At 63.9% G+C, this 51,565-nt stretch carries 48 protein-coding genes; 25 read left to right on the top strand and 23 right to left on the bottom strand.

The annotated features are described in order from the left end of the window. Nucleotides 1–373 precede the first annotated feature (373 nt). Nucleotides 374–778 carry a single-stranded DNA-binding protein gene (locus tag P0645_RS18025; protein ID WP_284165939.1) on the top strand — a complete coding sequence of 135 codons (405 nt, stop codon included), beginning with the start codon at nucleotides 374–376 and terminating at the stop codon, nucleotides 776–778. A gap of 220 nt (nucleotides 779–998) precedes the next feature. Here the strand turns inward: P0645_RS18025 and P0645_RS18030 are convergent, their stop codons facing one another. The 5 genes from P0645_RS18030 to P0645_RS18050 are packed head-to-tail and all read right to left on the bottom strand — an operon-like array spanning nucleotide 999 to nucleotide 11,015. Continuing rightward, nucleotides 999–2,852: a hypothetical protein gene (locus P0645_RS18030; RefSeq protein ID WP_284165940.1), complete on the bottom strand. Its 1,854-nt coding sequence runs from the start codon at nucleotides 2,850–2,852 to the stop codon at nucleotides 999–1,001. Continuing rightward, a complete protein-coding gene (locus P0645_RS18035; protein ID WP_284165941.1) occupies nucleotides 2,849–3,949 on the bottom strand; it encodes a VWA domain-containing protein in 1,101 nt (366 codons plus the stop codon). Before P0645_RS18035 ends, P0645_RS18030 begins: the two co-directional genes overlap by 4 nt. Next, a complete protein-coding gene (locus P0645_RS18040) occupies nucleotides 3,946–6,315 on the bottom strand; it encodes a DUF5682 family protein (protein ID WP_284165942.1) in 2,370 nt (789 codons plus the stop codon). The genes P0645_RS18035 and P0645_RS18040 overlap by 4 nt, the downstream gene beginning before the upstream one ends. A 9-nt stretch (nucleotides 6,316–6,324) precedes the next feature. Further along, entirely contained in the window at nucleotides 6,325–7,398 is a 1,074-nt protein-coding gene (locus tag P0645_RS18045; protein WP_284165943.1) for an ATP-binding protein, read from the bottom strand. Further along, on the bottom strand, nucleotides 7,392–11,015 hold the full coding sequence (locus P0645_RS18050; RefSeq protein WP_284165944.1) for a DUF4132 domain-containing protein: 3,624 nt from the start codon (nucleotides 11,013–11,015) through the stop codon (nucleotides 7,392–7,394). Before P0645_RS18050 ends, P0645_RS18045 begins: the two co-directional genes overlap by 7 nt. A 314-nt stretch (nucleotides 11,016–11,329) precedes the next feature. Here P0645_RS18050 and P0645_RS18055 point away from each other — a divergent pair, with 314 nt between their 5' ends. From P0645_RS18055 to P0645_RS18095, 9 genes are all read left to right on the top strand, one after another. Continuing rightward, on the top strand, nucleotides 11,330–12,529 hold the full coding sequence (locus P0645_RS18055) for a DUF932 domain-containing protein (RefSeq protein ID WP_284165945.1): 1,200 nt from the start codon (nucleotides 11,330–11,332) through the stop codon (nucleotides 12,527–12,529). 126 nt (nucleotides 12,530–12,655) lie between these two features. Continuing rightward, entirely contained in the window at nucleotides 12,656–13,096 is a 441-nt protein-coding gene (locus P0645_RS18060; RefSeq protein ID WP_284165946.1) for a JAB domain-containing protein, read from the top strand. A gap of 110 nt (nucleotides 13,097–13,206) precedes the next feature. Next, on the top strand, nucleotides 13,207–13,725 hold the full coding sequence (locus P0645_RS18065) for a DNA repair protein RadC (protein ID WP_284165947.1): 519 nt from the start codon (nucleotides 13,207–13,209) through the stop codon (nucleotides 13,723–13,725). Between the two features lie 102 nt (nucleotides 13,726–13,827). Beyond that, a complete protein-coding gene (locus P0645_RS18070) occupies nucleotides 13,828–14,319 on the top strand; it encodes a DUF6878 family protein (RefSeq protein ID WP_284165948.1) in 492 nt (163 codons plus the stop codon). A gap of 10 nt (nucleotides 14,320–14,329) precedes the next feature. After that, nucleotides 14,330–14,707, top strand: coding sequence for a DUF6915 family protein (locus tag P0645_RS18075; RefSeq protein WP_284165949.1), 378 nt, complete (start codon nucleotides 14,330–14,332; stop codon nucleotides 14,705–14,707). 1 nt (nucleotide 14,708) lies between these two features. Continuing rightward, on the top strand, nucleotides 14,709–14,906 hold the full coding sequence (locus P0645_RS18080) for a hypothetical protein (protein ID WP_284165950.1): 198 nt from the start codon (nucleotides 14,709–14,711) through the stop codon (nucleotides 14,904–14,906). Nucleotides 14,907–14,981: 75 nt separating this feature from the next. Further along, nucleotides 14,982–15,401: a hypothetical protein gene (locus tag P0645_RS18085; protein ID WP_284165951.1), complete on the top strand. Its 420-nt coding sequence runs from the start codon at nucleotides 14,982–14,984 to the stop codon at nucleotides 15,399–15,401. Beyond that, entirely contained in the window at nucleotides 15,394–16,038 is a 645-nt protein-coding gene (locus tag P0645_RS18090) for a DUF8835 domain-containing pootine (protein ID WP_284165952.1), read from the top strand. Before P0645_RS18085 ends, P0645_RS18090 begins: the two co-directional genes overlap by 8 nt. A 56-nt stretch (nucleotides 16,039–16,094) precedes the next feature. Further along, entirely contained in the window at nucleotides 16,095–16,688 is a 594-nt protein-coding gene (locus P0645_RS18095; RefSeq protein WP_284165953.1) for a DUF6088 family protein, read from the top strand. A 116-nt stretch (nucleotides 16,689–16,804) separates the two neighbouring features. Here P0645_RS18095 and P0645_RS18100 read toward each other — a convergent pair whose 3' ends face one another. From P0645_RS18100 to P0645_RS18110, 3 genes are all read right to left on the bottom strand, one after another. Further along, nucleotides 16,805–17,722 (bottom strand): nucleotidyl transferase AbiEii/AbiGii toxin family protein, encoded by a 918-nt coding sequence (locus tag P0645_RS18100; protein ID WP_284165954.1) that lies wholly within the window; start codon nucleotides 17,720–17,722, stop codon nucleotides 16,805–16,807. Next, on the bottom strand, nucleotides 17,712–18,533 hold the full coding sequence (locus P0645_RS18105; RefSeq protein WP_284165955.1) for a type IV toxin-antitoxin system AbiEi family antitoxin: 822 nt from the start codon (nucleotides 18,531–18,533) through the stop codon (nucleotides 17,712–17,714). Before P0645_RS18105 ends, P0645_RS18100 begins: the two co-directional genes overlap by 11 nt. 364 nt (nucleotides 18,534–18,897) lie before the next feature. Then, on the bottom strand, nucleotides 18,898–19,194 hold the full coding sequence (locus P0645_RS18110; protein ID WP_284165956.1) for a hypothetical protein: 297 nt from the start codon (nucleotides 19,192–19,194) through the stop codon (nucleotides 18,898–18,900). Nucleotides 19,195–19,371: 177 nt separating this feature from the next. On the opposite strand from P0645_RS18110, the gene P0645_RS18115 reads away from it, so the two are divergent. The 4 genes from P0645_RS18115 (at nucleotide 19,372) to P0645_RS18130 (ending at nucleotide 26,416) form a co-directional block, all read left to right on the top strand. Then, nucleotides 19,372–23,733, top strand: a complete 4,362-nt coding sequence (locus P0645_RS18115) for a strawberry notch family protein (protein ID WP_284165957.1) — start codon at nucleotides 19,372–19,374, stop codon at nucleotides 23,731–23,733. Between the two features lie 3 nt (nucleotides 23,734–23,736). After that, nucleotides 23,737–24,768, top strand: coding sequence for a DUF7146 domain-containing protein (locus P0645_RS18120; RefSeq protein WP_284165958.1), 1,032 nt, complete (start codon nucleotides 23,737–23,739; stop codon nucleotides 24,766–24,768). A gap of 369 nt (nucleotides 24,769–25,137) precedes the next feature. Next, entirely contained in the window at nucleotides 25,138–26,070 is a 933-nt protein-coding gene (locus P0645_RS18125; protein ID WP_284165959.1) for a DUF2493 domain-containing protein, read from the top strand. 85 nt (nucleotides 26,071–26,155) lie between these two features. Further along, complete coding sequence (locus P0645_RS18130) at nucleotides 26,156–26,416, top strand: WGR domain-containing protein (RefSeq protein ID WP_284165960.1); 261 nt, start codon at nucleotides 26,156–26,158, stop codon at nucleotides 26,414–26,416. A 30-nt stretch (nucleotides 26,417–26,446) separates the two neighbouring features. Here P0645_RS18130 and P0645_RS18135 read toward each other — a convergent pair whose 3' ends face one another. From P0645_RS18135 to P0645_RS18175, 9 genes are all read right to left on the bottom strand, one after another. Beyond that, a complete protein-coding gene (locus P0645_RS18135; protein ID WP_284165961.1) occupies nucleotides 26,447–27,163 on the bottom strand; it encodes a M48 family metallopeptidase in 717 nt (238 codons plus the stop codon). Then, nucleotides 27,160–30,375: a type I restriction endonuclease subunit R gene (locus P0645_RS18140; RefSeq protein ID WP_284165962.1), complete on the bottom strand. Its 3,216-nt coding sequence runs from the start codon at nucleotides 30,373–30,375 to the stop codon at nucleotides 27,160–27,162. The genes P0645_RS18135 and P0645_RS18140 overlap by 4 nt, the downstream gene beginning before the upstream one ends. Further along, nucleotides 30,372–31,220, bottom strand: coding sequence for an HAD family hydrolase (locus tag P0645_RS18145; protein ID WP_284165963.1), 849 nt, complete (start codon nucleotides 31,218–31,220; stop codon nucleotides 30,372–30,374). The genes P0645_RS18140 and P0645_RS18145 overlap by 4 nt, the downstream gene beginning before the upstream one ends. A gap of 11 nt (nucleotides 31,221–31,231) precedes the next feature. Then, nucleotides 31,232–32,434: a restriction endonuclease subunit S gene (locus tag P0645_RS18150; RefSeq protein WP_284165964.1), complete on the bottom strand. Its 1,203-nt coding sequence runs from the start codon at nucleotides 32,432–32,434 to the stop codon at nucleotides 31,232–31,234. Continuing rightward, nucleotides 32,427–33,452, bottom strand: coding sequence for a virulence RhuM family protein (locus tag P0645_RS18155; RefSeq protein ID WP_284165965.1), 1,026 nt, complete (start codon nucleotides 33,450–33,452; stop codon nucleotides 32,427–32,429). Before P0645_RS18155 ends, P0645_RS18150 begins: the two co-directional genes overlap by 8 nt. Beyond that, a complete protein-coding gene (locus P0645_RS18160; RefSeq protein ID WP_284165966.1) occupies nucleotides 33,445–34,962 on the bottom strand; it encodes a type I restriction-modification system subunit M in 1,518 nt (505 codons plus the stop codon). The genes P0645_RS18155 and P0645_RS18160 overlap by 8 nt, the downstream gene beginning before the upstream one ends. Next, a complete protein-coding gene (locus tag P0645_RS18165) occupies nucleotides 34,959–35,564 on the bottom strand; it encodes a restriction endonuclease subunit S domain-containing protein (RefSeq protein WP_284165967.1) in 606 nt (201 codons plus the stop codon). The genes P0645_RS18160 and P0645_RS18165 overlap by 4 nt, the downstream gene beginning before the upstream one ends. Before the next feature lie 64 nt (nucleotides 35,565–35,628). Beyond that, entirely contained in the window at nucleotides 35,629–36,759 is a 1,131-nt protein-coding gene (locus P0645_RS18170; RefSeq protein ID WP_284165968.1) for a Fic family protein, read from the bottom strand. Between the two features lie 138 nt (nucleotides 36,760–36,897). Then, nucleotides 36,898–37,059 carry a hypothetical protein gene (locus P0645_RS18175; RefSeq protein WP_284165969.1) on the bottom strand — a complete coding sequence of 54 codons (162 nt, stop codon included), beginning with the start codon at nucleotides 37,057–37,059 and terminating at the stop codon, nucleotides 36,898–36,900. Between the two features lie 90 nt (nucleotides 37,060–37,149). On the opposite strand from P0645_RS18175, the gene istA reads away from it, so the two are divergent. Both istA and istB read left to right on the top strand, forming a co-directional pair. Beyond that, complete coding sequence (istA, locus tag P0645_RS18180) at nucleotides 37,150–38,637, top strand: IS21 family transposase (RefSeq protein WP_502855268.1); 1,488 nt, start codon at nucleotides 37,150–37,152, stop codon at nucleotides 38,635–38,637. After that, a complete protein-coding gene (istB, locus tag P0645_RS18185; RefSeq protein WP_284165971.1) occupies nucleotides 38,634–39,398 on the top strand; it encodes an IS21-like element helper ATPase IstB in 765 nt (254 codons plus the stop codon). The genes istA and istB overlap by 4 nt, the downstream gene beginning before the upstream one ends. A 173-nt stretch (nucleotides 39,399–39,571) precedes the next feature. On the opposite strand, the gene P0645_RS18190 is transcribed toward istB, so the two are convergent. Then, nucleotides 39,572–41,233 carry a GspE/PulE family protein gene (locus tag P0645_RS18190; protein ID WP_284165972.1) on the bottom strand — a complete coding sequence of 554 codons (1,662 nt, stop codon included), beginning with the start codon at nucleotides 41,231–41,233 and terminating at the stop codon, nucleotides 39,572–39,574. Between the two features lie 57 nt (nucleotides 41,234–41,290). On the opposite strand from P0645_RS18190, the gene P0645_RS18195 reads away from it, so the two are divergent. From P0645_RS18195 to P0645_RS18230, 8 genes are all read left to right on the top strand, one after another. Further along, nucleotides 41,291–42,334: a PilN domain-containing protein gene (locus P0645_RS18195; protein ID WP_284165973.1), complete on the top strand. Its 1,044-nt coding sequence runs from the start codon at nucleotides 41,291–41,293 to the stop codon at nucleotides 42,332–42,334. Next, entirely contained in the window at nucleotides 42,331–42,891 is a 561-nt protein-coding gene (gene gspM, locus P0645_RS18200) for a type II secretion system protein GspM (protein WP_284165974.1), read from the top strand. The genes P0645_RS18195 and gspM overlap by 4 nt, the downstream gene beginning before the upstream one ends. Further along, nucleotides 42,888–43,400 (top strand): hypothetical protein, encoded by a 513-nt coding sequence (locus tag P0645_RS18205; RefSeq protein ID WP_284165975.1) that lies wholly within the window; start codon nucleotides 42,888–42,890, stop codon nucleotides 43,398–43,400. The genes gspM and P0645_RS18205 overlap by 4 nt, the downstream gene beginning before the upstream one ends. A gap of 62 nt (nucleotides 43,401–43,462) precedes the next feature. Beyond that, a complete protein-coding gene (gene gspD, locus P0645_RS18210) occupies nucleotides 43,463–45,394 on the top strand; it encodes a type II secretion system secretin GspD (protein ID WP_284165976.1) in 1,932 nt (643 codons plus the stop codon). Between the two features lie 120 nt (nucleotides 45,395–45,514). Then, a complete protein-coding gene (locus P0645_RS18215) occupies nucleotides 45,515–46,735 on the top strand; it encodes a type II secretion system F family protein (RefSeq protein ID WP_284165977.1) in 1,221 nt (406 codons plus the stop codon). Beyond that, a complete protein-coding gene (locus P0645_RS18220; protein ID WP_284165978.1) occupies nucleotides 46,719–47,093 on the top strand; it encodes a pilus assembly FimT family protein in 375 nt (124 codons plus the stop codon). The genes P0645_RS18215 and P0645_RS18220 overlap by 17 nt, the downstream gene beginning before the upstream one ends. Continuing rightward, the gene (locus P0645_RS18225; protein WP_284165979.1) at nucleotides 47,090–47,446 is read left to right on the top strand and encodes a type IV pilus modification PilV family protein; all 357 of its coding nucleotides are present in this window, start codon (nucleotides 47,090–47,092) and stop codon (nucleotides 47,444–47,446) included. Before P0645_RS18220 ends, P0645_RS18225 begins: the two co-directional genes overlap by 4 nt. A gap of 29 nt (nucleotides 47,447–47,475) precedes the next feature. Beyond that, the gene (locus P0645_RS18230) at nucleotides 47,476–48,024 is read left to right on the top strand and encodes a hypothetical protein (RefSeq protein ID WP_284165980.1); all 549 of its coding nucleotides are present in this window, start codon (nucleotides 47,476–47,478) and stop codon (nucleotides 48,022–48,024) included. 3 nt (nucleotides 48,025–48,027) lie between these two features. On the opposite strand, the gene gspG is transcribed toward P0645_RS18230, so the two are convergent. After that, nucleotides 48,028–48,471 (bottom strand): type II secretion system major pseudopilin GspG, encoded by a 444-nt coding sequence (gene gspG, locus P0645_RS18235; RefSeq protein ID WP_284165981.1) that lies wholly within the window; start codon nucleotides 48,469–48,471, stop codon nucleotides 48,028–48,030. Further along, nucleotides 48,468–49,142 (bottom strand): prepilin peptidase, encoded by a 675-nt coding sequence (locus P0645_RS18240; RefSeq protein ID WP_284165982.1) that lies wholly within the window; start codon nucleotides 49,140–49,142, stop codon nucleotides 48,468–48,470. The genes gspG and P0645_RS18240 overlap by 4 nt, the downstream gene beginning before the upstream one ends. On the opposite strand from P0645_RS18240, the gene P0645_RS18245 reads away from it, so the two are divergent. Further along, nucleotides 49,110–49,760: a hypothetical protein gene (locus P0645_RS18245; protein WP_284165983.1), complete on the top strand. Its 651-nt coding sequence runs from the start codon at nucleotides 49,110–49,112 to the stop codon at nucleotides 49,758–49,760. The genes P0645_RS18240 and P0645_RS18245 overlap by 33 nt on opposite strands. A gap of 45 nt (nucleotides 49,761–49,805) precedes the next feature. On the opposite strand, the gene P0645_RS18250 is transcribed toward P0645_RS18245, so the two are convergent. The 3 genes from P0645_RS18250 to P0645_RS18260 all read right to left on the bottom strand — a co-directional run. Further along, nucleotides 49,806–50,309 carry a polymorphic toxin-type HINT domain-containing protein gene (locus P0645_RS18250; protein ID WP_284165984.1) on the bottom strand — a complete coding sequence of 168 codons (504 nt, stop codon included), beginning with the start codon at nucleotides 50,307–50,309 and terminating at the stop codon, nucleotides 49,806–49,808. A gap of 160 nt (nucleotides 50,310–50,469) precedes the next feature. Beyond that, nucleotides 50,470–51,006 (bottom strand): hypothetical protein, encoded by a 537-nt coding sequence (locus P0645_RS18255; protein WP_284165985.1) that lies wholly within the window; start codon nucleotides 51,004–51,006, stop codon nucleotides 50,470–50,472. Between the two features lie 6 nt (nucleotides 51,007–51,012). Further along, nucleotides 51,013–51,565: polymorphic toxin-type HINT domain-containing protein (locus P0645_RS18260; protein WP_284165986.1), on the bottom strand; the 553-nt coding region annotated here is incomplete at its 5' end.

The raw sequence follows: 51,565 nt of genomic DNA on the forward strand, positions 1-51,565 counted from the left end.
GCAGCCGAACTCTGCCAGCATCATACCGTCCCGGCCAAGTCAGGGCAATTTTTCGAGGTGCCCAACTGCTTCAACCCGGTTGCCTTGGTGAGGAAGGCCGAGTTCTGCGAGAGCCCCAGGCCGCTCCTATCCCCGGTGCCATCCCTTCGACTGACAATCCCCTAAGCCTGTTCGGCCTCTGGCGCGCAACCCCGCGTCAGTCCGGGCCGTGTTGGCTAGCGTTTCTGAGGAAACGCGTCACCTGCCCGCTCCACCCCGGCCCTCTGGAGGTTTCCGGTCGCCGTTCCGTCTCCCGTGCACGCCTCAGCCGACAGGCTTTTTCCGGGTCTTGTCGAAGGGACGGTCCCGGGGACAGGAAACACAGGAGCTTACCATGCAGAACATCGTCATCCTCGCCGGCAACATCGGTCAGAAGCCCGAAGTGCGCTCGACCCAAAGCGGCACGAAGATCACCAGCTTCACCCTGGCCACCTCGCGGCCGCGCCTCTCTGAAGGTCGCGTGATGCGCGACGAGAACGGCTACCGGCTCATGGACACCGAATGGCACCGCATCACCTGCTTCAACGGTCTCGGCAAGACCGTGGCAGAGCACTGCGAAAAGGGCATGAAGGTCCTCGTCCACGGGCGCATCCACTACACCAAGTGGACCGACGCAACGGGCACTGACCGCTACGGCTGCGAGATCATCGCCGAGAAGGTCGACTTCCTGAGCCGCCCGAAGTCGGCCGAGAACGAAAACCCCGAGTTGGTAGATCGCGACGACGAGGTCCCGTTCTGAAAAGAACGGGGTCTTCCCCGAAAGGGCCCGGCGGGGAAACCCGCCGGGTTCCGTCGTTTTCGGCCCATAGCGGTCACTCGGTCCAGAGACTTGTAGCAGTCGGATTGGGCAGGGCCCTCTGCCGGTCGTTGAGTCAGCGACTTTCTGAGAAGCGCATGGAGCAACCTTCCGAGTGGCACTGCAAGAGCCGGTTGTTGCCTGCCTGCAAAGCCCAGCAGGGTTAAAATCCGTTCTCCGTTCTGCGCAAGTCGGCCGCGATCCAGGCAAGGCGCAACGCCTTCGCCGCCGTTGCCGGGGGGGACAGCAGTCGCTCCACGGCGTCAATCCCGCTTGAAGCCATGCGCAAGGCCAGCGGGGCGGCCGGATGCTGCCCTTGGCCCAGGTCAAGGGCGGCCGACAACAGGTCGTCGCTCAGGGCGCGGGTGGCAGGCTTGGCACCGGCCTTCTGTCCCTTGCCAAGCCAAGACGGGACCTGGGCCAGCCAACTGGCCTCTGGCCAGGCAGGCGGCGGATCCAGCGTGGGATTCCAGACCAACGCGCCCTGCGGCCCATGAAGGACGGAGACGAGGGTGAACTGCAACCGGCCCATGTGCTCGCGCGTCTCGACCAGCAGGCGGGCGCGATGTGGGATGCGGGACAGGGCGGTCCGCGCGGGCAGGGACAGTCCTGCCAGCTCGACCGGCAGCAGGCGATTGCTCCGATCCCGCAAGGGCAGGACCCAACCGGCCGCGCCCGGAACCGGCGCTTCGCAGGCCGCCGGGGCCAGAAGCGCAGGCCGCACCAGTCCGTCGCGCATGAGGGTCGGGCCCATCTGGTGCCACAGGCTGTGATGCAGGTCCTGCCAGTCGGCGCAGTCCGGCAATGGCCCATCGGGCCGGGACAGGGCGCGGGCGACGCTGTCGGGCGACAGGCGCAGGTCGTCGGACAGTTGCGGCGCGTCGATTGCCAAGGAATGCCCGACGGCCTGCATTGCAGACGGCAGGCCCAGCATGGGGCGCTGGTAAGCCGCCTCGGGATCGAAGCTTGCGTCCAGTCCGTCCGGCCGCGCGGCCCCGGTCGCGATCCAGCGCAGGCACTCGGGGTCCCAGCCCCACATGCGAAGCCCCCGCGCGCCCGTCGGGGACTGCCAGCGCCGCGCGCCTAGAAGCCAAAGCGTCAGCGGTGGCCCGGGGCGATAGTCCCGGCGCGACAGCCCGGCCAGCCGGGGATCCGGATCCGGTCCTGCCAGTGCATGCGCCAAAGCCTGCGCCCGTGCCGCAGCGATCAGGTAAGCCGTTCCATCCGACCCTTCGGCCCGGTTTTCCAGCCCGATCGCCCGTTCGACCAACCCGCGCAAGGCGGTGGCCAGACGCGGTGCGGCCTCGATCCGGGCAGAGAGCGCGAGGTCCAGCAACCGGTCCGACGCAAGGCCCCCGTAGCCCGAAAGGACCGGCGCAACCGAAGCCTCGATTTCCCGCGCAATGCTCTCCAGCAGTCCCCGGTCAAGGCCCTCGGCGGTGGTTTCCGTCCGGGGCGGCCTTGGCAGCGCCAGACCGCGCGCCGACCGTAAAGCCAGTGCCGCAGCAGTGACGGCAAGACGACGGCGGCTGTCCGGTCCCTTCCAGACGGCACCGCGCAGACCGGCCCCGGCCAGAAACGTCACCGGATGCGGCAGGCCGGGAAGGGGCATCGTCAGGCTTGCCGCCCGGTCGCCGCAGTCAGGCGGCGGTGTGGCCTGGACCAGGCGCAGGGCTGCCGCAAGGTCGCTGCCGGCAAAGGCCAGGATCTCGGCGTCGGACAGGTCGGCGATCTCGGCCGCAGCATCCAGTTCGGGTGCCGGGGCTTCCGACTGCAGCGCCAGCAGCGCCGCGATGACATGCAGGCAGAGGCCGGTTGCGGGGCAGGGACAGCGCGCGCTGCCGATGCCCTTTGCGCCCAGGGTCACCGCGAACCCCTCGACCTCGACCTCGGCTGTCGCCCCCTGGATCGTGACGGTCCCCACACGCGCCGCCTTGGCCCGCCGGAGCAGACCCGCCGACCCAAGCGCCACCAGCGCCGCATCGTCAAGGCCAAGCCACCAGGGCGACGCGGTCATGTCATCACCTCGCCCAGCCACCCGGCCAGCCGGTCCGGGGTCATTGCGCCGATCTGCATGCCAAGGTCCGCAAGGCGCGCGGCGACGCGGTGGTCATGGAACGGGTCGCCCCGGTCGTCCAGCGCCGCAAGGCCCAGCAGTCGCACCCGCGCCTCGACCAGCTGCGCGACCTGAGTCTCCAGACGGCGGGTCGAACCGCCTTCGCAAAAGTCGCTGATCAGCACCAGGACAGAGCGGGCCGGGTCCTCGACAAGGCCGGCGCAGTACTGCATCGCCGCGCCGATATCGGTGCCGCCCCCCAGCCGGACCGTCATCAGCGTTTCCAACGGATCGGTCAGCCGGTCGCTGACATCGACGACCTGGGTGTCGAAGAGCACCATCCGGACGTGAATGCCCGGCAAGCCCGAAAGGATCGCCGCCATGACGGCCGAATGGATGACGCTGTCCGTCATGGATCCCGACTGGTCCACGCAGAGGATCACCTGCCAGGGAAGGCTCGGGCGCTGTCGGCCGTGGAAGAACAGGCGGTCCGGGACCAGCCGCCCGGTATCCGGATCGATGCGGTGCAAGTTGCGGAAAAGCGTCCTGCGCGCGTCGAAATCGGCGGCGCGCGGAAGGCGGCCCCTCACCTGCCGATTGCGCTGGCCGGACAGGGCAAGCTCGATCCTGGGGCGGAGGCGTGCGGTGATCTCATCGACCACGCGGCGCACCGTATCCCGCAAAAGCGCCATCAGCGCCGGCGGCAGGCTGCCCCGCAACGACAGGAGAAGCCGCAATGTCGCGGGGCTGGGCTCGACCCGCGCCAGGACCTCGGGGTCGGCCAAGAGGTCTGCCAGCCGGAAGCGGTTCAGCGCGTCAGCCTCGATCCGCTGGCAGGTCGATTTCGGGAACAGCTTGCGAACACGCCCAAGCCAGTGGAGCGCCTCGGGACGCGACGGTTCGGTGCCGCCAAGACCCCCGCCCCGTGCCGAGGGCGATTGCTGGTAAAGCCAGGTCAGCACCTCGTCCTGCTTGGCAGCCTCGCCTTCGGGTTCGGGCAAGGGGCCGTTTGCCGCGGGTCCAAGCGCCATGCGCCAGCGGCGGGCAGCGTCGGTCATGCGCGTTCTCCCGTCGCTTGGGCCAGCCATGCACCCAGGCCCTGGGTGACAAGATCGTCCAGAACCTTGCGCAGGGCGGCCGCGTCGGCAGGGTCCAGCGTCGTCTCGGCCGGGCCCAAGGCGTGCCGGGTGGCCACATGGGTGGCAAGACGCGCTGTCTCTTGCGCGGTCAGGGTCGAGAAGGCCGCGCGCAGTTCGGGCAGCAGTTCCAGGAAAGCGGGCTCGTCGATCCGGGCAAGATGGGCGTCAACGGCGTCCATGACCGGGCCATTGCGGCAAAGGATTGCGGGGGCCGCGCGCAGGACCCCTGCCAGAAGCGCGCTGCGACCCTCTCCCAGATCCATGCCCGCAAGCCCGCCAGCCACGGCTGCGGCTACCTCCGCCTCCGTCCGCCGCCCCGCCAAGGCACCCAGCCCCAAGGCCGCGCCCAGCAGGGCAGGGGGCACCCTGGACGCGGCCAGCCGGTCAAGCGCCGCGGCAAACCGACCGGCATCCAGCGCTTCTCCGCCCGGCCCCGCCAAGACTGCGTTTACCAGCCGCAAGGCGTCGATGGCCGATGGCAGATCGTCGGCGGGAAGGCCCGGAAGGCTGTCGATCAACCAGACCAACCGGTCGAAGGCCGCCGACACCAGCGCGCGGATGTCCAGCACGGCGGGCGCCCGCAACGGCCCGCGGGTCACGGCGACCAGGTTCAGCTGTCGAAGGGTTTCGGCCAGGGCAGAGGGATCGCGGGACAAGGCGATGTCCTGCGCCAGACGCCTGGCCAGTGGCATGAGTTCCCCGCCCAGCCCGGCCAGAAGCCCGCGCAGCAAGAGACGGCAGCGAAGCGGAAGGTCGCCGCGACGGGCCTCGGCCTCCAGCGTCTCATAGTCGAGCAAAAGCTGCGCCGCGCAGGCCGACGGAAGGGTGTCGCCCAGGGCGGCGCTTTCGATCAGGCGCGCCTCGACGCGCGCAGACCAGGCGACGGACCAGTGTTCGTGCAGATGCACCGGGTCGGGACCGGCCATGTAATCCGGACCAGAGGTCATCCTGGCGAAGCCCGTCTCAAGAATGGCCATCGCATGCAGAAAGGCCGAAGCGGCCCGGTGTGCAGGCTTGCGACGCACTTCCAGCCGCCGCTCTCGCGGTGTGCTGTCCGTGACCGCAAAGCGCAGCGCGGCGGCCCGGGACTGGGCGTCTGCGACCAGCGGCGGCAATCCGGCATTGCGGCAGACCTGCCCCAGACGGTCCCCGCGCAGGTAGCGGGCGAAGTCGGCGGTCCAGAGCTTTCGGTCCGACGCCTCGCCCTTCACCATTGCACTGGCAGCCGCGTCAAGCAGGTCCTGCCGCATCGGGCCGGGCCGACCGCGCAGGCGGGCAAGCCCCTCGGCCAGCCGCAGGCTTTCGACCAGGATGGGGACCGGCTGCAGGTGCCCATCCTTGCGCAGGGCTTCGGCATGGCCGGAAATCAGCGCCAGCGCGGTCGCGCCCCAGGCAGGAGCGGCACCGGTGGCCTGCACCTCGGTCCAGAGCCGATCATAGTAGCCGGGCAAGGGCAGACCGGCTGCATAGCCGCCCAGTGCATCCAGCGCCGCAAAGCCGTAGCGCACAAGATACGAGGTTGCCGGTGCGCCCGGCGCGGCATCCTGCGTCACGCTCTCGGGGTCGCAGAGGGCGGGCGCGTGATACCCGCCGACCACGACAACCACCCGGGGCGCTGCCCCGTCGCCAAGCGCCGCCCGCACATGCCTTGCCATATGCGCCTCGCGGCGGAGCGTCCGCGCATCCGGCGGCGTGGCCTGGCGCAGACCGGCACAATAGGCCCCCACATCGCGGAAGAACTCCTGCCAGTTGCCGGTGCCAAGGCGCGTCTCGAAGAGATGGTCCCAAAGGTCGTGCCCGTCGCGGCAGCCGGTGGCCTGGCACAGCGCGTCGATATAGTCCCCGGAGGTGAAGGGCAGGTCGTCCTGCAACGGCTGGGCGATGGCCGGCGTGGGACTGTCCGGAAAGGTGCCGCTTGGCAGATCGATGAAGCGCAGCCGGGCCCCGGCCGTGCGCCCCGCCCGCAACGCGACATACTCGGGCGAATGCGCGGTCAGGGGGTAGTGGCTGGCCGTGCGCAGCGTGGTTGCCCCCTCGACCTCCGTGAGGGCGACGATCGCCACGGGCGGCCGGGTGCCGGGATCAAGGATGTTGTCAATGTGCCGGTCAAAGTCGTCCGGCCCCTCGACCAGAAGATGCGTGGGTGCGACATCCCGGATCAGCGCCTCCAGCGCCCAGGCGCAGGCTGGCGAATGGTGACGGACCGGCACGACCCAGAGGCCCCGCCCGGGCGAGAACAGTCGTTCCGCCGCCTGCCCCAGGTCCTTGCGGTCGGGGTCCTGCATGGCGACGCCTCAGGTCCCGTCGCAGAAGGCGGCCCAGGCACGGCTGGACCTGGCGCGAGGGCGGGCGACCTGATCGACATAGGCGCGCAGCTTCCGTCCATCCTCCGGGTCGTCCTTGAACACCACGCCGCGCAACTGCCCCGCGACATGCCGGGCCGTCAGCGGCCCGCCGTCCAGGTAGGCCGCGGCCAGGCTGGCGGCATGCACCGTGTTCACGGCTTCGGCGGTGGACATGATGCTGGATGGCTGGGCCACCGTTTCCCCCTCCGCCGTCCGCCCGGTCCGAAGGTCACGGAAAACGGTGACCAGCACGTCCAGAACGTCCGGTGCAGGCGCCGGAATCGCGGGATGGTCGGCAAGCCGGTCCGCCAGTTGCCGCGCGATCAGCGCGCGTTCAAAGGCGGGATCTCGGATCGACTCGACCGTCTCGAAGTTGAACCGCCGCTTCAGCGCGCCCGACATCTCATGCGTGCCCCGGTCGCGCAGGTTCGCCGTGGCGATGACGTTGAACCCCGGCGCGGCGCGGACCTCGGTCCCTTCGCCAAGTTCGGGCACCGCCAGCGTGCGTTCGGACAGGATCGAGATCAGGCTGTCCTGCACCTCGGGCGGGCAGCGGGTCAATTCCTCGATCCGGACGATCTGGCCGGTGCGCATCGCCGTCAGCACCGGCGAGGCGACCATCGCCCGCGCGCTTGGCCCCTCGGCCAGAAGCAGCGCATAGTTCCAGCCATAGCGCAGATGGTCCTCCACCACGCCGGCCGAGCCCTGGACAACCAGCCGCGACGTGCCGCAGATCGCGGCGGACAGAAGCTCGGACAGCATCGACTTTGCCGTGCCGGGTTCGCCCACCAGCAACAGCCCCTGCAATCCCATGACCGAGACGATGCAGCGGTCGACAAGCGCGTCGTCGCCCCAGAATTTCCGGGTCACCCCGCGCGCCTCGTCGCCGGTGACGAAGGCCCGCACCGCCCGGGGCGACAGGCGCCAGCCGGGCGGACGGGGACCGGGGTCGGAGGCCGCGAGGCGCGCCAGCTCCTCGGCAAATCGGATTTCGGCGGGCTGCTTCTGGACCTCGCCTACCATGGCGACCGCCGCTCCCACTCTGGATCGAACGCCCCCTTGGAGGCCGCCACATGATAGTCGTGCCAGCATTCGGCCAAGAGGACCGGCGGCACCTTGGACGGGGGCACCTCGCCGCCGGGCTTGCCGTCGCGGTCGCGCGCGAAGCGCAGGTCGTAGATCACGGCGGTCACGTTCTCTTCGGGCAGGCAGTTGCCCGAGAAGTTGATCGTCGCGATCAGGCCCGCCACCGGGAAACGGCGCAGGTAGTGGCCGAAGTGGCCACCGTCCTCGGCCGCGCCGCGATCATAGGCCAGCTTCTTTGCCAGGCCGCGCACCGTGAAGGTGTCGGTGACCCAGCCATTCCTGTCGGCGATGCTTTCGGCATCCACCGCCACCGGTCCCGGGGTCGCCCGACCGAACTGCGCAAAAAGCGGCTGGACCTCGTGGTCCTTGAGATGAGCCGACCACTCCTTATCCGCGGTCGGCCCGACAAGCATCGTATGGGCCAGCCGGATCCCTGCAAAGGCGGAGGGGTCGACGGCAGCATCGTCAACACCGATGAAGTCGCCTTCGGGCGTGGGGCGGAAGGCCGACGGGGTGTTTCCTTCTGCGTCCACCCCCAGCCAGACCAGTTGCTCGCAGGCCTTGCGCAGGACGGGATGGCCGAGGATGTCGCCCAGCCATTCGGCTGCCGACCAGACCCGACCCGAGCACATCGCGTCGAACAGCCGTTCCCGCTGGATCGACACGACTTGCGTCAGCGTCTTCTTGGCGTCGGCAAAGCTCGCCTTGGACTCGACCGTCGCCTCGTCCTCGCCCGCGGGCAGCGCCTTGACCGGGCGGCCGTCGGGGTTGAAGAGCACCAGCTCCAGCGCCTCGCTCAGACGGGCGACATAGGGCTTGCGGTCCTCGCCGCAGGGAAGCTCAAGCCGGCCGGTCTCGTCCAGACCAAGGGTCGGCACGCTACGGTCGGCCAGCTGGTCCAGCGTCCAGTCATTGTCCTCGGCGATCCGCGCGACCAACTCGCCCGCCAGCTTCTGCACGCCCTTCTGCTTCAGCCGGTTCGCCGCCGACAGCACCACCTGCAACGACGGCGGATCGGCCTTCGCCGCCAGCAGTTCCAGCAGGGCCGAGGTCTGTGACGTCTGCGGCCCGTGCGTCTTGAGATACCAGCGGGTCTTGGCCGCGGCATGGCTCGACGGCACGGCGCGTGCCAGCGCCAGAAGGCCCTTGGTTTCGGACGACTCGTTGTGAAGCACTTCCCGCGGGCCCATCCAGGGGTTCGTCTCGACGACGGTCACCAGGGATTCCGCGACCCAGGCATCGAAGATCAACCGGCCCAGGGCCGCCGCGTCCTCGGGGTGCAGCTGGTCCAGGTACAAGGCCAGCATGCCGTTGCCGCCGGGCTGCTTCAGCTTGATCGCCAGCCTGATCCACCAGTGGAGAACGACGTCGGGAACAGGCGATCCGTCGCGCCAGCGCAAGGCACCCAACCGGTCCAGCCCCAGCCAGGCGGGCGGGGGGGCGCCTGCGCCCTTCATGCCGGCCTGCGCTTCGGCCAGAAGGGCTGCGGGTCCTGCATAGGCGGCGATATCCGCACCCGCCCGCGCCAGCGCGGTGATCATCGCGGCCCGCACGGCCTCGGTCTTCTCGACCTTCAGCCGGTTGCGCAGCGCGGCCTCGGCCCCTGCGGCCCGCCGTTCGCCCAGCCATTCCGCCGCAATCCGCCGCGTGTCGGCCTTGCTGTCCTGCAAGAGATCGATCAGATGCGCGTCGATGCCCGGCGCATCGGCCAGAAGCGCCCGCGCCTCGGCCCGGCTTTCCCGCTTGGGTGAGGTGGCGATTGCCAGAAGCGGCGCCAAGAACCGCTGCGGCGTCGCGGGCAGAACGCCAAGCCACAGGATCGAGTTCCGCCGCGACTGGTTGCGAAACACCTTGGGCGCGGTCGAAAACGCGTCCTCGATCACGTGCAGGTTCGCGGCAACCATCGGCCACACGCCTTCCCGGGCGAATTCGCGGCTGCGGTCCTCCCGGCTGTACCGGTCGTTCGTTCCGATCAAGGTCGCCAGGGTCTTTCCCTTGGGCCAGTCCGGCTTCAATTCGATCATCAGCTGATCGATCCGCCGCAGGTCCATGTTGGGCGCCTGCAAATAAGCCTGAAGCGGCGCGGACTCGTTGTCGTAGAAGGACATGTATTCGAGGGACCTTCTGGCGAATTCGCGTAGCCCAGTCTCCTGCGGCAGCCTCAGCAACTGACGCCGATACCATTTGGAGCCGGCCTCGCGCATCAAGTGCGCGAAATCCGACGAATAGGGCGGGCGCGGGTTCAGTGTCTGCCCGTTCAGGGTCGCGATCAGGTAATCCGCCTGCTCGGCCTCGATCATCGTCGGGACCGAAGGTTTCCATTTCATGTCGCGGCGCATCCATTCCTCGTATCGCGCCTGACGCCTGGCATTGTCGGCCTCGATCAACGCCACCAGTTCTGCCCGCTCTGCTGCGCCAAAGACCGGCCGAGTGCCGGGGGCGAAATCCTGCATCGGCGGAATCGCGATCCGCGTGCCGCCAATGGCGGTATAGCCTGTGTCGTCGTCGGCCTCTGTCGCTGTCGCCTGCATCGACTTGCCGGCGAAATAGGCCTCGATCACCCGTCGCACGGCGCCGGCCTTTTCGACCTCCAGCCGCGCCTGCAAGGCAGCCTCGGCGCCGAGCGAGCCAAGACCCGCCAGCCAGGTCGCAAGCTCTTCCCTGACCTTGGGGTCGCTGTGGTCCAGCCGTTCGATCACCAGCCGTTCGCGGGTGGCAACGGGCAGGCTGGCAAGCGTTCCCTGGGCGCGTTTGCGGATGTCCTTGTCACCGACCACCAATTCGTCCCCGATGAAGGCGGTGTAGTTCGGATGGTCCATCTGCTCAATTGCCCGCATCATCGCGACGGCGGTTGACCCCTGGTAGTTCAATGCCTTGAGGTGGGCGCAGATCTCTTCCGGTCGTTCGCCGATATCGCGCTTCAGCCCCATCGCCGCCGCAAAGCGCTGGGTCACCGGCCAAGCCTCGGTCGGAGAGAGAAGCATATGCTGCATCATCAGCATGGCGCGCAGCAGATCGCCCTCGGTCCCGCCAAAGGCGCGCGCGATCGCCAACGCCGTGTCGCGGGTCATGCCTTGCGGCGGCATTTCCTCGTCTGGAATGGTCTTGTCGGTGATCAGAGTGTTCTGGAGCGCAAAGTAGATTTGCCGCTGCGCAAGCGGGTAGCTTCTGAACGCATCGTTCCAATCGTTGCGACCGGCATGTGCAACTGCGGCCAGATGCAGCGCCCGCAGATAGCGAACGGTGAGGGCAATATCCTCCCCGGCGCTGCGGTACAGGAACAGATTCCGCCCCGTGACTTCGGCGGGCTTGTGGATGACCTGGACCTGGTAGCCCCACTTGGCAAAGGACTGGTCCGTCTGTTTCGCCAGCGCCTCGACACCCGCTTCGCCTTCCCCGGTCAGCACATAGCGCAGAAGGCCTTCGCCCACCTCGGGCTTTGTCTTTGATGCCAGCGCAAGGTCCGCCGCAATCACTCGATGCGCTGGGGAGAGGTTCTGCTGCCCGCCGACATCATCATTCCCACTGCCCAGAAGCCTTGAAAGCCAGCCCATACCAGAAAAACCCCTCAAGTTGTCCCGCCACTCGTTTCCGCTACCGAGACAATAAGGCGCCTGTTTGACGAGAGTGCGGCAGGTTGGCGACCTGGCGTCCTGCAGCGCGCTGCCGGCCACCTGTCTGCCCAGCAATCTATCTGGCCACTATAGCCACTATCGAGTCATGTTTGCTTCTCGGGCAGGAGCAGAGTTCGAAATGAACGTCTGCTTTCCGCCCTTCACGTCAGCCAGAGTAAGAGGAGTGCCGGTTTCCCGGTGACGGGTCGAGGGCTGGGAGAGTGGCTCCCGGCGCCCGTCGCGGGAGATCGCTGATGGGCATTGTGGAAGTTCTGGATCCGGTCGCACCGGCGCGGGCGGGTGGCTGGAAGGTGGATGTGAGCCGGGGGGAGCGGAACGGGCGGGTGTCGTCCGAATGGTTCAACCGGCCCGATGACGAGCGGTATCTGTCGCTCGACGATCTCTGGGCATCGGTGAAGGGTCGGTCGGAGCGCAGCCGCAGCCGTGTGGTGCAGACGGCGGATATCCGGGTCGAGGCCGCGCGCGACAACCCCGAGCGGTTGCACCTGATGCTGCCGAAGGCACATGAACCGGTGGCACCCACGCACTGGGCCTTCGGCCAGCTTGCAAGCATCGTCGGCGCGCCGGCGTCCTACCTGCGGCAGCTGCCTGCGCCGCTGGCGGGGATCAACCTGCAATACGGCCTGACCAATCACCGCGCCGAGCAGGTGAAAACCTTCGAGACGGAAGACGGCCGCACCGAACTGCGCGCGGTGACCGGCCCCGACTATGGCCGCATTCATGACCACGAGTTGGTCGAGGCGGTGCAGCGCATCGCGGGCAATGGCACGGGCGACACGCGCTGGAAGGTGCCCGGAGTGCTCGACTGGTCGACCGGGGTCTACAACCCCGATGTCGAGATCAGCCGCGACACGACCACGCTCTATGCCTCGGACCGCGACGTCTTCCTGTTCCTTGTCGACGATCACAACCCGATCGAGGCGGGCCGCCTGCCGGATGGCTCCCCCGATCTCTACTTCCGGGGCTTCTACTGCTGGAACTCCGAGGTGGGTGCGAAGACCCTAGGGATGGCGAGCTTCTACCTGCGGGCGGTGTGCCAGAACCGCAACCTCTGGGGCGTCGAGGATTTCCAGGAGATCACCATCCGCCACTCGAAATACGCGGCCTCGCGCTTTGCCCACGAGGCGGCACCGGCGCTGACGCGCTTTGCCAATTCCTCGCCGCAGGGGTTCGTGAACGGCATCAAGGCCGCGCGGCAGCAGATCGTCGCGCGAACGGACGAGGACCGGGATGAGTTCCTGCGCAAGCGCGGCTTCTCGAAGGCGGAGTCAGGCAAGATCATCGAGAAGGTGCTAATGGAAGAGGGCCGCCCGCCCGAAAGCATCTTCGATTTCGTGCAGGGCATCACGCGGCTTGCGCGCGACAAGACCCAGCAGGACGCCCGCCTCGACATGGAAGGGCGCGCCAAGAAGCTCCTCGACCGGGTCGGCTGACGCTTGGTCCAACAACGCGACCGCCCTCGCGCGCGGCGGTCGCGCTTTTTCCTTCCACTTGCACGCCACCGGCCCCGCCATGAGAGGGCAGGGGGCTTTGGCCGGCGCATTTCAGCGAGAACCTTCATGACCCCCCAGGAAGAAACCGTCATCCTCGAGGCCCGCGACATCCTCAGCCGATACCTCAGCCAGAACCCGATCATCGGCAGCTGGCAGGCGCTGATGGACTATTGCGCGCTCACCGTCCGCGGCCCCATCGAGCGCTTCCATGTTCTCTATCTCGACCGCAAGAACCGCATCATCTCCGATGAGCTTCTCTCGACTGGCACCGTCGATCACGTCCCCGTCTATCCGCGCGAGGTGATCAAGCGAGCGCTGATGCTGAACGCCAGCGCCCTGATCCTGATCCACAACCACCCCTCGGGCGATCCGACGCCGTCGGAGGCCGATCTCAGCATGACCAAGGAGATCCAGAAGGGCTGCAAGTACCTCGGCCTGACGTTGCACGACCACATCATCGTCGGGGCCGGGACCGAGCTGAGCCTGAGGGCCCTCGGCAAGCTCTGAGGGCCCATCGGACCCGTCACCGCCGCCCCTTCGAGGAAGAGGGCGGCGGTTTGGTCTTTGACGGCTTGAAGCGTGGAGAGCGGCTTCCCGCGCCGTCGGAGATCTCCCCCATGTTCGACTTGCCCCTTCCGGTCCACCCGAGCACCGCCCCGCAGGGCTTCGCGCCGGTCTTCGCTGTCGGCGACACTGACCTCAGTCATCCCTTCGCGCTGACCCTGTCGCGCCGCGCGCCGGCCGATCTGATGTCGGGCTGCGCCGCGCCCCTAGTGCTCGCCCGCTTCGCGACGCTGGCCGAGGCCATGCAGGGCGCGATCGACCATGCCGAGGGCATCGACCCGGAGGCTGCATCCCAGCTTCTGGCGATCCTCGATCGCGACGAACGCCTTGTGCTGGCCGGGGCCGCCAGCGACCACGCTGTCGCCTGGTGCCACCCGGTGACGAGCGCGGCCGAAGCGCGGGGCGTCGTGACCGAGGCGAGCCAGCTGCGCGCGCAGGCGGACCGCGCTGCTGGCTGGGGCGAGCCCGATCAGGCGAGACGGCTGCGCCACCGCGCCGATCTCCTGGACGGGCGTCTCGTCGACCCGCTCTGGCGCGCCTTCGCTGCCCGGGCGTTGCAGTTCGCTGCGTGAGGCCCGAGAGGCAGAGAGTGGCAGGGGGGAATTGGAGCTTGTCCGGGGGAGAGAGATCGCCCGTCCCGGCTCCGATCCCTTCCCCCCAACCGGAGACACCCAATGACCCTGACTGAACCCACCCTCGCGCCGCCGATGGCACCACCGACCGTCGACATGGGCCAGATCTTCGCGGCGCATGCCGAACGCGCGGCCCGGATCGAAGCGCTGCGCCCAGGCAACAAGGACCGCCTCTTCGATGGCCTGATGGCTGCCGGTATCACCCATGTCACTTTGACCTTCGACGGGGCCGGGGACAGCGGCCAGATCGAGAGCATCGGCGCATGGTCCGGTGAGATCGCCGTCGATTTCCCCGCGACCGAGATCGAATACGCGGCGCTGACCTGGGACGACCCCGAGGTCGAGATGCGGCAGCTCTCGCTGGAGGATGTCGTCGAGCAGCTGGCCTACGATTTCCTCTCCGACACCCATGGCGGTTGGGAAAACAATGACGGCGCCTGGGGCGAGTTCTGCTTCGACGCTGCCGCCCGCTGCATCCATCTCGAGTTCAACGAACGGTTCACGTCGTCCGAACTCTACACCCATGATTTCTGAGGGGGCGGCGATGGCACATCCATACCACCACGCCCTGTCCTCGGTGAAGAAATGGGGCGGCACGGTCGACTGCTACATGGCCGTGCATACTTGGTTCGACCAGAGCAAGGAGATCACTGCTGACTTCCGGCACCGGGCGCTGCGCCACCATGCCGAGGGCATCTTCATGGCCGAGAGGATTTTCGGCCCGACCCTCACGCTCTCGACCGGACGTGTCATCCCGACCCGCTGGGTCGGCGAACAGCATGTGAAGGAAGACCTCGGCTTCATCCCGAGCTTTGCTGACTGGGTGAAGGCCATCCGACCCGAGCCATGGATGGGCCGGGCCGAGCGGATCGAGGCACTGGTCGATCCGCATCTCGCCTCGCCCGTGGTCGAGGTCAGCTGACATGACTGATCCCGCATACTTGCGCCTCGGTCTGCCGGTGACCGCTTCGCCTTACGCCGTCCTGCGCGCAGCGGTCCGGGCGCTTCATCCCGACACGCGCGCCGTGCGCGGCTTCCGGACGTCGCGCAAGCGCTTCTACCAGCAGATGCTCTGCGCCCATGCCGCGCGACAGGCGGCGGGCGACCAGCCAAACGGCTGATTACCCCCAACCACCCCTTCATGCCAACACAACGCCCGGCCTCTCGGCCGGGTCTTCCCCATTCAGGAGGTCCCCATGGCGGATTACTTCATCCATTTCTCGTGCCTGCTCGACGTCGGCAGCCCAGGCAAGGCGGCCCGCGCGCTCGCTCTGTTCCAGGAACAGCGTGCTGCGGATCAGGACGCTGACGACCCGGAGGTCGCGGGCTTCGATCTCGTGCGCCAGGACGCGCCCGAGGGCAGCACGCTCTGGATCCACGACGACGCGCACGGCGATGTCGAGGCGCTCATCCGCTTCGTGCTGCGTCTCGCCGAAGACCTCGACCTCACCGGTCTCTGGGGCTTCCAATACGCCCTGACGTGCTCCCGGCCCCGCTTCGACGCCTTCGGCGGCGGCGCGCATGTCATCGACCTCGGCGCGCGCAAATCCGTCGGCTGGACGAGCACGCACGAATGGTTGGCCGGCGCTCTCAACGGGGAGGACGTCGATGCCTGAGGTAATCTGCACCACCGTCTACCAGTTCCCCGAACTCTCGGATGCCGCCAAGGAAAAGGCGCGCAGCTGGTATCGCGAGCTTGGTCCCCATGACGATTGGTGGGACGCGGTCTATGAGGATTTCGAACGCATCTGCGAAATCCTCGGCATTCGCCTGAAGACGACTACCGTCCGACTGATGGGCGGCGGGACGCGGGCCAAGCCCTGCATCTGGTTCTCCGGGTTCTGCAGCCAAGGCGACGGAGCCTGCTTCGAGGGCTACTGGTCCCACGCCAAGGGCGCGGCCGCGCGCATTCGGGACTACGCTCCCACGGACGCGACGCTGCATGGCATCGCCGACCGGCTGCAGGCCATCCAGCGGCGGAACTTCTACCAGCTCGCAGCCGAGGTCAGCCATCGCGGGCGTTACTACCATGAATACACGATGTCCGTTGACGTCACGCGCGACAGTCCGACCTGGCAGCCGCCCACGGAGGAAGCTGAGGAGATCGTGACCGACGCGCTGCGTGATCTGGCCCGCTGGCTCTATCGCCAGCTTGAGGCTGAATACGACCACCTGACCTCGGACGAGGCTATCGAAGAAGGGATCATCGTCAATGAATACACCTTCACCGAAGCCGGGCGGCGGTTCGGGTGAGGGCGCACGGTTGAAAACTGTCAGAAAAACGCATATTTTTCTGACAAAGGAGCATCATGGAGCGCATGGCCGAGAGCATTATGAATGTCGCGACGACGTTGCCGGAGGGGGTGCCCTTGGCAGCGAAGGGGCTCTTGCACCTTGGCTCGCGCGCGGCGGTCGATCAGACGCTGTCGCGTCTGGCCGCGCGCGGCGAGTTGATCCGTGCGGGACGCGGCATCTACATGCGCCCGGTCCAGACACGTTTTGGTCCGCGCGGTCCGTCCGCTGAACAGGCGATCGAGGCTCTGGCGGTGCAGCGGGGCGAAACGATCGTCCCGAGCGGGGCTGTTGCAGCAAACGCTCTGGGCCTCACGACACAGGTGCCGGTCAAGTCGGTTTACCTCACCTCGGGGCGAAGCCGCGTGCTGAACCTTGGCCGCCAAGCTGTCGAACTGCGTCATGCGCCGCGTTGGCAGTTGGCCCTTGGGAACAAGATATCCGGCCAGGTTGTCCGCGCTCTGGCATGGCTCGGGCCAGATGAGGCTCCCAATGCCTTGCAAATCCTGCGATCCAAGCTCACGGAGATCGCAAGGATTGAACTGATGTCCGCCGCGCCGCAGTTTCCAACCTGGCTGGCACGATTGGTCGCAGAGATGGTCCATAGCTGAGGCGTCAGTGCGCCTGAGCGCTTTGCCTGTTGCCCATCCCGAGGCGGGAGGCAAACTCTAGACAGTCGACCCAAGGGGCCAATGCTCACCCGCCTCGCGAGGGTGCGGTGCACGGTTCAGCCCAGAAGCTTCACCAAGGCGTCGCGCTGCGCAGCGTGCTTTGCAGGGTTGTCCCGCTTCAGCTTGTTCAGGTTGAGGAGCTTCCACTGCACGGCTGGTAGGTGAGCTGTCTGCGACCGGTCGATGGCCGCAAAGTCAGGCTCCCCGTCTTGAAGTGTCAGCAGGAACTGCTTCGCCTTGTCGTCGAGGCGCGATTGCACATCTGTGATCAGCCTCAGGCGCGTCGCCAAAAGCGTATCGAGAGGAACGGGTGTTCTGGTCATGCCCTCGAATTCCCGCGCGTAGGGTTGCCCGAGATCGATCAGGTTCGGATCGAGAAGCTCATGCGCCGGGCGCGGTGAACTGGCGACATAGATCAGGAAGGTCTGGAACAGGTCCTGCGTCAGGCCCTCGTTTTCGTAGAGGAGCGTGACGTCGTAGAGATCCCGGGGATGCTGCCTGTCGAGGGCAGCGTGCAGTTTGCCTGCGAACAGGTCCTCGAACGAGACGATCTGCATTTCAGCATAGCCGTAGGCATCCTCGACAGCGGCGGAGACAGTCCGGATCTCCGGGTCGTGGACGACGCCACGGGTCACAGGCGAGGTTTCGATCTTGATTTCGGCATGCCCGAGGCGCGCCAGGAGCCGTGTGGCTCCGCCGCCGCCGCCTTGAATGCGCTGAGTTTTTGCGCCGCGAATACCGGTCTTGATGGCGGCCGCGATGCGGTCCATCGCGGCATTGATCTCGTCCAGGCTCTCGACGCGTTCCTTGATTGGCAGGTAGGTCAAGTCGATATCGACCGACAACCGCGGCAGGTCGCGGTAAAAGAGGTTGATGGCCGTCCCACCTTTGAGCGCGAAGACGGTTTCGCCCGCGACATGCGGCAGGACGCGTACCAGGAGTGCGACTTGGGCTTCATAGGTCTCACGCGCCACTGTCGGCCTCCGGTTTCACGAAATCTTCCGGCACCATGATCCGATAGCGCGGGTGGATCTTGCCGCCCTGAACCAAGGCTCGGTCGCCGCTGCCGAGGTCGAATGCCTGCGTGTCGATCCGTTTGCGCCAGGGATGATCGTGGCGGTCAGCGAAAACGAAGAACAGGCGCTTGACCTTGATCTTGCGGCAGGCCTGGAGGAGGTCGGACAGCAGTCTTGGGCGCAGGGTCGTCAGGCTCTCGAACACCATGTCGAGCGTGTGGAAGCTTTCATGGTCGGGCAACTCGTCCATGGCCTCCAGGATCGCGCGCTCCGGCGTCGACATCGTGAGACCCCAGTCCCATGGCTGGCCGGTCGTCTTGCCCTCGATCAGGCCGAGTTCCGGGTCGGCAAACAAGGACCGGGGGCGGGTTCTTATCGGGGCATCCATCGGCAGTTTCGCCAGCCAATTCGGGATACTGTCCCCATAGACCCAGACTGGAGCGCTGTCGCCGAGGCGCAGGTAATGGGCATGTCCCTGTTCTCCGAGCGCCGTGGTGCCGCCGACATGCAGGTCATGACCCATGATGTGCTGCGTGGACAGGATGCAGGTCTTCCAGTCGATGCTGTTCGACGTCATGGGGGCTGCGGTGCTGGGGAGGGGGCGGCGGAAGACGCCTCGGGTGATGCGCTCGAGCCAGCCGCGCTTCACGTAGTCACGGAAGCTCTCGTAGGCGATGCCTTGGGAGACGAGCCATGCGGCATCGACCAGATACCCGGCGGGCACTGCGTCGAGCATTTTCTTCAGATTCTGTGACCTTCCGGCATCCATGATGCCTAAAGTGACAGATTTTCAAAGAGAGGGCTACTGGTTTCTTTGGTGTGGGCGGCCTTTCAGCGCCAAGAACGCTCCAATATCAAGATTTCCAAAGACCTGAGGGAGTACCCCAAGTGGTGGGAGATCTGAAGACGCGGAATTGAGAGACGGCGGCGACTTGCGGTGGTTGCCGAATGTCGATGCGATGTACCTCCCGGCGTGCCGTCGGGATCAGACCTTGGTCCTTCGGACAGGAGTTTGACCGAGGCTGATGTCCCGAAGGGCTCATCTGCCAATCTATAGGTTGGCAACTACGCTCTGCTTGCCAAGCCACGGTTTGGCAGAGGCTCCGGAAGGCCGGAGCCAGCCGGTGCCGTGCTCACCTGTTCCCATCGATCCACTTCGACATCAGCCCCTTGTCGCGGAAGCATTCTTCCGGGACGGCGCGCCGTTTGATCCGGGCGAGTTTCTCCGCGAAGGCCACCTGCTTTGAGGTCGGCAGCCGGTCCATGTCGGAGACCGGTTTCAGCTGGGCCTGCGCCTCAATCCAAGCGCTGAGCGACCGGCGGTCCTGCTGAACGTCCCAGGGCAGGAGGGTCTGATTGCGCAAGGCGAGGGACCGCGCATAGGCGATCTGCTTCGGTGTCGCGGGCAGGGCGTGCGTGGTGCTGTCCATCGGTAAACTCCCTTGCTGGCTTGGCTTCCAGCATAGAACATAAAAGGAACAAATTCAAACCAAGCGAACGGAACGCACCGGTTCGAGAGGGAGAGATCGGCCGGGGAAGATCAGGCCTGAGGGTGCCCGAGAGAGGGCGTCCGGGCCTGTCCCTGTCCCTCGTTCCGGAGCTTCCCGATGACCTATCTCGCGCCCGTTGCGCCTCCCGTTCCTGTTCCATCTTGCGATCCCGCGCCCGCGATCCTCGTCGTGGCCGAGGCGCTGCAGCCCGATCTCGCCCAAGGCTTCCAGATCGACGCGCTGCGTCTGCGGCTTGAGATGGAGCGCGCCTTTGGCGGCTCCGATGCCGATGGCGCTTGGGACTGGAAGCTTGCCTATGAGGCGGGCGAGGTGGCGCTCGTCCTCTTCCTGCGGAAGTTCGGCCGCGCGCTGCTCTCCCGGGCGGGCTCACCTGCCGCGCTGCTGCCGATTGTCGCCAAGGTGGCAGGCCTCTTGCCGACGCATACCCGGCGTTCGGAGGAGATGGAGCGGTTCCAGCAATTCTCGACACCGCTCCCGATGGGCATTGCGGCCCTGGCCGCTGCGCAGATCACGCCGCGCGACTTGGTCCTCGAGCCTTCGGCCGGAACCGGGCTTCTGGCGATCCTCGCCGAGATCGCGGGCGGTAGCCTCGCGCTGAACGAACTCGCCGACACGCGCGCCGAGCTTTTGCGCCACCTTTTCCCCGGGTGCCCGGTCACCAGCTTCGACGCCGCACAGATCGACGATCACCTCGACGCGGGTTTGCACCCCAGCGTCATCCTGATGAACCCGCCCTTCTCGGCTGTGGCCAATGTCGATGTCCGCAGCACCGATGCGACGGCGCGGCATCTGCGCTCGGCCCTTGCGCGTCTCGTGCCCGGAGGTCGGCTCGTGGCCATTACCGGCGCCGGTTTCGCGCCGGATGCCCCCGCCTGGTCCGAGACCTTCGGCCGCCTGACCGAGTCTTCCCATCTGGTCTTCACCGGAGCTGTCTCGGGCTCGGCCTTCGCCAAACACGGCACCAGCTTCGAGACGCGGATCTCGGTCTTCGACAAGTGCCGCGGCGGCGAACGGGGTGGGATCACCGCTGATCTCGTCCGGCCCATGTCATCCGACGTGGCGCAGCTCCTCGCCCGGATTGTAGCCGAGGTCCCTCCGCGCCTCGAATTGGCTGCGGGCGATGTCGCTCGATCCCGCTCGACGTCCCCCTTTTCGGGAATTCCTGCCCGAGCGTCTGGCATAATGGCTGGCAAACCGCGTGCAACGCCGTCGGCCAGCGCCGCCGCGAAAGTCTCCACATCGGATGCAGAAGACTTCGCTTACACCCTGCGTGAGACGGCGGACGACCTCGGCGCCGCGCGCCTGTCGGATGCGATCTACGAGACCTTCCGCCTGCAGGCGATCGACATCCCTGGCGCTGCCCCGCACCCGACCAAGCTGGTCCAGTCCGCGGCGATGGCTTCGGTCGCGCCCCCGAAACCCACCTACCGCCCGAAGCTGCCCGCCGCCGTGCTACGCGATGGCCTGCTGTCGGACGCCCAACTCGAGACCGTGATCTACGTGGGCGAGGCGCATGACGCGCAGCTCGCGGGGTCTTGGACCATCGATGAAACCGGCGACATGGTCTCGGCCGCGCCCGACGAAGCTGCAGACGCTGTCCGCTTCCGTCGCGGCTTCTTCCTCGGCGATGGCACCGGCGCTGGCAAGGGCCGCCAGTCGGCCGGGATCCTGCTCGACAACTGGTGCCAGGGCCGCCGCAAGGCGCTTTGGATCTCGAAGAGCGACAAGCTCCTCGAGGATGCACAGCGCGACTGGTCAGCGCTCGGCCAGGAACGCCTGCTCGTCACCCCCCTGTCGCGCTTCGCCCAAGGCCGCGACATCCCGCTGACCGAGGGCATCCTCTTCACCACCTATGCGACGCTGCGCTCGGAAGAACGCGGCGCCAAGAAGTCCCGCGTCGATCAGATCGTGGACTGGCTCGGGGCGGATTTCGATGGCGTGATCCTCTTCGACGAAAGCCATGCCATGCAGAATGCCGCACGGTCCAAGGGCGAGCGTGGCGATACGGAAGCCTCGCAGCAGGGCAGGGCGGGCCTGCGTCTGCAGCACAAACTGCCCAATGCCCGCGTGGTCTATGTCTCCGCCACTGGGGCCACGACGGTCCACAATCTCGCCTATGCGCAGCGGCTTGGCCTCTGGGGCGGAGCAGATTTCCCCTTCGCGACCCGCGCCGAATTCGTCGAGGCCATCGAAGCCGGCGGCGTTGCCGCGATGGAGGTTCTGGCCCGCGACCTGCGGTCGCTTGGCCTCTACACCGCCCGGTCGCTCTCCTACGATGGCGTCGAGTACGAGATGCTCGAGCATGCGCTGACCCCGGAGCAGCGCGGCATCTACGATGCCTATGCCGGGGCCTTCGCCATCATCCACAACAACCTCGCCGCCGCGATGGAGGCGGCCAACATCACCGGTGAGAACGGCACGCTGAACCGTCAAGCCAAGTCGGCCGCCCGCTCGGCCTTCGAGGGCGCCAAGCAGCGCTTCTTCGGTCACCTGCTGACCTCGATGAAGACGCCGACCCTGATCGCTGCCATCGACGCCGATCTCGCGGATGGCCATGCTGCCGTCATCCAGATCGTCTCGACGGGAGAGGCGCTGATGGAACGCCGCCTGTCGGAGATCCCGACCGAGGAATGGAACGACATCCGCTGTGACATCACTCCCAGGGAGTATGTCCTGGACTACCTCGCGCATTCCTTCCCGGTGCAGCTCTATGAGCCCTTCACCGACAGTGAGGGCAATCTCTCCTCGCGCCCCGTGGTGCGTGACGGCCAGCCGGTCGAGTGCCGCGAGGCCGCCCGCAGGCGCGACGCGCTGATCGAGATGCTGGCCTCGCTGCCGCCCGTGCCGGGGGCGCTCGACCAGATCGTCCAGCGGTTCGGCACCGATCTCGTGGCCGAGGTCACGGGCCGCTCGCGCCGCATCGTTCGCAAGGGCGAGGGTCCTGCCGCGCGCCTCGTCGTCGAACGCCGGGCGGGCTCGGCCAACCTCGCAGAGACCGCCGCCTTCATGGATGACCAGAAGCGCATCCTGATCTTCTCGGATGCAGGCGGCACGGGTCGCAGCTATCACGCAGATCTCGGCGCCAAGAACCAGCGCCTGCGGGTGCATTATCTTCTGGAACCCGGCTGGAAGGCCGATGCGGCGATCCAGGGCCTTGGGCGGACCAACCGCACCAATCAGGCGCAGCCGCCGCTGTTTCGGCCCGTGGCCACCGATGTGAAAGCGGAGAAGCGGTTCCTCTCGACCATCGCGCGCCGCCTCGACACATTAGGCGCGATCACGCGGGGTCAGCGCCAGACCGGCGGGCAGGGGCTGTTCCGGCCCGAGGATAACCTCGAGTCGCCCTATGCCCGTGATGCTTTGCGCCAGCTTTACCGTCGCATCTATCGCGGCGATGTCGCGGGCTGTTCGCTCGGGGCCTTCGAGGATGCCACCGGCCTCAGCCTGACCGATGACAACGGGCTGAAGGACGAGTTGCCGCCGATCACGACTTTCCTCAATCGCTTGCTGGCGTTGACGACCGACATGCAGGCCGTGCTCTTCTCGGCCTTCGAGGAATTGCTCGACCAGCGGATCGAGGGCGCAATCGCCGCCGGGGTCTACGACCTCGGGCTCGAGACGCTGCGCGCCGAGAGCTTCCGCGTCACGGATGCGCGGGTGATCTATACCCATCCCGGCTCCGGCGCGGAAACCCAGCTTCTGACCATCACGGAAAAGCGCCGCAACACGCCGACTTCCCTTGCGGATGCTCTGGACTGGCTCGACGACCCGAAGGCACGCCTGCTGGTCAACAGCCGCTCGGGCCGCGCCGCGGTGCAGGTGCCTGCCACCAGCTTGATGCTGGATGATGGCACGATCGAGCCCCGCTTGCGGCTGATCCGTCCGACCGAGGCGACCACGGTTCCGGCCAAGATCATGGACGACACCCACTGGCTCGAGGCCGACCGCGCGGCCTTCGTCGCTGCCTGGACCGCGGAACTGGCCGAGGTGCCGGAGTTCAGCGAGTCCACCCTCCACATCGTTGCAGGCCTCCTGTTGCCGATCTGGAAGCAGCTCCCGCAGGACGAAACCCGTGTTTACCGGCTGCAGACCGATGACGGCCAACGCATCATCGGTCGCCGCGTCTCGCCCGCCTGGGTCGCCGCGACGCTTGCTGACGACGCGCCGCAACTCACGGCGGAGCAGGTGCATGCCCTCGTTCTGGAGGGTAAGTCGGTCGTGCGGCTGGCCGAGAGCATGGAACTCCATCGCTCACGCGTCATGGGCGTGAACCGGATCGAGCTGTCCGGCTTCACGGAAGCGGCGAAGGACCGGCTCAAGGCGGATGGCTTCTTTTCGGAGATCATCAGCTGGAAGCTGCGCCTCTTCTGCCCGACGGACTCGGGCGGCATCGTCGTGCTGGATCGTCTGCTTGCACGTTGTCCTGTGACGGGACTACATGCACGCGGAGGGTGTTGACCCATGTATTCCGAGACTGAAGATGTGATCCGCGCTCTGGCGGAGAATGCTGAGAGCGTCTGTCGCGCTTACCTTCCCGCCGGACGGCGGGAAGGATCCTACTGGATCGTGGGCGACCTGCAGAACAACCCCGGCCGGTCGCTTTTCGTGCGGCTGACCGGACCAGTCTCGGGGCCCGGTGCGGCGGGCAAGTTCACCGACGGCGCCACGGGCGAGCACGGTGATCTTCTCGATATCATCCGCGAGCGGACAGGAATCTCCCGGTTTCCCGATCTTCTGGCTGAAGCCCGGGCGCATCTTGGCCGTCCGCAGCCGGTCCTCCCGGATGCGGCAATGCCGAAAAAGGCCAAGGGCCCCGGCGGCACTACGGCGGCGGCGGCGCGATTGTTTGCAGCCTCGGTGCCGGTCGCAGGCACGCTTGCCGACACCTACCTGCGAGCCCGGGGCCTGACCCAAGGCGGCGCAATGAGCGCCCTGCGCTTCCACCCGAAGTGCTGGCATCGGGATGAAGGTCAGACCAAAAGCACTCCCCGACCAGCGCTGATCGCTGCAGTCACCGATGGGGCAGGGGCCTTGCAGGGCGTGCATCGCACCTGGCTGGCGCCTGACGGACAGGGAAAAGCTCGGGTTGAAACGCAGCGGCGTGCCATGGGTCACCTCCTCGGCAATGCCGTCAGGCTGACCCCGCAGGACGACATACTCGTGGTTGGCGAAGGCATCGAGACCATGCTGTCCCTCGTTGAAGCCGCACCCGGCCTTCCCGTCTGGGCGGCGCTCTCGTCGGGACACCTCGGGGCGGTCCTGCTGCCGGAGGGGGTGCAGCGCCTCTGCATCGCTATTGACCGCGATCCGGCCGGCCAACGCGCGGCAGAGAGGCTGAGCGCCAGAGCAACCGAGGCTGGGATTTCTGTTGGGGTGTTGGAACCGCGGCTCGGGGATTTCAACGATGATCTCCGGGCGTACGGCAAGGAAGCGCTGCGCCAGCATCTGGCAGGTCAGTTCGGGCCAGAGGATCGGCATCGCCTGTCAGGCTGAGCTGCATCGCGCAGGGGCCGGTCAGGGGACAGCGGGGCAGGGGTCACGGATCCCTGTCATGGCTCTGGATCGTTGCTTTGCCTCTTCCCGGGCAAGCTCATCCACCCGTCACCCACACGGCCTTCAAGAGATGGGCAGGCGGCCGTCAAAGGGGCCGCCCCTTCAAGGACGGGGGGCAACTGATTTCCGCCGGCGGGGGCGAGCCCCGCCTTTGCATCGCGAAAGACAAATCAGCCGCCCCCCGTCCTCCTCCACATGCGTTCCGGCCCCGAAAGGGGGTGAAGGGCCGTCCCCTCCCACGGCTTTCGCAGCCCATGAAGGCCGCGCGGGATGACGCGCGGACGAGACAGGCCCGGAGGCAAGAAACCGATGACGATCCATACCCACGACGACGCGTATGAACCCGCCCATAGCGCATCCCAGACCGTCCATGCGCTCGACGAGCTCCAGCTCTACGGCTATCGCCCCTTTGACGAGCCCGATCCGCGCCCGATGCCCGATGGGCAGCGCCTCGCCGTCGCCGTAGCCGACATCTTCGACGCCCTCGTTGCGACCCTCGAAGACACCCGCATGGAACCCGACCTCGAAGAGGTGCTCTGGGGCCAGGTCAACCTCTTCCACCGCGCCACGGCCCGGATCGAGCGGACGCTCGACGAGAACGAGCAGGCGCAGCGCCGCCTCCAGCGCGAGCAGGACGGCTCCGAAGTGAAGTCCGTCGAACTCGAGTGCCTGACGGCCGAAGGCCTGACCCTTGTCGAACGGCGGAACTGCATGGACATGATGCGCGATCACGCCGCCTCCGAGTTTGTCCAGCACACGGGATCAGCCTGGCGCCCCCGCACCGGATCGATGGTGAACCGCCAGCACATGACCGCCGCCCTGATCGACAGCCGCGATTTCCTGGCCGCCAAGCGCCGCGCAGAGACCGAGGTGATGTTGCCCGCAGGCCCCAAAGTCGCTCTCACCGGCGGGACCGATTTCAACGATCACCGCCTGATCTGGGGCAAGCTCGACCAGGTCCGGACCAAATATCCCGATATGGTCCTCCTGCACGGTGGCAGCCCGAAGGGCGCAGAGCTCATCGCCGCCAAATGGGCCGAAGCCCGGGGCGTGACGCAGGTGACCTTCAAGCCCGACTGGACCAAGCACGCCAAGGCCGCGCCCTTCAAGCGCAACGACGCGATGCTGGATGTGCTCCCGGTCGGGGTCCTTGTCTTCCCCGGAACCGGTATCCAGGAAAACCTCGCCGACAAGGCCAAGAAGCTTGGCATCCCGGTCATGAAGTTCGAGAAGGGGGCGTGAGCCCCCTGTTCCCCTCTCGGGGAAATCGAGGTGGAAGCGCATGCCTCCACCTGATATTGTGTAAGAAACCTTACCTTATCACTACATGTACCATAGTCCGATCCAGCTCGATGTCTTCCCGACCGACGTGCAGATGCGCCGGATCGATCCGGTGCGCAACATGCGTCGTTTCTATCGGCTGAGCGTGCAGCGCGATCTCTTCGGTCGCGCGAGCCTCGTGAGGGAATGGGGTCGGATCGGCTTCCGTGGCCAGATGATGGTCGAGACGCACCCTGATGAAGGCAAGGCCATCACCGCTTTGATGAAGCTCGCAGCGGTGAAGAAGCGGCGCGGGTACGTCGACTGACAAGGGCAACTCCTGAAGAAGCGACCCAGCTTAGGCCATCTTCTTTTCGAGCTTGTCTTTGCGATCTGGCCAATCGGGGAGGACCCTACCCAAGAGCTCAAAGAATTCTGGACCATGGTGCGGGACAGCAATGTGACAAAGTTCGTGGGTGATCACGTAGTCTATGGAGTCCACGGATGCTTCAATCAGCCTGCGATTGAGCATGAGGCGCGAAGAAGGTGACATCGACCCCCAACGTTGCTGAAGTTGACGCACAATCAGTCCTTTAGGCCGAAATTCCTCGGGTGCAGGGAACCGAAGCAAGTTCACCTCGAGACGTTCTGCAAATTTGTTCTGAGCCTTTTCCCGATACCACGCCTCTACGAGCTCGCGTGTGAGCTCGGATCGTTCGGGCCTGTGTGTTTGGACCACGATGAAGCCACGGACGAGCTTCACCGTCGCTTGAACGTGTGGCACTATTTTCAGCCGATATTGGCGCCCGAGATAAAGATGGGTCTCACCCGCCACATACTGGCGATCCGGGGTACGCGGCAGGAACTGGATGAAATACCGCTGTTGGCGCCGGATCCATGCGGCGCGCTTGCGCACTTTCTCTTCGATAGCCGCCAGTTGAGCATCCCGTGGAGCAGCGACCACAACAGAGGCATCTGGCTCTACGGCGATTTCCAGCGTCGTCCGGTCACGGCGCACGATGGCGAAATCGATCTGGTGTTCACCATATCGGACGCTGTGTCGTTCCGCTTTCATCCAGGAAACCGTGCCCGGGCCAGGTCCATGATCTTGAGTTCGAGATCGTCCATCACCTCAAGGGTCAGTTCGATGCCCAGCTCATCGCGAAGGACATCAAAGAAGTAATCGTCGATGGCGTTGCGCATATTGTTCTGAGCGATGTCGTTGGACCAGACGTCGACGATATGATGGGACTTGATGATGTCGATGATCGTTAGTGCAATGGCGGCGACCTCATCGGCCGTAGTCGGTTTGCCGTCGTCGGTCGCGAGGACGCCTTCAAGGATGCCGAAGAACGCCTGCCCATCGTCGTTGCCCTTGATCGAATCCGGCACCTCGCGCCCCCGGTCCTTGCGCGCGACCTTGCTCGCGAGATCAACAACGTTCTTGAGGTAGTCTCGTTCGGAAATCCGTTTGGCCCGATAGTCGCGGATGGTCTCCTCCAGCAGTTCCGAGAAACTGCGGTAGAAGGTCGGGTCCTCGCCCATCTTTTCGGTAATGGTCCGGCGTGTCGCGCTGGCGATCCGGTCCGCCCTCGACGCCTCGGAGACGCCCGACTCCTCCACCACCGCTTTCAGCGCGTCCGGGTCGTTGATGTTGACCATCTCGATGATCGTCTCTGCCGGCATGGCAACCACATGGTCGTCGAGCAGCTTCTGGATCTTCGGCTCAAACTCCTTGACGTCAACGGTCTCCTGGTAGCGCAGCTGGACCGAGCGCCGCAGCTCGGAGAACTGCTTCCAGTCCCTCTTCATGGCGTCGATCTTCGCCTCGTCGAAGACGTCGAAGAGCTTGTCCGACGACAGCGAGATATGGAGGCAGCGGCTGAACGCCTTCAGTCGTTCATAGAAATCCTGCCGGATCGCTTCATCGGCGAGGAACTGTTCGAACTGCTCCATGTCTTTCTTGTTCTTGACCGGCTTGAATAGGTCCCAAAGCTGATCATGCAGCTGGGGCAGCTTCCGGATTTCCTCGCGCACATCGTGGACTGTGCCGGCGAGATCGGCGGCGTCGAAGCCCTCGAAGGCGCTGTAGGTCGTCAGCGCCGTGTCTAGTTCTCCGAGCAGCCCCTCGTAGTCGATGATGAAGCCAAATTGTTTCTCGGTCGCGCCGTCTTCATAGAGCCGATTCACGCGGGCGATCGCCTGCAGCAGGTTATGTTCGCGCAACGACTTGCACACATAGAGCACGGTATTCCGCGGGGCATCGAACCCGGTCAGCAGCTTCGAAACGACGATGAGGATCTCCGGATCGCCCGAGCCCTTGAATGCATCGATGATCTGACGGGTGTATTCGTCCTCGGTCTTGTAGCGGGCCATCATCCGCGCCCAGAACGCGCGCACGAGGTCCTTCGATTCCTTGTCGACCTCCTCGTTGCCCTCGTTGTCATCGGGCGGCGAGATGACGATTTCGCTGGTGACGTGCCCGATCTCGTCGAGCACCTCCTTGAAGCGGACGGCCGCTGCCTTGGACGGTGCCACAAGCTGCGCCTTGAACCCCGTGCCTTGCCAGTGCTGGCGGAAGTGCTCCGAGATATCGAAAGCTTTCGCCCGGATCGCTTGGCCCGTCTTCGACAGCGCGTCCATGCGGGAGAACTTGCGCTTCAGGTCGGCCTTCTGGCTGGGGGTCAAGCCCTCGCTGATCTTGTCGAACCACTTGTCGATCACGCCGCCATTGACCTGCTGCTCGACAAGCCGTCCCTCATAGAGGAGCGGCACAACGGCCCCGTCGGCGACAGCCTCGTCGATCGCGTATTTGTGGATCAGGCCGCCGAAGGTCGAGAGCGTATTCTTCTCCTTCTTCAGGAGCGGCGTTCCGGTGAAGCCAAGATAGCAGGCCTTCGGCAGCAGCCGGCGCATCCGCGTGGCGAACTGGCTGTGACCGCCATAGCGGCCGGTCTGCGAGCGATGGCTCTCGTCGACCAGGACGAAAACGTTGGCATCTTCGTCGACGTCCTCGGCGGCTTTGGCGGCCGTATCGAACTTGTTGATGATGGTCGTAACGAGCGGTGTCCGGTTTCGGATCAGCTCGATCAGATGGGCGCCGCTGGTTGCCCGCACGGGTTCCAGTTCGCAGGACTTGAATGTGTCCTTGATCTGCTTGTCGAGATCGTCGCGGTCGGTGACGATCAGAATGCGCGGATTGGGGATGGCCTTGTCGAGCGCGAGAGAGCGCCCCAGCATCACCATGGTCAGCGACTTTCCCGACCCTTGAGTGTGCCAGATCACGCCACCCTTGCGGCGGCCGTCCAGATTCAACTGGCGGACGCGTTCGACAGCCTTCCGGATGCCAAAGAACTGCTGATGGCGCGCAACCTTGCGTGCGCCGCCATCGAACACGGTGAAGCGACGGATCAGGTCCAGCAGGCGTTCCGGCCGGCACGTCGCATGGATTGCTCGGTCCTGCGCAGTGATCGCGCGCGCACCTTCGGCGGCTAGGGCTTCGAAATGAGCGCGGGCAAAGGCGAAGTCGCCCGAGAAGACCGCGTCGGCCTCCGCCGCGGTGAGCGGCCGATTGGCCAGCGGATCGATGATCTCGTCCCTGTCTTCCTCGTCCCGCCACGTCTGCCAGAACTGCCGCGGCGTGCCCACGGTAGCGTAGCGCGCCTCGACACGGTTCATCACCATGAGAAGCTGCGCGAAGTGGAACAGCTGCGGGATGTTGTCTTCGTTCTGGTAGCCGATCAGCTGGCTGCCGGCCTTCTTCAGGCTCTCGGTCGGCCGCTTGTTCTCGATCACGAGGAACGGGATGCCGTTCACGTAGGCGACGATGTCGCACCGCTTGGTCTGGGTGCTGGCCGTCCGCTCGACGGAGACTTCGGCCGTCACGTGATAGACGTTGTTCGCAGGCCGCTCCCAATCGACGTAGCGGAACGAATAGGACTTCGAGTCTCCCTGGATGGTCTTGGTGATGGTCGTCCCGAGCACGAGGGTATCGTAGATGTCCTGGTTGGTCCCGCGCAGGCCCTTCTGCCGGTCAGGCGTGGGCTTGAGCCGCCGGATGGCTTCATGCGCATCCTCGAGGTCGAAGGGATACTCCCGGCCGCGATGGGTGAAGCTGTTGATCCGCAGAAGCTGGTCCGCAAGAACGTCGTCGAGCACCACGTTGCGCAGGCGACCGCCGCGCAGGCGCACAGCCTCGCTTTGGGAGAGCGGCGTGAACCCCAACGCCACCAGGAGCTGCAGGGCGGGGATCTGGGACTGATGCTTTTCGGCGGCGTCGAAGGTCATTGCGGACCCTCCGAGAATAGCCCGAACAGCGCCGCGCGTGCCGCGACCGCGTTGATGTTCGCCTTGATGACGCGGTCGAGTTCGCTGCCGTCCGTGTAGATCGCGGGCACGGCGCAGTGGACCCGGCCATCCTTGATGTAGTTGTCGGCCTTGCCGCGCGCGCCCTTGGTGTGGGGCTTGAACACCGCCACGGAAAGCCCGCCCTGTTCCTTGACCAATCGAAAGCACGGGATGTCGGTCGAGCCGTCGCCGATGAACACCATGTTCTCAAAGGGCACCGGCCTGTCGCGCTTTTCCACGAACTGATTGACCTTGCTGTTGTCGCTGAGGTCGAAGGCGCCCTTGTTGATGCGGAACAGATACTGCGTCTTGGTCGTGTAGTTGACGGCAAGCGCCGGCCAGGCGGCGACGCCGTTCTGGTCGAACATGAACTTCGACGCATAGACCTGGGCGAACCTCGAGGCGATGGGCGTCCCTGCGAAGATCTCGGCGTTCCCCGACGAGACGAGATAGTGCGTGACCCGGACACCCTGCGCCTTGCCATAGCCGGTGATGCGGTCGAACCAGTCCTCGACCCCCTCGAACAGCTGGATCGCCTTGCCCCGCGCCTTGAAGTCGTCCCGCCGAACCGGAACGCCGGCGGCGGCGGCCTTGCGCAGCATCAGGTTCATGTAGACGAGCACTTCGTCGGCCTGATGCTCCTTGGTGAGGCGCTTCACCTCGGCCCAGAAATCCTTCGGTTTCATGCCGATGTCGGGCAGGAACTGGTGTTCCTGCATGTTGCCGTCCGCCAGCGTGCCGTCGAAGTCGTAGGCGATCGCCATCTCGATGTGTTTTCTGGCCATGCGCTTCTCCTTCAGACAGCGACGCGCCATTCGCCCGTCAGCAGCTTCTGCATCAGGCCGCGTTTCTGGCGGGTGAGGGCTTCGATTTCCGCGTCGATGGCGGTGAGTTCGGCTTGCGATACTTCCACCACCTCGGCGATGGCGGACTGCTCGGCTTGGTCCATCGGCAGGCGCAGCTTGCCTTCGAGGAAGCGGCGATTGGTGATCGCGATGGTATTCTTGGCGCCCTTCTGAACGAGCGGGTGCAGGTAGTTGCGGACGGCGATCGGGGACTCGAACAGGGCATCGAGGATGACGCCAAGCGCGCGGGTCGCGGGGGTGAACACCCCGTAGAGCGGCGACACGATCACCTCTGCCGAGATTTTGCTCTGCTTGATGATGCCGAGCGGGAAGTCCCCGGTCGGGCTCTTGGTGTAGACGATATCACCCGGCAGGACGCGGTTGTAATGGCCGGTATCAGCGGCGGCGAAGGACCGGCCGAGGTGCTCGATCTGATTGATCAGGCCCTTGTGGACCGACACGGAAAAGACCTCCTCCGCGCCGGTGCCTTGTAGGCCGTGTTCGGTCAGCACCGCGCCCAGTGTCACTTCGCGCCATTCGCCCGTGTAACCGGGCAGCCGCGTGCGCCCCGTGAACAGGTGAGAGCGCATCCAGATGCGACGCCGAAGGTTCGCTTTCCGCAGCGCCTCCAGCTTCTCGATGGCCTCGTCCCATGTCCGCAGGATCTCGGCGATCTTGCGCTGTTCGGGTAGCGGGGGGAATGGAAGCTCGAGCTCTGCGAAGCGAGAGACGCCAAGATGTGCAATCGAGTTAGTCTTGACAGCGATCCTCGAAAAAATGCCGATGGCTTGGCAGTAGCGGAACAGTTGAATCGCAAAGTTGGCGTCTGTCTGGGGGCCTGCGCGGTAACGGATAAGCGTATTTTGGAAGCAGCAATCTTCCGGCCCGTCGGCGTACATTGCGCAACGCCCAACCAGCTCCACGCTTTGCCCCTCATTCAGGAGGATATCTCCGGGCCTGAGGCGGAAGGTTTCAATTTCCCGCTGTTTAAAGGGCATTTCGTTGATGTCGCTGAAGTCGATATAGCCATCGAACACATTCGCCACACGAAGGTATGGGACAACTCGTCCTTCGATCATGTGAGGGGACCGCTGGCGTCCTCCTTGCACTTCACCGGTGGCCGCCACTGGCATCATCGGGAACCGTCTATTCATTGTGATCACCCGGTTTCCGCTCCTTGGCGGCCTTCTCCATCTCCTCCAGCTGAGCGATGTCCGCTTCATCCGCCGCCAGTGCCTCGGCGGCGCGGCGGTTGGCGTCGAACACCTCGAACCGCTCAACGGCCAGCTTCTGCGCCACGTCCATCCGCAGCCGCCCGGCATGGGTCAGTACGTCCCGTTCGTTGAAGGACAGGAAGGCGTCGAGCTTGTCGGCCCATTCGGCCATGCTGACCGGGCGGCGGCGCCTCGCCTGGTCCTCGGCGTAGTCGAGGTACATCACGACGATGCGGTTGAGTTCCTCGACCTCCTCGGCCCTCAGGTAGTTCTTGGCGGTCCCGACATCGCCCTTGCGAACGACCGAGCCTTTCCAGCTGGTCAGGCCCATGTTGGGGGCGCTGGGATCGCTGCGGTTCTCGATCAGTTCGGCGGCCGTCTTGCCCGTGACTGTCCAGAGCATCTTGTTCTGCACCTTCTTGAAGAAGGCCTGCGCCTGGTCGGACGTCTTTTCGTAGTCGATGGCGGTCGTGTAGAGGTCGCGCACCTTCTGGTAGAAGCGCTTCTCCGAGGCGCGGATGTCCCGGATGCGGGCAAGCCACTCGTCGAAATAGTCCCATTGCTCGGCCTGCTTCAGCCGTGCATCGTCCATTGCGAAGCCCTTGACCAGATATTCGCGAAGGACGGTGGTTGCCCAGCGGCGGAACTGGGTGCCACGTGTCGAGCGGACCCGGTAGCCGACCGACAGGATGACATCGAGATTGTAGGTGTCGACCTCGCGTTCGACCTGCCTCGAGCCCTCGGTCTGAACTATCCGGAATTTCCGGATAGTTGCCCCCGGATCGCACTCACCCTCGGCGAAGACGTTGCGGATGTGCTCGTTTACGGTGCGCACGTCCTTGTCGAACAGCTCCGCGATCTCCCGCTGGCTCAGCCAAACGGTGCCGTCCACGGCCCGCAGGCCGATGGTCGCGGCGCCGTCCTCGGTGCTGTAAAGGATCAGTTCGCCCTCAGACATCGACGCCCAGCTCCTTCAGGTAGCCAGCCATCTTGCCCCGCACCTCGGCCAGCTTGGCCTCGATCGTGTTGATCTGCTTCTGCAGGGCGGCGACGTCGATTTCCTCCTCCGGCTCGAAGGTGTCGACGTAGCGGGGGATGTTTAGGTTGAAGTCGTTCTCGGCGATCTCTTCCGGGCTGGCGCGGTGCGAGTACTTCTCGACCTCCGCCCGCGTGGCGTAGGTCTCCAGCACCCTGTTGATATGCGCCTCGTCCATCACGTTCTGGGTCTTGCCCGGCGTGAACTCCTTGCTGGCGTCGATGAACAGGACGTCGCGCCGGTCCTCGTTGGCGCCGCCCTGTTCGCGAGAGCGGTCGAAGACCAGAATGGCCACCGGAATTCCCGTGGTCGTGAACAGGTTGGCGGGCAGGCCCACCACCGCGTCGAGCAGGTTCTCCTCGATCAGCGCCTGGCGGATACGCCCCTCGGCCCCACCCCTGAACAGCACGCCATGCGGAACGATGACGGCCACCCGGCCGTTCTGGCGCTTGGCGATCTCGATCATGTGGGTGATGAAGCCGTAGTCGCCTTTGGACTTCGGCGGGATCCCGCGCCAGTAGCGCTTGAACTGGTCGGTATCCGCGTTCTCCGCGCCCCATTTGTCGAGGCTGAACGGCGGATTGGCCACCACCACGTCGAACTTCATCAGGTGGTCACCCTCGACCAGCGCAGGGCTGTTAAGCGTGTCGCACCACTCGATGCGCGCGGCATCCTTGGCGTGGAGAAACATGTTCATCCGCGCCAGCGCCCAAGTCGCGCCGTTCACTTCCTGGCCGTAGAGGGCGAAGTTCTCGGACCCGACTTCCTCGGCTGCACGGATCAGCAGGGATCCGGACCCGCAGGCCGGGTCGCAGATCGTGTCGCCCGGCTTCGGGGCCGCCAGTTTCGCAAGCATGCGGGAGACAGCGGAGGGCGTGTAGAACTCGCCAGCCTTCTTGCCCGCGTCGGAGGCAAAGCGCGAGATCAGGTAGATGTAGCACTCGCCGATGATGTCCTCGGTCACGCGGCTGGGGCGCAGGTCGAGCGCGGGCTTGGCGAAATCCTCCAGCACGTTCTTCAAGCGCCGGTTGCGGTCCTTGACGCGCCCGAGGTTGGCTTCGGAGTTGAAGTCGATGTTGCGGAACACGCCTTCGAGCTTGGCGCGGTTGGCATCCTCAATCCGTTCCAGAGCGATGTTGATCCGCTCGCCGATATTGGGTTCGTTCCGGGCCTCGTAGAGGTCGTAGAAGCTGGCGCCTTCGGGAAGGACGAAGCGCTCTCGCTCGAGCCTGCGGCGGATCCGGGTTTCATCTCCGCCATACTGCTTGCGATAGTTGTCGAGGTGATCGCTCCAGTGGTCGGAGATGTACTTCAGGAACAACATCACGAGGATGTAGTCCTTGTACTGGCCGGCATCGACGACGCCCCGGAAGGTGTCGCAGGCGGCCCAAGCCGTCTGGTTGACCTGCTGCTGCGTAAGTTGGTCGGTCATTTGGACGTCCTTTCCTGCCGTGTTGCGGGTCTAAGCCTATTCGCTCGTTCCACGAGGATCATGCTCAGCATTTTTCTGCGTGTTTCAGCGACTAGCATGGCTAGCGCCCGTTCCCGTTCAGCGAGTGCATCAATCGTAACGATTTTTTCCTGTGTTCCGAAGTCGGGTATCTCAAGATCCAGGTCGTCGAGGCTAGATCTCGGGATCATCCGGATGTTTGTGCCACGCGCTACTAAATCAAAGTAGCGTTGCGCAGGCGGCTGATTGATGGCCCATGCCAAATACTCTGGCAGGACAACATCAATGTTCGGGCGGAGCACCAGCAGTGGCAAAACAGCGAGCGCAGGTTCTTGGAGGCGTTTGTCAATAACGGACGCCGTGTTGCGCTCTCCCCGAGACCGAAAGACAACGTCGCCCGACCTTACGAAGTAGCGATCAGGCAAATCATCCAGCGGAACGCGCGTCAGTCGTTCTGGGTCCATGAAGCCATCAGCAGAAATGTCCCGCAGTTGGATCGCTAGAACGCCACCGTCCTCGGCCGCTTCGAGGCGGCCCCGAACTGTGTATCCGCTATGAATGGTACAAGCATCGGGAAGCAGCATTGACATGGTCTCTGTAGGATCTCCTACAGCAGATAGTCCACCAAGCTGAAGAAGTCAATGATATTCACGCTGTAGGTCGATCTACAGCGCTTTCGTCGAGCTTCAGCCAATACCGCGCATGCCGCCGCTCCCCAGTACGGTTGAGCGCGCCCATCTCTACCAGATCCTGCAGATCTCGGGTTGTGGTGGCACGTGACGTGCCAGTTATGGCGATGTAGTTCTCGGCGCTGAGGCCACCTTTGAACCCGTCGGGCCCCTCGCGGAACATGCGCTCGATCACCTTGGCTTGTCGCTCGTTCAGTCGATCACGGAATTGGTCGTAGAACTTCGCCTTGGCGATGAAGAAGGCGACGCGTGTCAGCGTTACTTGCTGCGCCTTCAGAACGATCTCAGCGAACCAGATCAGCCAGTCTGTGACATCCAGCGTCTTCTGGTGGGCCTCGAGCTGGTCGTAGTAGACCTTCCGTTCCCGTTCGATCGTGTAGGCCAGCGCGATCAGGCTCGGCTGGCCGATGTTCTGGGCAAGGGACTTTTCCGCCAAGGCGCGGCCGAGGCGACCATTGCCGTCCTCGAAGGGATGGATGCTTTCGAACCAGAGATGCCCAAGCGCCGCGCGGGTCAGAGCCGGCAGGGGCGTTGGACCGTCTGGCGCCGTTCGGTTGAACCAGTCGACGAACACGTCCATCTCGCCTTGGACCTGCGCGGAGGGCGGCGCTTCGAAATGCACCGTCGGCCGGTCGATACGCCCCGAGACGATCTGCATCGCATCTGCATGCCGCCGGTAGGCCCTAATGGTTTCGAGGCCGCGGTCATGGGATAGAAGCATCCCGTGCCAGCGGCTGAGGGTCTCGTGGGTCAGAGGTTCGGCGTAGGTCGAGTAGACGTCGACCATCATCTCTGCGACGCCCTGTTCGCGCGGCCTTGGCGGTGCGCCGTCGGCAGTCAAGCCGAACTGACGGCGCAGAGAGGATTGCACGCTGGCCCTGTCCAGCACCTCGCCTTCGATGGCGCTGGTCCGCATCGCCTCTTCGCTCAGAAGTTCGATGCGCAGGCGGTCGCGTTCGTCGCCGGTCACATGGCGGACGGCACCAAGTATCTCGCCGGATGACAGCAGGAACCTCCGTTCGAGAGCCTCGACGGCGGCGCTGTCAAAGCGAAAATTCGGCCATTCGGGTTGTGTCCAGTTCCAGCGCATGAGCTATAGAATCCCTTTCTATAACTCACAATATTGCATATTAATGATTTATGGAAGTGCGTTCTATGCATCACGTCCAGCGCTTGAGCTGGGGCTTAAAGGCGCAGGCCCACACAAAACGCCGCACTTGTGCGCGTGTCAGGCTGCGGCTGAGATCGGTTCGTAGCGCACTTCAGCCTTGGCGGTGTCCAGCCAGGCGGGCTGCAGGTCGCCGTTGTTCCATTGGTAGAGGTAGCCCACGAGCGTGTCGGTTTTCTTGCAGAGGATGCGCATGTAAGCGGCGGAGCAATAGTCGGCCACGGGAGCGGCGGGATGATCTCGCTGCGGGCGGCACAAAAGTCGGCCACTTTGGCCCTTTCTGGCGACAGGGAGGGCGGGGGTATTTTCACCGTGGATTTGTATCGGAAGGTTCGCTTGGCCTGTGCGGGTGGCATGAGCGCGCGTGAGGCGGCGCGCCAGTTCGGGATTTCGCGCGACAGCATAAGGAAGATGCTGAGCTTCTCGGTGCCGCCGGGGTATCGGCGCACGGCGTCTGTGAAGCGGCCGAAGCTGGATGGGTTCACCGAGATCATCGACGCCTGGTTGGCCGAGGATCGGGGGCGGAACAGCAAGCAGCGGCACACGGCCAAGCGGGTTCTTGAACGGTTGCGGGACGAGCACGGGTTCACCGGCGGCTACACGATCATAAAGGATTACATGCGCGAGCAGGAACGGCGCGGCCGGGAGATGTTCGTGCCGCTGACGCATGCGCCGGGTCATGCCCAGGCCGATTTCGGCGAGGCTGTGGTCATCATCGGTGGCGTCGAGCAGAAGGCGCATTTCTTTGCCTTCGATCTGCCGCACAGCGACGCCTGTTTCGTCCGGGCCTATCCGGCGGCGACCTCTGAAGCCTGGGTCGACGGGCACGTTCATGCCTTCGCCTTCTTCGGGCGGGTTCCGGTGTCGGTGCTCTACGACAATGACAAATGCCTGGTGGCGCGGATCCTGCCGGACGGGACGCGCAAGCGGGCCAGGCTCTTCAGCGGGTTCCTGTCGCATTACCTGATCCGGGATCGGTATGGCCGCCCGGGCAAGGGCAACGACAAGGGCAGCGTCGAGGGGCTGGTCGGTCTTGCCCGGCGCAACTTCATGGTGCCGGTGCCGCGGTTCGCGACCTGGGACGCGTTCAACCTCTGGCTCGAAGAACAATGTCGCAAGCGCCAGTCTGATGTCCTGCGCGGTCATGATGAGACGATCGGTCAGCGTCTCGCGCGGGATCTGGCGGCGATGGCCGATCTGCCGCCAGCGCCCTTCGATGCCTGCGATCAGACGACCGGGCGGGTCAGCTCCCAGGCCCTGGCACGCTTCAGGACCAACGACTATTCCGTGCCGGTCGCCTATGGCCACCGCGACGTCTGGATCCGTGGTTATGTCGACAGGGTCGTGATCGGCTGCGGCGGCGAGATCATCGCGCGGCATCCCCGCAGCTATGAGCGCGAGGACATGGTCTTCGATCCTGTCCACTACCTTCCGCTGATCGAGAGGAAGATCAATGCCTTCGATCAGGCCGCGCCGCTGGCCGCATGGGACCTGCCGCCCGAGTTCGCGACCCTGCGCCGCCTGATGGAGGCGCGGATGCTCAAGGCTGGGCGCCGCGAGTATGTGCAGGTCCTGCGCCTGCTGGAGACCTTCGACTTGGTCGACCTGCATGCTGCGGTAAGGACGGCGCTGCGCATGGGCGCCATCGGCTTCGATGCCGTCAAGCATCTGATCCTGTGCCGGGTCGAGAAGCGACCGCCCAGACTCGACCTCGACATTTACCCCTATCTGCCGCGCGCCACTGTCGGAACCACCTCGGCGGCCAGCTACATGTGCCTGATGGCGGGGGATGGCGCATGAGCGACGCCCCGCAGATCCTGCTTGCCCATCATCTCAAGACGCTGAAGCTGCCGACCTTCCTCAGGGAATACGACAAGCTCGCCCGCCTGTGTGCCGCCGAGGGGCAGGATCACGTCCAGTTCCTCGCCCGCCTGGTCGAGCTGGAACTGATCGACCGGGAGCGGCGGATGATCGAGCGCCGCATCAAGGCCGCCAGGTTCCCGGCGGCCAAGAGCCTCGACAGCTTCGACTTCAAGGCCATTCCCGGCCTCAACAAGATGCAGGTGCTTGAACTGGCCCGCGGCGAGTGGATCGAGCGGCGCGAGAATGTCATCGCCCTTGGCCCGAGCGGCACCGGCAAGACCCATGTCGCCCTGGGGCTCGGGCTCGCAGCCTGCCAGAAAGGCCTCTCCGTCGGCTTCACAACTGCCGCGGCGCTGGTGAACGAGCTGATGGAGGCCAGAGACGAGCGCCGCCTCCTGCGCCTGCAGAAGCAGATGGCGGGCTACAAGCTGCTGATCATCGACGAGTTGGGCTTCGTGCCGCTGAGCAAGACCGGCGCCGAGCTGCTCTTCGAGCTGATCTCGCAGCGCTACGAACGTGGCGCCACCCTGATCACCAGCAACCTGCCGTTCGACGAATGGACCGAAACATTCGGTTCCGAGCGCCTCACCGGCGCGCTGCTCGACCGCCTGACCCATCACGTCAACATCCTCGAGATGAACGGCGACAGCTACCGGCTGGGTCAGAGCCGCGCCCGCCTGGACGCCGACATCAACTGAACGTCACGCCAGATCTGGCCCTTACGAGCCAACGCGCCCCGGCAGCCGCCAGCTACCTTGAAAGCGCTGCTGCCGGGCCGCGAAACCCATTCCGACCTTCCGCCAAAGGCACCCTCAACTGGTAGACTTTTGCGCCGCCCCGTGGCTGGTTTTTACTCCGGCGTTGACAGCCGTCAATTCGGCCGATCTTCTTCTGCTGGCTGCGCTAATGGAAAGACGCCACCTAAAACCCTGAGCCAATCTTCTTTGGCGCAAATGCCACGTTGAAACATCGCGTCGGCAGTGCGGGCCATCGATACGTAGCCATGGCGCTCGCCAAGTTCTCGGATTTTGTCGATTGACTGCCTCCGCTCGATGGCATCGGCGATTTCTGGTGTAACTCGCAAGAGTTCTTCGACGACCGTACGCCCTTTGCGTCCCGAATTTCGGCAGATTGAACAACCCACCCCGCCGCAAGTCTGGCAGATGCGGCGAACAAGTCGTTGAGACAAGACGCCGCGCAAAGTGGCCGCAAGCAAGTAGGGCGGAACACCCAGATCCAACAGTCTTGTCACCGCCGACACGGAATCGTTGGTGTGAACCGTCGACAGGACAAGCCTACCCACGAGTGCTGCGCGTACCGCGATCTCTGCTGTTTCCTGATCCCTGATTTCACCGATCATGATCACGTCTGGATCCTGGCGCAATATCGCGCGCAGCGCACGGCCGAATGTCATATCGACTGCCGTCTCGACCTGCACCTGGGCGATGCCGCTAAGAGAATACTCAACGGGATCTTCAACCGTCACGATCTTTCGGTCATCAGTGTTCAGTTCTTGCAGCGCAGTGTAGAGAGTGGTCGTTTTTCCGCTGCCGGTTGGTCCGGCGACAAGGAAAACGCCGTTTGGCAGGGACAGAATACTGCGGATTTCACACACCCGCTGGGCATCGAAACCCAGTTCACGCCAGCTGAGCAGAGTTTGGTGACGATTGAGAAGCCGAAGTACGACGCTTTCGCCATGCTGCGTGGGCAATGTCGACAGGCGTAAGTCGATCGTGTTTCCCCGTACGGAAACGTTCGCCCTGCCGTCCTGCGGCCGCCGTTTTTCAGAGATATTCAGGTTCGCCATAACTTTAAGGCGCGATACAACGGCCGCTCGGTCGGCCTGCGCAATCGTACGGATCGTCGACAACTGTCCGTCGGAGCGGAAACGAACGCGTGCGCCGTATTCTTCGGCTTCGATATGGATATCGGATGCTCCCGCGGCGACGGCATCCGCGATCAACGCGTTGACCAGCTTGATTACTGGCCCATCATTGGCCAAAGCGCGCAGCCGCTCGACGTCTGCTTCGGTGACAATTTCGGTGTCATTTGCTTGCGACAACCGGTCTTTCTGCGTGGTCGAGAATTTTACGGCTGATGGGACAGTGATCGCGATGCTGACTGGGCGGCGCAGATGGAAGGCAACGCTTTCGATCGTCGGCCCTGCGCCCGGGTCGCTAGTGGCGACACATACTGTTTCATCCTCTTCGTAAGCCGGCAGAATAGCCGCTCGCTGCAAGAACTGTTCGGTGAGACCTAGCCTATCAGATAAGGATCTGTCGATCTCAGATGGCTCGACAAACGGCAGGCCCAAATGATGTGCGAGGGCTCGAAATAGTGGCTCCTCAGCGACCAGGCCGATCTCCAGAAGGGTTCGCTCTACGCTGGTCCCGGTACTAAGACTCGCGTCAAGCGCGCGCCGCGCACCTTGCTGTGTTAGCGCGCCGCGTTCAACCAGTTGATCCACGAAGACCTTTGGGTCCAGAGTCGCTATTTCCATGCCAACCGCGCAATATTTGTTGTGCTTCTCCATCGTCCATATACTATAGCTGCCTAGGCGGAAGGCGAATAGCGACAATAAGCGGGCAAGTTGAGCAAGCTCACGAAATTCAGGGCCTTGGCTCGCTGGCGGTCTGTGCTGCAGCGCAGCGCCAATCTTCATGCTGTGTTGCGTTCGTGGTTCGGGGTTCTGTTTTTAGGAGATGCGTCCGCGAAGCGCCTGCATTTCAGCGATGACGCGGATGGCGTCGAACTGCGAAATGGCGAACTGTTTGTACCCTCTGAATGGCTGGCAGTGCCACTTGTACGCCCGGCGCCGACCCGCCCTCGGGAAGTGGTTGATGCTTATTTGCCGAAGACTGCATTTCTTAAGCGTCATATTCGGTTCCCTGCATCGGCGCTGCGGCAGCGTCAGGCCGTGGCGACGCTCGACCTGACAAGAGGGACGCCTTTTGGACCTGGTGAAGTTGTATGGTGCCTGTCGGAGCCCGAAAGGGACGGCGACACAACAGTGGCAAGCCAATGGGTCCTTCGTCGAACCGACCTGGAGATCATCAAGCGAAACCTGGCTTCCGCCGGTTTCGCGCTTCGTCACATTCTAGTGGAAGGGGTTCGGTCCGCCCCGATAGACGCGGACGATATGGGCGCCGCGCGTCGATCTACGAGGCGCTGGCGGCGCCTGAACGCCGGACTGGCAGTCGCCACATGCTTACTTCTTCTTTCGAATTGGCTCTATCCGTCCATGCGGCAATACCAAGAACTCGGACCCGCAACCGCCGAGCTTGAGCGCGTGCGGATTTCCGCGGTTGAGTTGCAGAAGGAGCTGAAGAAACGTCGCGTGTCAGCGGAAGAACAGAAAGCGTTGCTCGACGTCACGCTCGGTCGGCCAAGATTGTCTGAGACCTTGCGAGAACTGACCGTCGCCCTTCCCGACGAAGTATGGATTTCAGACCTGGAGCTCAATGATTCAGGTCTCTTGGTTGCGGGCGAGACAGCTGCCTCCGCCGCCGACCTCGTCATCGCGCTTGCCCGTTCGCGGACCTTCACTGATCCGCATCTTTCGGGGCCGGTCTCTGCCACCGCTTCTGGTGGCGAGCGTTTTCAACTTTCGCTGGGCATAGCGGTCGCAAGATGACGGTTCCGATTTTTCAAAGCGTGAATGGCTGGTCTACAAGGATCGTGCCGTTTGTACTGAGTGCGGCTGTCCTTGGCGTACTGCTGCCTCTCAGCGACTGGCGCGCGGAGACGGCGACGCGGCTCAGCCAAGTTCGAGCGGAACTCGAGCATCTGAACAAGAGCATCGCGGAACTTCAGGCAGAGATGACGCGGCTCTCCGCAGGTATTGCAGAGAGCTATCGCTGGAGCGCTCCCCAACTCGGCGAAGCAAGCGCGATGGTTCAGTCGCGAATTTCTGACGTGGCAAGACAAGTTGGCGTATCCTTGCGCCAGATATCCCCACTTCCAGACCGGGATATTGGGTCATCGGGATTGCTTGGGTTCAGGATCGAACTAGAGGCGACAGTAGACAACTTCGTGAAGTTTCTGATCCAGGTCGAGCAGAACAGCCCTGCTTTGACGGTCCGACGGGCGACGGTCCGTCGGCTCACCCGAGCAGAGGTCGTTAGCAGTCAACCGTTCCTTTTTGTCCAGATTGACCTGCTGGCCCCCGTAGCGCTGGAAAACACAAAATGATGCGCGCTCAGCTCATGCCTTTTGTTGGATCCGCCCTCTTGCTGGCCACAACCTTTGCAGCGGCCATCGCGTTCGCCGCTCAGCTGAAAGCAACCAAGGAACGGCAAGAGCCCGATGTTGAGCAGCAAGTGGTCCCCAAGGCCTCAGCAGCGGCGAGCCCATACCAGCCGACGATGCGCAGCGACGCGTACTTTAACGCGATATTCGAGCGCCCGCTCTTCTCGCCGACAAGGCGCCCCGATAAACCGGCAGCCAATCCGCAGGAGATTCCCGAGACAACCGAGGCATCGCCGCCGGAAGCGCCAGAATTGGGACCGGATTTTCGACTGTTGGGGACGGCAACCTTCGGCGATGCGCGCACTGCGCTCCTTGCCGCTGCAGATGGAATGAGTACATGGGTTGGCGATGGCCAGAGCATGGAAGGCTGGACCGTCAAAGAAATCGGGAATGATTGGGTTCTGCTCGGACGAGACGCCGAGCGCTTGCGTCTGGAGATATATCCGAAGTGACATCAAGATCATTTGTCCGCTGCTGCGTTGTCCTATTGTGTGTGGCGCTTACAGCGTCCTGTGTGTCGGACCGCTCTGGTTGGCTGAGGCCATCCCTGCTCGCCAACTCCGGTGGAAGTCGGGCATCAGTCGCCGGTCAAGGCGCCTATCGCGGTTCGGGCATTGAGGGGCGCTCGGCGGACAGAAGACATCTTGGTACGGATGAATTCCTGAACGAGCCTGCACAAGACGGCCGCAAGCTGGTGGAGAAAGCAGGCCGGGACGGATATTCGCTCAATCTGGTCAACGTGCCGATCGACCAGGCCGCCAAGGCAGTCTTGGGTGACGCACTAAAGCAATCGTACTCCGTTTCACCGGAGGTGACGGGTTCGGTAACCCTGCAAACAACGCGTCCGCTTTCCGCCGACGAGCTGCTGGAGACCTTCGAGACCGTCCTTGAAATGAACGGAGCCGCGCTTCAGACCTCCGGCGAATTGGCTACGATCGTTCCGGCCGCGGGCGCCACCCAGCGGGTTACGACCGCAAAGCGCTACAATGGCGGTTCTGGTCGAGTGGTCGCGCTCCCGCTCAAATATATCTCAACCGACGAGATGGTGCGCCTGTTGACACCGATTGTGGGGGAGTCGCTCCGCCTGACATCAATCCCGAACCGAAATATCGTTCTTATCGCTGGCTCGAAGGATGAGGTGAACGCGGCAATCGAAGCCGCGAACCTGTTCGACGCCGATATTCTGAAAGGCAAGTCGGTCGGGCTTTATGAGCTCCGGGCAGCGGAGCCGGAAGCAGTTGTGCTGGAGTTGAATTCGATCTTTGAGTCCTCCGAAGGCGGCGGTCTTGAAGATGTCATTTCCTTCGTCCCTTCCCAGAGGCTTGGCGCGATCCTGGTCGTAACATCGCGTTCGTCCTATCTTGCTGAAGCAGAACGCTGGATTCGTGACCTCGACAAGGCCGCGGGTGGTGTGAAGAGACGCCCCGAAGTCTATTATCTTCAGAACCGTAGCGCCGCAGACCTTGCGCCGGTGCTTTCAGAGATGTTGCAAGACATCGCGAGCGGAGAGTCGGCGACCATCGAAGGCGCGCCCAAAGTTGTAGCCGACGACGCGAAAAACGCGATCGTTGTATGGGGCAACGACCGAGAGCAGGATAGTTTTGCCCGCCTCATTAACTCGCTCGACACAGCACCGGTACAGGTCTTGCTTGAGGCAACGATTGCAGAAGTAGCGCTAAACGATGAGCTCAACTTCGGACTTCGCTGGTTCTTCGAAAACAGCGGAGAGACCGCGACCTTCTCCGACACAAACAATGGAGGCGTATCCTCGACCTTCCCCGGTCTTTCATTATTGTTCCAGGGAAGCTCCTCTGCGGCTGCGATAAACATGTTGAGCTCAATTACCGAAGTTAACGTGGTTTCTTCTCCCAGCCTGATGGTCGTCGACAATCAGGAGGCCAAGCTCCAGATCGGCGACCAGGTTCCGGTGGCGACGCAGCAGTCTCAAGGGACGGATGACAAGAGCGCTCCGATCATCAACACGATCTCATTCCGCGACACTGGCGTCATCCTGAAGGTGAAGCCCAGGGTTTCACGATCTGGACAAGTTATTCTCGAGATCGAGCAGGAAGTATCATCCGTTGCCAGCACCACGACCTCTGGCATCGATAGCCCGACCATCTCTCAGCGCAAGATCACAACCAGAGTCGCGGTCTCCGATGGCCAGACAATCGCACTCGGCGGCCTGATTGAAGAAAAGAGCAACCGGACTACTGCGGGTGCCCCCGGGGTTTCGAAAGTTCCTGTACTGGGCGCGCTCTTCCGCAACCGAAAGGACAAGGTAAGCAAAACTGAGCTTCTAGTGCTGATCACGCCCAGGGTAATACGGGACGGCGTCGAGGCAGCGGATATCACTGCCGAGTTCCGCAAGCGCCTTCTCAACACCAATGTTTTGATCGAAAACGGACTGCCGGAAGACAATACCGTTCACCGAATTGTCGACTAGCTTGGACGCTGGCTCTATACCTATCTGGGATGAGGGCAGGACTGTGACATCGGCGGTGAGGTTTGGCCCTGAACCGTTCTGCGATGGAGACAGAGCCGGCAGGCTGTTGGAGACGCTGGAATGTCGCGGTTCGCCTATCGGGCTCTGACGATTGCAGGTGAGGAGAAAGCGGGCGAAGTCTCGGCGCAGGACGAGGCGCAGGCACTGGATCTAATTGCCCGACAGGGGCTGACACCGGTGTGGCTTCGCAGCGGCTCGCAACCGTTGCCTTGGTGGCAGCGCGAGTTCAGTTTCAGCGGCAAAGTCGCGCCGTTGAAGCCTTCGGAAATGGGAGAATTTTTTACCAGCTTTGCCGCCCTGATCGAGGCGAAGCTGCCACTGGCCTCGGCGCTCGGCCATTGCGAGCGCCAGGCGAAAGGACGGACGAGGCTGCAGTCCGCGCTGGCAAGGGCCCGCCTGTCGGTCGAAAACGGATCGACGCTCGCGCAGGGTCTGAGAGACGCTGCCCCTGTCTTTCCAGAGCGGTGGATCGCCGTCATCCAGTCCGGCGAACAGGCCAACCGCCTCGAAAGCGTGGTGCGACGCGCGGCCGAGACGCTCGCGAGCGAGGAAAGAAGGCGACGTGAGATCAGGGCGGCCCTGATCTACCCGGCTATACTGCTGCTAATGTCCTTGCTGGTGGTCGGGATGGTGATTTTCTATCTTTCGCCGACGCTTCTGCCAGTATTCACCTCTACGGGACGGGAACCGCCTGCCTTGCTGGTGACTCTCAATTGGCTCGGCGAAGTGCTTCACATGCACTGGCTGGGCGCGATCGTTGCTTTGACAGTACTGATCGCTGCGGCATCGGCACTGCGGACGAGATATAAGGATTGGCTTTTCCCGATCCTATTGCGCACGCCGCTGGTTGGCGCGTACTTCCGACGGATAGAAACGGCACAGATCTGTCAAACGCTCGCACTGATGATGGAAGGGGGCGCACCGCTTATGCAGGCGCTATCCGTTCTGCGCGGCGGCCGTCTTCGCGGGCCTTACCGCACCTTGATCGAGGAGACTTCGGATTGCGTCGCGGCCGGTGGGACATTGACATCTGCTCTTCAGCGTTCTGATCTGATCGACCCAACGGCGATGATTCTTATTGCGGCGGGCGAACAGAGTGACCGGCTGCCTACATCGCTTCGTTCGGCAGCACTGACGCTTGAGGGCATGATCAGCCAGACAACGTCTCAGTTTGTACGGATGCTTACGCCGATCCTGACGCTTCTTCTGGGCGGCAGCGTCGGCGCATTGATCCTTTCCACCGTTACAGCGATAATGGATCTCAATGAAATTGCCTTCTAGTCGGTCGACCGGCGGCTTCACGCTTTTTGAGGCTCTGATCGTCTTGGCAATCATCGGCCTGATCACGACAATCGCCGCGGCGTCGTTGCGACGCCCTACCCCTGAGCTCAGGCTTCAGCGCGCAGCAGCGGATCTGCGGTCCCAAATAGCGGATCTCCGTTATCGCGCTGCTCTGGAAAGGCGACAGATCGCCTACGACCTTGAGTCATTGAGTTGTGATCCCGAGCGGACGATCATCTATCTGGCGCCGGATGGCACAATGCATGGCCCTGACGTATGCCTTCTCGACGACGGGGTTGCGCTTAGATTGCGCCCTCTAACCTTGACCGGTGAATTCATCCCGGCGGAGGCCGAATGAGAACAGCCGGTTATTCCCTGTTCGAAGTTCTGCTCGCATTCGTGATCATGTCACTTGTCCTCGCGGTGCTGCTTCCCGGGCAGGCCCAACTGATGCGCCGGACCTACGACACAGAAACCCGGCTTCTCGCGGCAGATTTCGCCGTTTCTCGCTTGTCTTCACTCCAGCTCAGCCGGTCACTCGCACCTGGGCGAGCCACGAAAGAATACCGAGATTGGATCGTCGTAGAGAATGTCGAAGAGCTGGTCTTGGTCGTCACCGAAGAGCCTGTCAGCGTCATTGAGGTTACGATTTTGTCGAGGCGTGGAGAGGTCGAACTGGCGCGGGTTAGCGGATTGGCGGGCATGAGATGAAGGTCGGAAATAGCCGAAGCGGCTTGAGCTTGTTTGAACTGCTCATCGCCCTCAGCCTGCTCGCTTTCATCGCCGCTGCATTGAGCTCCACCCTCGGTTTGGGCATTCGGCTCTACAAGCGCACCGACACGCACGACCAGACCGCGTCCGCGCTCGCCGCCCGAATTCGGCTCAGGACGATGATTGGTGCAGCTCTGCCGCCCTCACGACTGACGCCATTTACGACAGAGTTCCTCGGCAATTCGAACGGCTTCAGCTTCACGACTTTGTCAGCACGAGGCGCAGCCCCGGATGCGGCCGCTTTCAGGGTCGCGGTTAGTGTTCTCGACAAGGAGCTTCAGTTACAGGTTGCGGCACTGGGCGATGATGGGCACCAGGCGCCCTACTCAACCCTAACGCTCGTGATAGACCCAGATCAGGTTATGTTCTCCTACCTGGATGGTGCAGCCGATCCGCCAGACTGGCGAGCATTCTGGAGCGAACCGGACCGGCTGCCTGACCTTGTTCGGATTGAAATCGCGCCCGGGAGTATCCCGGCGTGGCCGGAATTCACCGCCGCGACTTACCTCGGCCCGTAAGGCTCAGAGACCCAGATCTGCATCTTCACCGTCTCCGCCCTTGGCGCCATCGCGGCCGAGAGACATGACGACGGGCGAGGCATCGCCCACGGGTTCCTCGTAGACATAGTCACGACCCCATGGGTCCTTGAGTGCCTCGGCCTTATCGATGTACGGGCCGCGCCAGCCAGTCCCCTCTGCGGGCGACTGCACAAGAACGGCCAGCCCTTCAGCCGACGTCGGGTAACGGCCGACATCGACAAAGAACAGCTGAAGCGCGCTTTCGAGTTGGTCAATCTGAAGGGCGGCGGTTTCCGACTTCGCCCGGCCGAGATACCCAATCAGCCGTGGACCGACGACTGCAGCAATCATTGCAACAATGGCAAGAACCACCAGAACTTCGAGGATTGTCATGCCGGCATTGCGACCAACGGATGCTTTGCCTCCACCCCAAACGACCAACTTCACCTCAATCCTCCATATAGAAAGGCAACCCAGGTAAAAAGACAGAGGAACGGCCCGAAGGCAATTGCCGAAACCGTCAGATCGCGCAGCGATTTTTGCTGAATCATGGCCAGTCCCACCAGCGTCAATAGCGCCGATATCGACGCACCCAGGATAACAAAGGTGGCGCCATCGAATCCAACCCAGATAGCGATGCCAATAAGCAACTTGACGTCCCCTCCGCCAAGGCCGTGCCACCCTCTGAAGCGATAGTAACCCCAGCAGATAGTGAGGGCGAGCGAAGGCCAGATGAGAATTGCGACAAGATCACTCAGGGCGGGCAGCGTCGGGGCAATGGCCAGTCGCCCAAGTCCGGTGAGTGCCAGAAACGCCGACACACCGTCCGGAATCTCGAATCGCTCGATATCCACCGCCGACGCGAGGATCAGAAGTGGCCCGAGGACAAAGAGCCAAGGCCATTCGTCAGGCCAGGCTAGAAGCGCGCTTCCTGCATAGATCGGCAGATGATAGAGGGTGAGCCAGCACGTCTTTGCATGCGTCTCAGGTACTTCTTTCAAATTGTCGCTCAGCCTATGTGGACAAAAACCATCAGACGATCCAGACGTGCGGGTTTTGCCCTGATCGTCGTTCTCGGACTGCTCGTGGTCATTACCGCACTCTTCGCCGTAACGCAAAAGCGCCTGCTGGCCCGGCATTCGGGGGACGCGGCCGATCGCATTGTGCTTGCAAATATGGTTGAGGCAACCGCCTTGCTTCGCCTGGCACTTCGCCTGCGCGCGAACGATGCGACTGCGGTATCCTACGACATCGAATGGGCAGATAAGCGCATGCAGTTGAATCTTCAGGATGTCGGCGGCCTCATTGATCTCAACACCGCCAACCCCGACCTCTTGTCGCGGCTTGCCGACGACCTCAAGGTCTCGCACGATGGCATGAGAGATCTGCGTGAATGGCGCCGTCTGTCTCTGCGCCTTCTGTCTCTGCAGGACTTCGTTCGGCTGACCGGTGCGGCGCCAGACTCGCTCGAGCGACTGCGATCGGCAGCCACGGTGCACTCTGGGAGACCCGGGATTGATATCGCGTCAGCGAGCCTGTCGGCTCTAGAAATTGCGACAGGCAGCAGCGGCACAGACGAAGAGCTTCGCCGCCATGTGCCATCCGTATTTTCCAGTCAGCCGACGGGCACGATCTTCGACGTTTACCTCGCCGCAGATGACGGAAGTAGCTTTGCGGCCTACCTCGGAACGATTGCGAGCGACGGTGGATCCGGAAGGATACTGGAAATGCGGTGATACAAGCGGCCCTGCCGAAGGCGTGAACGCCTCCTCCGGATGGCATCAAAATGTGTCCGCGACCTCGAGATTGTGCACCAGCGTCGGCCGGTCGTCCAGCTCCGCCGAGACGACGGTGATCACCCCGCCGTCCGCGTCCACGATCCGGTCGCCGGGGGCCAGCTCCCCCGCCTGCACCCAGCCGCGCCCCTCGACATAGAGCGGATGCTCCGCCGTCACGCCGAGCCGGGAGCTCTGCCCCGACGCCTCCAGCCCCAGCCAGACCAGATCCGTCGCCTGACGCCCCATGATCGCGGCCACGGGATAGGGCCCGACCTCCCCCGTCTCCTCGTTCCGCGCGATCACCAGATCGCCCTCGCGCAGGTCCTCGATCCGGACCTTGCCCGACGGCGTCAGGACCTCCGTCCCCTCCGGGAAGGACGAGCCCGCCTGCATCAGCGCGCCGACCATCTCGTCGAGCGCCGAGCCGCAGCCGCAGGACGGCACGATCGCCTCGACCGCGCATTCGGCCGCCATCTGGGTGATCTGGATCTCCGGACTGCCGCTCATCAGCGCGGTGCTGAGGAGCCCGCCTTAGAGGTGTCCCACCGTGGGGCAATGTCATGATCAAATGAAATCAATGGCTTGGCGGCGCGCCGTGAGGATTCGTTCAGGAACTGAGGCACCCGCCGCCTCGCCCGAACTTCGCAACACGGCTGCTCCCAAGGCGTCAGCCCCGGCGGGTTCGCCCAGCTTGCCGGATCGTTTCTGCCGCAGATACCGGTGGCCAAGGTTTGTCCCACACTTGACCATTCAACTCCAGAGCAGGGCCCATTACGCTTACAAATCGTGGCGTGACTTCGTTTGCGTCGCGTATCCTGTCCCGGCTGCTGACGATGTCAATAGATCGATCGAGGTACTTTTCAAGAAATGCCATCAAGCGCGAGTAGCGCTCGGCCTCAGGTATCTCTTGCAGGTCGTTAAGCACGTCAAAGTAAGGCTGGCGCTCTGTCTCGGGAAGCCACGATTTCATGTTCAGGGAGACGGGAAAATGATTCGATGCAGGCGTGTTTTTCGGTTCGGTCAGATAGTTCTTGAAACATGACATGACTGAGAGGTGATGCAGTCCTAGTCGCTTCTGAGAGAAGTTGCGCGATGCGAGAACGCAGAGATAGGCATCGGGCATTTCCTTGGTCCAGCTGTTCGGCTTCTGGCGTTTGAAACCACGCCTCTTGCACGCTTGTTCGACAATGCTTTCGACGTCCATCCGTCTTTACCCCTTGAACGGTCGATAAAATTCCAAGATACCCTGCACGCCGTTACCGTAAATTGCCTGCAACTCGCAAACATAGGCCGCCACCTGTCGCTTGCCCCTGCGTCGTTGGGACGGCGTATCAGGCTTGAGTTCGTAGACGATCTGATTGTTGGGATCCCACCCGTCGACAACCTTACCACTCGGCAAACGGAGCCGTTCGAGATCGCAGCGGTAGTTGTCATGCATCGACTTCCCGTAGTCAGCAGCGCTGCTGTTCCCGCTGGTTCTGCTCCGTGCATTATGCCCCCAAGCCTCCAGCTCTCCGGCGAAGTAGGTATGCGCCCCCGCGACCTCGAGATTGTGCACCAGCGTCGGCCGGTCGTCCAGCTCCCGCGAGACGACCGTGATCACCCCGCCGTCGGCATCCACGATCCGGTCGCCGAGGGCCAGCTCTCCGGCCTGCACCCAGCCCCGGCCCTCGACATAGAGCGGATGCTCCGCCGTCACCCCGAGACGTGAGCTCTGCCCCGACGCCTCCAGCCCCAGCCAGACCAGATCCGTCGCCTGCCGC

Origin of the sequence: Frigidibacter sp. SD6-1 (assembly GCF_030143255.1) — a bacterium.
Taxonomy (GTDB): domain Bacteria; phylum Pseudomonadota; class Alphaproteobacteria; order Rhodobacterales; family Rhodobacteraceae; genus TMP-24.

What these genes read in the sequence shown, in the direction of transcription:
- P0645_RS18025 (WP_284165939.1), top strand. Translation starts at nt 374, where the DNA reads ATGCAGAACATCGTCATCCTCGCCGGCAACATCGGTCAGAAGCCCGAA.
- P0645_RS18030 (WP_284165940.1), bottom strand. Translation starts at nt 2,852, where the DNA reads ATGACCGCGTCGCCCTGGTGGCTTGGCCTTGACGATGCGGCGCTGGTG.
- P0645_RS18035 (WP_284165941.1), bottom strand. Translation starts at nt 3,949, where the DNA reads ATGACCGACGCTGCCCGCCGCTGGCGCATGGCGCTTGGACCCGCGGCA.
- P0645_RS18040 (WP_284165942.1), bottom strand. Translation starts at nt 6,315, where the DNA reads ATGCAGGACCCCGACCGCAAGGACCTGGGGCAGGCGGCGGAACGACTG.
- P0645_RS18045 (WP_284165943.1), bottom strand. Translation starts at nt 7,398, where the DNA reads ATGGTAGGCGAGGTCCAGAAGCAGCCCGCCGAAATCCGATTTGCCGAG.
- P0645_RS18050 (WP_284165944.1), bottom strand. Translation starts at nt 11,015, where the DNA reads ATGGGCTGGCTTTCAAGGCTTCTGGGCAGTGGGAATGATGATGTCGGC.
- P0645_RS18055 (WP_284165945.1), top strand. Translation starts at nt 11,330, where the DNA reads ATGGGCATTGTGGAAGTTCTGGATCCGGTCGCACCGGCGCGGGCGGGT.
- P0645_RS18060 (WP_284165946.1), top strand. Translation starts at nt 12,656, where the DNA reads ATGACCCCCCAGGAAGAAACCGTCATCCTCGAGGCCCGCGACATCCTC.
- P0645_RS18065 (WP_284165947.1), top strand. Translation starts at nt 13,207, where the DNA reads ATGTTCGACTTGCCCCTTCCGGTCCACCCGAGCACCGCCCCGCAGGGC.
- P0645_RS18070 (WP_284165948.1), top strand. Translation starts at nt 13,828, where the DNA reads ATGACCCTGACTGAACCCACCCTCGCGCCGCCGATGGCACCACCGACC.
- P0645_RS18075 (WP_284165949.1), top strand. Translation starts at nt 14,330, where the DNA reads ATGGCACATCCATACCACCACGCCCTGTCCTCGGTGAAGAAATGGGGC.
- P0645_RS18080 (WP_284165950.1), top strand. Translation starts at nt 14,709, where the DNA reads ATGACTGATCCCGCATACTTGCGCCTCGGTCTGCCGGTGACCGCTTCG.
- P0645_RS18085 (WP_284165951.1), top strand. Translation starts at nt 14,982, where the DNA reads ATGGCGGATTACTTCATCCATTTCTCGTGCCTGCTCGACGTCGGCAGC.
- P0645_RS18090 (WP_284165952.1), top strand. Translation starts at nt 15,394, where the DNA reads ATGCCTGAGGTAATCTGCACCACCGTCTACCAGTTCCCCGAACTCTCG.
- P0645_RS18095 (WP_284165953.1), top strand. Translation starts at nt 16,095, where the DNA reads ATGGAGCGCATGGCCGAGAGCATTATGAATGTCGCGACGACGTTGCCG.
- P0645_RS18105 (WP_284165955.1), bottom strand. Translation starts at nt 18,533, where the DNA reads ATGGATGCCGGAAGGTCACAGAATCTGAAGAAAATGCTCGACGCAGTG.
- P0645_RS18110 (WP_284165956.1), bottom strand. Translation starts at nt 19,194, where the DNA reads ATGGACAGCACCACGCACGCCCTGCCCGCGACACCGAAGCAGATCGCC.
- P0645_RS18115 (WP_284165957.1), top strand. Translation starts at nt 19,372, where the DNA reads ATGACCTATCTCGCGCCCGTTGCGCCTCCCGTTCCTGTTCCATCTTGC.
- P0645_RS18120 (WP_284165958.1), top strand. Translation starts at nt 23,737, where the DNA reads ATGTATTCCGAGACTGAAGATGTGATCCGCGCTCTGGCGGAGAATGCT.
- P0645_RS18125 (WP_284165959.1), top strand. Translation starts at nt 25,138, where the DNA reads ATGACGATCCATACCCACGACGACGCGTATGAACCCGCCCATAGCGCA.
- P0645_RS18130 (WP_284165960.1), top strand. Translation starts at nt 26,156, where the DNA reads ATGTACCATAGTCCGATCCAGCTCGATGTCTTCCCGACCGACGTGCAG.
- P0645_RS18135 (WP_284165961.1), bottom strand. Translation starts at nt 27,163, where the DNA reads ATGAAAGCGGAACGACACAGCGTCCGATATGGTGAACACCAGATCGAT.
- P0645_RS18140 (WP_284165962.1), bottom strand. Translation starts at nt 30,375, where the DNA reads ATGACCTTCGACGCCGCCGAAAAGCATCAGTCCCAGATCCCCGCCCTG.
- P0645_RS18145 (WP_284165963.1), bottom strand. Translation starts at nt 31,220, where the DNA reads ATGGCCAGAAAACACATCGAGATGGCGATCGCCTACGACTTCGACGGC.
- P0645_RS18150 (WP_284165964.1), bottom strand. Translation starts at nt 32,434, where the DNA reads ATGAATAGACGGTTCCCGATGATGCCAGTGGCGGCCACCGGTGAAGTG.
- P0645_RS18155 (WP_284165965.1), bottom strand. Translation starts at nt 33,452, where the DNA reads ATGTCTGAGGGCGAACTGATCCTTTACAGCACCGAGGACGGCGCCGCG.
- P0645_RS18160 (WP_284165966.1), bottom strand. Translation starts at nt 34,962, where the DNA reads ATGACCGACCAACTTACGCAGCAGCAGGTCAACCAGACGGCTTGGGCC.
- P0645_RS18165 (WP_284165967.1), bottom strand. Translation starts at nt 35,564, where the DNA reads ATGCTGCTTCCCGATGCTTGTACCATTCATAGCGGATACACAGTTCGG.
- P0645_RS18170 (WP_284165968.1), bottom strand. Translation starts at nt 36,759, where the DNA reads ATGCGCTGGAACTGGACACAACCCGAATGGCCGAATTTTCGCTTTGAC.
- istB (WP_284165971.1), top strand. Translation starts at nt 38,634, where the DNA reads ATGAGCGACGCCCCGCAGATCCTGCTTGCCCATCATCTCAAGACGCTG.
- P0645_RS18190 (WP_284165972.1), bottom strand. Translation starts at nt 41,233, where the DNA reads ATGGAGAAGCACAACAAATATTGCGCGGTTGGCATGGAAATAGCGACT.
- gspM (WP_284165974.1), top strand. Translation starts at nt 42,331, where the DNA reads ATGACGGTTCCGATTTTTCAAAGCGTGAATGGCTGGTCTACAAGGATC.
- P0645_RS18205 (WP_284165975.1), top strand. Translation starts at nt 42,888, where the DNA reads ATGATGCGCGCTCAGCTCATGCCTTTTGTTGGATCCGCCCTCTTGCTG.
- P0645_RS18215 (WP_284165977.1), top strand. Translation starts at nt 45,515, where the DNA reads ATGTCGCGGTTCGCCTATCGGGCTCTGACGATTGCAGGTGAGGAGAAA.
- P0645_RS18220 (WP_284165978.1), top strand. Translation starts at nt 46,719, where the DNA reads ATGAAATTGCCTTCTAGTCGGTCGACCGGCGGCTTCACGCTTTTTGAG.
- P0645_RS18225 (WP_284165979.1), top strand. Translation starts at nt 47,090, where the DNA reads ATGAGAACAGCCGGTTATTCCCTGTTCGAAGTTCTGCTCGCATTCGTG.
- P0645_RS18250 (WP_284165984.1), bottom strand. Translation starts at nt 50,309, where the DNA reads ATGAGCGGCAGTCCGGAGATCCAGATCACCCAGATGGCGGCCGAATGC.
- P0645_RS18255 (WP_284165985.1), bottom strand. Translation starts at nt 51,006, where the DNA reads ATGGACGTCGAAAGCATTGTCGAACAAGCGTGCAAGAGGCGTGGTTTC.